The organism is Streptomyces sp. NPDC020845 (assembly GCF_044334165.1).
Taxonomy (GTDB): domain Bacteria; phylum Actinomycetota; class Actinomycetes; order Streptomycetales; family Streptomycetaceae; genus Streptomyces.
The window spans coordinates 230,687-287,864 of the sequence record NZ_JBIRSJ010000006.1; the positions used below are offsets into that span (position 1 = coordinate 230,687).

47 protein-coding genes and 1 pseudogene (2 of these 48 cut by a window edge) are annotated in these 57,178 nt (G+C 72.4%); 26 read left to right on the top strand and 22 right to left on the bottom strand.

Features of this window, described 5'->3' with window-relative positions; genetic code table 11:
• Positions 1–647, bottom strand: partial view of a copper amine oxidase gene (locus tag ACH4U7_RS16820; protein WP_398528659.1) — the 5' end (the start) only. It extends 685 nt beyond the left edge of the window; only the first 647 of its 1,332 coding nucleotides appear in the window; the start codon lies at positions 645–647; its stop codon lies off the left edge, out of view.
• Between the two features lie 54 nt (positions 648–701).
• Positions 702–1,508, bottom strand: coding sequence for a Tat pathway signal sequence domain protein (locus ACH4U7_RS16825; protein ID WP_398528660.1), 807 nt, complete (start codon positions 1,506–1,508; stop codon positions 702–704).
• Positions 1,509–1,751: 243 nt separating this feature from the next.
• Here ACH4U7_RS16825 and glgX point away from each other — a divergent pair, with 243 nt between their 5' ends.
• The 3 genes from glgX (at position 1,752) to ACH4U7_RS16840 (ending at position 7,818) form a co-directional block, all read left to right on the top strand.
• Positions 1,752–3,944 carry a glycogen debranching protein GlgX gene (gene glgX / locus ACH4U7_RS16830; protein ID WP_398528661.1) on the top strand — a complete coding sequence of 731 codons (2,193 nt, stop codon included), beginning with the start codon at positions 1,752–1,754 and terminating at the stop codon, positions 3,942–3,944.
• Between the two features lie 127 nt (positions 3,945–4,071).
• On the top strand, positions 4,072–6,579 hold the full coding sequence (gene treY / locus ACH4U7_RS16835; protein ID WP_398528662.1) for a malto-oligosyltrehalose synthase: 2,508 nt from the start codon (positions 4,072–4,074) through the stop codon (positions 6,577–6,579).
• Positions 6,580–6,720: 141 nt separating this feature from the next.
• Positions 6,721–7,818 carry a lytic polysaccharide monooxygenase gene (locus ACH4U7_RS16840; RefSeq protein WP_398528663.1) on the top strand — a complete coding sequence of 366 codons (1,098 nt, stop codon included), beginning with the start codon at positions 6,721–6,723 and terminating at the stop codon, positions 7,816–7,818.
• A gap of 98 nt (positions 7,819–7,916) precedes the next feature.
• On the opposite strand, the gene ACH4U7_RS16845 is transcribed toward ACH4U7_RS16840, so the two are convergent.
• Complete coding sequence (locus ACH4U7_RS16845; protein WP_398528664.1) at positions 7,917–8,849, bottom strand: LysR family transcriptional regulator; 933 nt, start codon at positions 8,847–8,849, stop codon at positions 7,917–7,919.
• Positions 8,850–8,954: 105 nt separating this feature from the next.
• Between ACH4U7_RS16845 and lpdA the strand changes: the two genes are divergently transcribed.
• Positions 8,955–10,460 (top strand): dihydrolipoyl dehydrogenase, encoded by a 1,506-nt coding sequence (gene lpdA, locus ACH4U7_RS16850; protein WP_398528665.1) that lies wholly within the window; start codon positions 8,955–8,957, stop codon positions 10,458–10,460.
• Here lpdA and ACH4U7_RS16855 read toward each other — a convergent pair.
• Positions 10,426–10,689: a hypothetical protein gene (locus ACH4U7_RS16855; protein ID WP_398528666.1), complete on the bottom strand. Its 264-nt coding sequence runs from the start codon at positions 10,687–10,689 to the stop codon at positions 10,426–10,428. The genes lpdA and ACH4U7_RS16855 overlap by 35 nt on opposite strands.
• A 115-nt stretch (positions 10,690–10,804) precedes the next feature.
• Here ACH4U7_RS16855 and ACH4U7_RS16860 point away from each other — a divergent pair, with 115 nt between their 5' ends.
• Positions 10,805–12,175, top strand: coding sequence for a sensor histidine kinase (locus ACH4U7_RS16860; protein WP_398528951.1), 1,371 nt, complete (start codon positions 10,805–10,807; stop codon positions 12,173–12,175).
• A 125-nt stretch (positions 12,176–12,300) separates the two neighbouring features.
• Complete coding sequence (locus ACH4U7_RS16865) at positions 12,301–12,900, top strand: response regulator (protein WP_398528952.1); 600 nt, start codon at positions 12,301–12,303, stop codon at positions 12,898–12,900.
• Positions 12,901–12,914: 14 nt separating this feature from the next.
• Here the strand turns inward: ACH4U7_RS16865 and ACH4U7_RS16870 are convergent, their stop codons facing one another.
• On the bottom strand, positions 12,915–13,718 hold the full coding sequence (locus ACH4U7_RS16870; RefSeq protein ID WP_398528667.1) for an aminotransferase class IV family protein: 804 nt from the start codon (positions 13,716–13,718) through the stop codon (positions 12,915–12,917).
• 338 nt (positions 13,719–14,056) lie between these two features.
• On the opposite strand from ACH4U7_RS16870, the gene ACH4U7_RS16875 reads away from it, so the two are divergent.
• Positions 14,057–14,965 (top strand): GNAT family N-acetyltransferase, encoded by a 909-nt coding sequence (locus ACH4U7_RS16875; protein ID WP_398528668.1) that lies wholly within the window; start codon positions 14,057–14,059, stop codon positions 14,963–14,965.
• Positions 14,966–15,043: 78 nt separating this feature from the next.
• On the top strand, positions 15,044–16,894 hold the full coding sequence (gene treZ / locus ACH4U7_RS16880; RefSeq protein WP_398528669.1) for a malto-oligosyltrehalose trehalohydrolase: 1,851 nt from the start codon (positions 15,044–15,046) through the stop codon (positions 16,892–16,894).
• On the opposite strand, the gene msrB is transcribed toward treZ, so the two are convergent.
• The 4 genes from msrB to ACH4U7_RS16900 form a co-directional block, all read right to left on the bottom strand.
• Positions 16,846–17,253, bottom strand: coding sequence for a peptide-methionine (R)-S-oxide reductase MsrB (gene msrB / locus ACH4U7_RS16885; protein WP_089508767.1), 408 nt, complete (start codon positions 17,251–17,253; stop codon positions 16,846–16,848). The genes treZ and msrB overlap by 49 nt on opposite strands.
• Positions 17,254–17,265: 12 nt before the next feature.
• Positions 17,266–18,678, bottom strand: a complete 1,413-nt coding sequence (murC, locus tag ACH4U7_RS16890) for a UDP-N-acetylmuramate--L-alanine ligase (protein ID WP_398528670.1) — start codon at positions 18,676–18,678, stop codon at positions 17,266–17,268.
• 141 nt (positions 18,679–18,819) lie between these two features.
• Positions 18,820–19,296 (bottom strand): indole-3-glycerol phosphate synthase, encoded by a 477-nt coding sequence (locus ACH4U7_RS16895; RefSeq protein WP_398528671.1) that lies wholly within the window; start codon positions 19,294–19,296, stop codon positions 18,820–18,822.
• A gap of 82 nt (positions 19,297–19,378) precedes the next feature.
• A complete protein-coding gene (locus tag ACH4U7_RS16900) occupies positions 19,379–20,191 on the bottom strand; it encodes a pyrimidine reductase family protein (RefSeq protein ID WP_398528672.1) in 813 nt (270 codons plus the stop codon).
• Between the two features lie 109 nt (positions 20,192–20,300).
• On the opposite strand from ACH4U7_RS16900, the gene zapE reads away from it, so the two are divergent.
• Both zapE and ACH4U7_RS16910 read left to right on the top strand, forming a co-directional pair.
• Entirely contained in the window at positions 20,301–21,395 is a 1,095-nt protein-coding gene (zapE, locus tag ACH4U7_RS16905) for a cell division protein ZapE (RefSeq protein ID WP_398528953.1), read from the top strand.
• Between the two features lie 230 nt (positions 21,396–21,625).
• On the top strand, positions 21,626–23,020 hold the full coding sequence (locus ACH4U7_RS16910; RefSeq protein WP_398528673.1) for a PhoX family protein: 1,395 nt from the start codon (positions 21,626–21,628) through the stop codon (positions 23,018–23,020).
• Positions 23,021–23,059: 39 nt separating this feature from the next.
• Here ACH4U7_RS16910 and ACH4U7_RS16915 read toward each other — a convergent pair whose 3' ends face one another.
• Positions 23,060–23,260, bottom strand: coding sequence for a hypothetical protein (locus tag ACH4U7_RS16915; RefSeq protein WP_398528674.1), 201 nt, complete (start codon positions 23,258–23,260; stop codon positions 23,060–23,062).
• An 899-nt stretch (positions 23,261–24,159) separates the two neighbouring features.
• A pseudogene (locus tag ACH4U7_RS16920) lies at positions 24,160–25,059 on the bottom strand (ATP-binding cassette domain-containing protein); the annotation flags it as partial.
• A gap of 68 nt (positions 25,060–25,127) precedes the next feature.
• Between ACH4U7_RS16920 and ACH4U7_RS16925 the strand changes: the two are divergent.
• On the top strand, positions 25,128–25,925 hold the full coding sequence (locus ACH4U7_RS16925; RefSeq protein WP_398528675.1) for a peptidyl-tRNA hydrolase: 798 nt from the start codon (positions 25,128–25,130) through the stop codon (positions 25,923–25,925).
• 37 nt (positions 25,926–25,962) lie between these two features.
• On the opposite strand, the gene ACH4U7_RS16930 is transcribed toward ACH4U7_RS16925, so the two are convergent.
• Complete coding sequence (locus ACH4U7_RS16930) at positions 25,963–26,889, bottom strand: class I SAM-dependent methyltransferase (RefSeq protein ID WP_398528676.1); 927 nt, start codon at positions 26,887–26,889, stop codon at positions 25,963–25,965.
• Between the two features lie 134 nt (positions 26,890–27,023).
• Entirely contained in the window at positions 27,024–28,145 is a 1,122-nt protein-coding gene (locus tag ACH4U7_RS16935; protein ID WP_398528677.1) for a chemotaxis protein, read from the bottom strand.
• 266 nt (positions 28,146–28,411) lie between these two features.
• Here ACH4U7_RS16935 and ACH4U7_RS16940 point away from each other — a divergent pair, with 266 nt between their 5' ends.
• Entirely contained in the window at positions 28,412–29,671 is a 1,260-nt protein-coding gene (locus ACH4U7_RS16940; protein ID WP_398528678.1) for a hypothetical protein, read from the top strand.
• Here the strand turns inward: ACH4U7_RS16940 and ACH4U7_RS16945 are convergent.
• A complete protein-coding gene (locus ACH4U7_RS16945; protein WP_398528679.1) occupies positions 29,655–31,760 on the bottom strand; it encodes a transglycosylase domain-containing protein in 2,106 nt (701 codons plus the stop codon). The genes ACH4U7_RS16940 and ACH4U7_RS16945 overlap by 17 nt on opposite strands.
• A 387-nt stretch (positions 31,761–32,147) precedes the next feature.
• Here ACH4U7_RS16945 and ACH4U7_RS16950 point away from each other — a divergent pair, with 387 nt between their 5' ends.
• The 4 genes from ACH4U7_RS16950 to ACH4U7_RS16965 all read left to right on the top strand — a co-directional run bounded on the left by ACH4U7_RS16950 (position 32,148) and on the right by ACH4U7_RS16965 (position 37,361).
• A complete protein-coding gene (locus tag ACH4U7_RS16950) occupies positions 32,148–33,527 on the top strand; it encodes a DUF692 domain-containing protein (RefSeq protein WP_398528680.1) in 1,380 nt (459 codons plus the stop codon).
• 5 nt (positions 33,528–33,532) lie between these two features.
• Entirely contained in the window at positions 33,533–34,600 is a 1,068-nt protein-coding gene (locus tag ACH4U7_RS16955) for a TIGR04222 domain-containing membrane protein (RefSeq protein ID WP_398528681.1), read from the top strand.
• 99 nt (positions 34,601–34,699) lie between these two features.
• Positions 34,700–35,527 (top strand): TIGR04222 domain-containing membrane protein, encoded by an 828-nt coding sequence (locus ACH4U7_RS16960; protein WP_398528682.1) that lies wholly within the window; start codon positions 34,700–34,702, stop codon positions 35,525–35,527.
• Positions 35,528–35,663: 136 nt separating this feature from the next.
• Positions 35,664–37,361, top strand: a complete 1,698-nt coding sequence (locus tag ACH4U7_RS16965; protein WP_398528683.1) for an alpha/beta hydrolase — start codon at positions 35,664–35,666, stop codon at positions 37,359–37,361.
• Between the two features lie 55 nt (positions 37,362–37,416).
• Here the strand turns inward: ACH4U7_RS16965 and hemQ are convergent, their stop codons facing one another.
• The 3 genes from hemQ to ACH4U7_RS16980 are packed head-to-tail and all read right to left on the bottom strand — an operon-like array spanning position 37,417 to position 41,443.
• A complete protein-coding gene (gene hemQ / locus ACH4U7_RS16970; protein ID WP_398528684.1) occupies positions 37,417–38,154 on the bottom strand; it encodes a hydrogen peroxide-dependent heme synthase in 738 nt (245 codons plus the stop codon).
• A 5-nt stretch (positions 38,155–38,159) separates the two neighbouring features.
• The gene (hemG, locus tag ACH4U7_RS16975) at positions 38,160–39,656 is read right to left on the bottom strand and encodes a protoporphyrinogen oxidase (protein WP_398528685.1); all 1,497 of its coding nucleotides are present in this window, start codon (positions 39,654–39,656) and stop codon (positions 38,160–38,162) included.
• A 23-nt stretch (positions 39,657–39,679) separates the two neighbouring features.
• A complete protein-coding gene (locus tag ACH4U7_RS16980) occupies positions 39,680–41,443 on the bottom strand; it encodes an IclR family transcriptional regulator C-terminal domain-containing protein (protein WP_398528954.1) in 1,764 nt (587 codons plus the stop codon).
• A 71-nt stretch (positions 41,444–41,514) separates the two neighbouring features.
• On the opposite strand from ACH4U7_RS16980, the gene ACH4U7_RS16985 reads away from it, so the two are divergent.
• From ACH4U7_RS16985 to ACH4U7_RS16995, 3 genes are all read left to right on the top strand, one after another.
• The gene (locus ACH4U7_RS16985) at positions 41,515–42,690 is read left to right on the top strand and encodes a 4-hydroxybenzoate 3-monooxygenase (RefSeq protein WP_398528686.1); all 1,176 of its coding nucleotides are present in this window, start codon (positions 41,515–41,517) and stop codon (positions 42,688–42,690) included.
• Positions 42,687–43,529 (top strand): IclR family transcriptional regulator, encoded by an 843-nt coding sequence (locus tag ACH4U7_RS16990; RefSeq protein WP_398528687.1) that lies wholly within the window; start codon positions 42,687–42,689, stop codon positions 43,527–43,529. The genes ACH4U7_RS16985 and ACH4U7_RS16990 overlap by 4 nt, the downstream gene beginning before the upstream one ends.
• Before the next feature lie 176 nt (positions 43,530–43,705).
• Complete coding sequence (locus tag ACH4U7_RS16995; protein WP_398528688.1) at positions 43,706–45,157, top strand: MFS transporter; 1,452 nt, start codon at positions 43,706–43,708, stop codon at positions 45,155–45,157.
• A 14-nt stretch (positions 45,158–45,171) separates the two neighbouring features.
• Here the strand turns inward: ACH4U7_RS16995 and ACH4U7_RS17000 are convergent, their stop codons facing one another.
• Together ACH4U7_RS17000 and hemE are read right to left on the bottom strand one after the other, a co-directional pair.
• A complete protein-coding gene (locus ACH4U7_RS17000; RefSeq protein ID WP_398528689.1) occupies positions 45,172–46,773 on the bottom strand; it encodes a hypothetical protein in 1,602 nt (533 codons plus the stop codon).
• Positions 46,774–46,842: 69 nt separating this feature from the next.
• On the bottom strand, positions 46,843–47,928 hold the full coding sequence (hemE, locus tag ACH4U7_RS17005) for a uroporphyrinogen decarboxylase (RefSeq protein WP_398528690.1): 1,086 nt from the start codon (positions 47,926–47,928) through the stop codon (positions 46,843–46,845).
• A gap of 91 nt (positions 47,929–48,019) precedes the next feature.
• Between hemE and ACH4U7_RS17010 the strand changes: the two genes are divergently transcribed.
• The 5 genes from ACH4U7_RS17010 (at position 48,020) to ACH4U7_RS17030 (ending at position 54,601) form a co-directional block, all read left to right on the top strand.
• Positions 48,020–48,775 carry a DUF3000 domain-containing protein gene (locus ACH4U7_RS17010; RefSeq protein ID WP_398528691.1) on the top strand — a complete coding sequence of 252 codons (756 nt, stop codon included), beginning with the start codon at positions 48,020–48,022 and terminating at the stop codon, positions 48,773–48,775.
• 189 nt (positions 48,776–48,964) lie between these two features.
• The gene (locus tag ACH4U7_RS17015; RefSeq protein WP_398528692.1) at positions 48,965–49,624 is read left to right on the top strand and encodes a LuxR C-terminal-related transcriptional regulator; all 660 of its coding nucleotides are present in this window, start codon (positions 48,965–48,967) and stop codon (positions 49,622–49,624) included.
• 189 nt (positions 49,625–49,813) lie between these two features.
• Positions 49,814–51,091: an HRDC domain-containing protein gene (locus tag ACH4U7_RS17020; RefSeq protein WP_398528693.1), complete on the top strand. Its 1,278-nt coding sequence runs from the start codon at positions 49,814–49,816 to the stop codon at positions 51,089–51,091.
• Positions 51,092–51,257: 166 nt separating this feature from the next.
• Complete coding sequence (locus ACH4U7_RS17025; protein ID WP_358633152.1) at positions 51,258–52,475, top strand: acetyl-CoA C-acyltransferase; 1,218 nt, start codon at positions 51,258–51,260, stop codon at positions 52,473–52,475.
• The gene (locus tag ACH4U7_RS17030) at positions 52,472–54,601 is read left to right on the top strand and encodes a 3-hydroxyacyl-CoA dehydrogenase NAD-binding domain-containing protein (RefSeq protein ID WP_398528694.1); all 2,130 of its coding nucleotides are present in this window, start codon (positions 52,472–52,474) and stop codon (positions 54,599–54,601) included. Before ACH4U7_RS17025 ends, ACH4U7_RS17030 begins: the two co-directional genes overlap by 4 nt.
• Before the next feature lie 54 nt (positions 54,602–54,655).
• Here ACH4U7_RS17030 and ACH4U7_RS17035 read toward each other — a convergent pair whose 3' ends face one another.
• Positions 54,656–54,964 carry a hypothetical protein gene (locus ACH4U7_RS17035; RefSeq protein ID WP_398528695.1) on the bottom strand — a complete coding sequence of 103 codons (309 nt, stop codon included), beginning with the start codon at positions 54,962–54,964 and terminating at the stop codon, positions 54,656–54,658.
• A complete protein-coding gene (locus ACH4U7_RS17040; RefSeq protein ID WP_398528696.1) occupies positions 54,961–55,098 on the bottom strand; it encodes a hypothetical protein in 138 nt (45 codons plus the stop codon). Before ACH4U7_RS17040 ends, ACH4U7_RS17035 begins: the two co-directional genes overlap by 4 nt.
• Positions 55,099–55,318: 220 nt before the next feature.
• Between ACH4U7_RS17040 and ACH4U7_RS17045 the strand changes: the two genes are divergently transcribed.
• Together ACH4U7_RS17045 and ACH4U7_RS17050 are read left to right on the top strand one after the other, a co-directional pair.
• The gene (locus ACH4U7_RS17045; RefSeq protein ID WP_398528697.1) at positions 55,319–56,236 is read left to right on the top strand and encodes a helix-turn-helix transcriptional regulator; all 918 of its coding nucleotides are present in this window, start codon (positions 55,319–55,321) and stop codon (positions 56,234–56,236) included.
• Positions 56,237–56,263: 27 nt separating this feature from the next.
• The gene (locus tag ACH4U7_RS17050) at positions 56,264–56,476 is read left to right on the top strand and encodes a DUF397 domain-containing protein (protein WP_398528698.1); all 213 of its coding nucleotides are present in this window, start codon (positions 56,264–56,266) and stop codon (positions 56,474–56,476) included.
• A gap of 52 nt (positions 56,477–56,528) precedes the next feature.
• Here the strand turns inward: ACH4U7_RS17050 and ACH4U7_RS17055 are convergent, their stop codons facing one another.
• Positions 56,529–57,178: the 3' portion of a hypothetical protein gene (locus ACH4U7_RS17055; protein WP_398528699.1), read on the bottom strand. Its footprint extends 253 nt past the window's final position; 650 of the gene's 903 nt are visible here — the last part of the coding sequence; the start codon falls outside the window, past its right edge; the stop codon is at positions 56,529–56,531.

Below are 57,178 nucleotides of genomic sequence, written 5' to 3' on the forward strand. Positions count from 1 at the left end.
TCGCCGGAGAACCGCCACTCGGTGATGTACTCGTACCAGCCGACCATGTTGACGGTGTAGAGGAGCAGGTCCTTGCCCTGAAGCTGGTAGACCTTGTTGCCGTCCGGACCGCCGGCGCCCATGCGGTAGGCGTGGCCGCGGGCTCGGGTGGTGGCGCACAGACCTTTCACATCCGGGTGATCCGGGTCCCATGCGCCCGGGACGCGGACGGTCTTGATGGTGCCGCCGGGGCATTCGGCCGGGTCGAGCTGTTGCAGCCCCTGGGCGAAGTCCTGGCCGGTGAGATCGTCGTACTCATTGCTGCCGTCGTCGTACGGCACATGGATCTGGGCGAGTTTCGCACTGGTCAGCACCTTGATCGGGGCGGCCTCGCCCTTGGGCTGATACGAGACGTTGTCGAGCACGAGCCCGGCCTTGCTGTCGTAGTGCCAGCACATCCGCCAGGTGGTGCCGCCGTCCAGCTTCTGCTCGATCTTGTACGCGGCCGAGCAGTCGGCCGCGGCGGCCGGGGCCTTCGCGGGCGCCTTGGGGGCGGCCTGGGCGGAGCCGGCCGGACCGGCGGCGACGCCCGTGACCCCGATGAGCGCGGAGGCGCCGAGGGCCGCCGCGACCCGGGCGCGGGCACTGCGAAGCCTTCTTTCGGGCATGGAGGTACTCCTGTGATGAACGTAAGGGTGTGCGGAAAGGAGCTCGCCGGGCCGTCAGCCGAGCCGGTGGACGGTGCGGTCGCTCAGGTCGATCACCAGTTGCCGGGTGTCGATCCATTGCCCGCCCGTGACCCGGGTGAACAGCCGTACGCAGCGGTGGGTGCCGCAGTCCGCGAGGGCGGCCGGCCCGGCGTTCTCCTCGTCGACGCGGTAGACGAAGCCGGTGACGGTCAGCTGGTCGGGGCTGGTCAGCGCTCTTCCGGTGGCGTCCTTGTAGTCCCGCTTGAGGCCGTCGCCGAGCTTGTCGGCGATCAGCAGCCGCGCGGCCTCACGCGCCTCGTCGTGGCTGGGCGGCGGCTGGACGCCATGCTGGGTTTCGGTGTGTTCGACCTTGCCGGAGGCGAGGTCGACGGTCTTGATGACGTAGGCGTCGTCCTTGTAGTCGTAGTACGAGACCTCGGCGCGGCGCGGCGGGTCGGCCTGTGCCGCCTCCTCGGGAGACAGCTCCGCGAGGTCGGTGGCCAGCCGCTGCGGGCCCTTGCCGCCGGTGACGTTCTCACCGCTGTCGCGGAGGCTCCGGTTGACCGCGAGCTGTTCGGCGCGCTTCATCTCGTCGTCCGTGAGCGGATCCCGGCCCGTGCCCGTCTTCCCCTGAGTGGGGGCGGACTCCACGACAGCGGGCTGCTGCCGCGCCGACTTGCCCTGCTCGGCCGTCGAGCTCTGCGGGCCGCCGTCGCGCCCCGCCGCCGCGCCTTTCTCCTGGCCGGACGCGTCGCTCGGAAGCGTCACCCCCACCATCACCGCAGTGGCGGTGACCGCGATGGCCGCACCGGCCACCACCTTGCCCAGGTGGCGGTGCATTACTGTGCGCACATTCTCCCCCAAACACCCCTCAGGTCGCATGGGACCGCATACCGGGAGATCCAGTATGCGGAGTCACCCCGTAGGACGAACCGATCTGGTCGCAGGTTGCCTCCGATTCCAGGAAGTTGTGGCGAAAGTGCTACGCCAGGGCGCGAGTTGGGCAAGGATTCCTCCTCGTCCCTCCTCGTCCGGCGCCAGGGGTGCTCGCGGGCCCCGGGGCAGAAGTGGAAGAGTCGACGCATGCAGGTCTGGCCGGGACAGGCTTACCCCCTGGGCGCCACCTACGACGGCGCCGGAACCAACTTCGCGGTCTTCTCCGAGGCCGCCGTGCGGATCGAGCTGTGCCTACTGCACGACGACGGCTCGGAGACCGCGGTGGAGCTGCGCGAGACCGACGCCTTCGTACGCCACGCCTATCTGCCGGGGATCATGCCCGGGCAGCGCTACGGCTTCCGGGCCCACGGCCCGTACCAGCCGGAGCGCGGCCATCGGTGCAACTCCGCAAAGCTGCTGCTCGACCCGTACGCCAGGGCGCTCAGCGGACAGATCAACTGGGGCGAGGAGGTCTACGGCTACCACTTCGACCGGCCCGAGAAGCGCAACGACCTCGACTCGGCCCCGCACACCATGGCCTCGGTCGTGGTCAACCCCTACTTCGACTGGGGCGACGACCGGCCGCCGCGCACCGACTACCACCGCACCGTCATCTACGAGGCCCACGTCAAGGGCCTCACCATGCGCCATCCGCGGCTGCCGGAGGAGCTGCGCGGGACCTACGCGGCGCTCGCGCACCCCGCGATCATCGAACATCTGACGGAACTGGGCGTCACCACGCTCGAACTGATGCCGGTGCACCAGTTCGTGCACGACCACCGGCTGGCCGACGCGGGTCTGTCGAACTACTGGGGCTACAACACCATCGGGTTCTTCGCCCCGCACAACGCCTACGCCTCCTGGGGCGACCGGGGACAGCAGGTCCTGGAGTTCAAGTCGGCCGTACGCGCCCTCCACCAGGCCGGTATCGAGGTGATCCTCGACGTCGTCTACAACCACACCGCCGAGGGCAACCACCTGGGGCCGACGCTGTCCTTCCGGGGCCTGGACAACGCCTCGTACTACCGGCTGGCGGGCGACCGGCGGTACTACACGGACACCACCGGCACCGGGAACTCCCTGCTGATGCGCAGTCCGCACGTCCTCCAGCTCATCATGGACTCGCTGCGCTACTGGGTGACCGAGATGCGGGTCGACGGCTTCCGCTTCGATCTGGCGGCCACCCTGGCCCGGCAGTTCCACGAGGTGGACCGGCTGTCCTCGTTCTTCGACCTGGTGCAGCAGGACCCGGTGGTCAGCCAGGTGAAGCTGATCGCCGAGCCCTGGGATGTCGGCGAGGGCGGCTACCAGGTGGGGAACTTCCCGCCCCTGTGGACCGAATGGAACGGCAAGTTCCGCGATACGGTGCGCGATCTGTGGCGTGGCGAACCGCGCACGCTCGCCGAGTTCGCCTCCCGGCTGACCGGCTCCTCCGACCTCTACCAGAGCGACGGGCGGCGGCCGCTGGCCTCCGTCAACTTCGTCACCTGCCACGACGGCTTCACGCTGCGCGACCTGGTCTCGTACGACGAGAAGCACAACGAGGCCAACGGCGAGGGCAACCAGGACGGCGAGAGCTACAACCGCTCATGGAACTGCGGGGTCGAGGGCGAGACCGACGACCCGGCGGTGCGGGCGCTGCGCGAGCGCCAGATGCGCAACTTCATCGCCACGCTGATGCTGTCCCAGGGCGTGCCGATGCTCAGCCACGGCGATGAGTTCGCGCGCACCCAGCACGGCAACAACAACGCGTACTGCCAGGACAACGAGGTGTCCTGGGTGCACTGGCCGGAACGCAGAAACGCGGCTGTCCAGGCGGCCGAGGGGGACGCGTCGACCGGGGCAGCCGGGACGTCCCAGGCTTCCGAGGCGGACGCGTCGGCCCTGGAGCTACTGCGCTTCACCCGGTCGCTGATCTGGCTCCGCCGCGACCACCCGGTCTTCCGGCGGCGCCGCTTCTTCCACGGACGGCCGGTCGAGGGCACCCACGACGAGCTGTCCGACATCGCATGGTTCACGGCCGAGGGCGAGGAGATGCGGCAGCGCGACTGGCAGGCGGCGCACGCCAAGTCGCTGACGGTCTTCCTCAACGGCAGCGCGATCTCCGAGCCGGGGCCGCGCGGGGAGCGGATCACCGACGACTCCTTCCTGCTGATGTTCAACGCGCACCACGAGCCGCTGGACTTCACGGTGCCCATCGACCACGGCAAGCAGTGGCAGCTGATCGTGGACACCTCGCTGCCGGAGGGCGTGGAGCCCGGCAGCGGGGCGAAGGTGGCGGCGGGCGACCGGCTGACGCTGGTGGACCGGAGCCTGCTGGTGCTGCAGCGGCCGGGGTAGCCCCGCGGGCCGGTGGTGTGTGTGGAGGGGGACGGGACGGGTTCCCGTTTGGGCGAAGAAACCCTCGTACGAGTGTTTGGCGGATGCTTCGATCTGATGCCGTGCGGGTTGTGGGTACGTACGTTCTATGACGTCCGACCGCACCGCGCCCGGGTCCGCCCCGCCGACCGCCACCTACCGGCTGCAGCTGCAGCCCGCCTTCCCCTTCGAGGCGGCGGGCGCGGCCGTGCCGTATCTGGCCGCGCTCGGCGTCTCCCATCTGCACCTCTCGCCGGTGCTGGAGGCCCGGCCCGGCTCCACCCACGGCTATGACGTGGTCGACCACTCGGCCGTGCGGGCGGAGCTGGGCGGCGAGGAGGGGCTGCGCGCCCTGGCCCATACGGCGCGCGCCCATGGGCTCGGGCTGATCGTCGACATCGTGCCCAACCACATGGCGGTGCCCGCCCCGGAGCGGCTGAACAGACCGCTGTGGGAGGTGCTGAAGGACGGGCCCGCCTCGCCGTATGCGCGGTGGTTCGACATCGACTGGGGCCGCCACTGCGGCAAGGTGCTGCTGCCGGTCCTCGGCGGCCCGCTCGGCGAGGAACTGGCCGCGCTGCGCGTGGCGGACGGGGCGCTGCGCTACCACGACCACGAGTTCCCGCTGCGGGCCGGCACCGAGGGGCTGCCGCTGCCCGAGCTGCTGGACCGGCAGTGGTACCGGCTGGGCTGGTGGCGGCTGGCCCGCACGGAGCTGAACTACCGGCGTTTCTTCACCATCTCCGAGCTGATCGCGGTGCGGGTGGAGGATCCCGAGGTCTTCGCGGCGACCCATGGGAAGCTGCTGGAGCTGGTGCGCGACGGGGTGATCGACGGGCTGCGGGTGGACCACCCGGACGGCCTCGCCGATCCGGAGGGGTATCTGCGGCAGCTGGACCGCGAGGTGCGGGCCGCGGCGGGCGGCGGCCGGTGGACCGTCGTGGAGAAGATCCTCGGCCGGGGCGAGCGGCTGCCCGCACACTGGCCGGTCGCCGGCACGACCGGCTATGACGCCCTGCACCACATCGACGGCCTGTTCGTCGACCCGGCCGGGCTGGCGGAGCTGACCGCGCAATACCGGGGCTTCGCCGCACCCCCCGAGGACCTGGGCGGCGACTGGCCGGCGACCGTGCGGCGCGCCGCGCGGCATGTGGTGACGTATGAGCTGGCCGCCGAGGTGGAGCGGCTGGTGCGCGCCGCCGTGCGGATCTGCGCCGCCGAACCGCGGCTGCGCGACCACGCGCCGTGGGCGCTGCGCACGGCGCTCCGCGAGCTGCTGGTGCGGCTGCCGGTCTACCGCCCGTATGTCTCCCCCGACACCCCGCCGACCCGGACGGACGCCGAGATGCTGATCCTGGCGGCGGGGGACGCGCGGGCGGCGTTCGCGGTGCGGGAGGAGGCGCGGGTGGTGTTCACCGTGCGGGACGCGGCGCTCGGCAGACTGGGCGACGGACCGCACCACCGCGACTTCTGCGCGCGCTTCGCCCAGACCGCCGCCGCGCTGCGCGCCAAGTCGGTCGAGGACACCGCCTTCTACCGCTTCGCGCCGCTGCTCTCGGCGGCGGAGGTCGGCGGCGACCCGGGGCAACCGGCGGTCTCCCCCGACCGGTTCCACGCCTTCGCCGCCCGGCTGCAGGCCGACTGGCCCTCGACCGGCACCGTGCTGTCCACGCACGACACCAAGCGCAGCGCGGATGTGCGGGCGCGGCTCGCGGCGCTGACCGAGTGCCCGGACCGCTGGGGGCGGCTGCTGGAGGCGGTGAAGGTGGCAGCGGAGGTGCGGGAGACGGCGGCGCCGGGCACCGCGGCGGCGCCCGACGCCCATCTGGCGTGGACGGCCTGGCAGACGGCGGTGGGGCTGGGGTCGCCGGACGGCGAGCGGCTGGTTCCCGCGGTCCTGAAGGGGGTGCGGGAGGCGGGGCTGCGGACGACCTGGACCGAGCAGGACCCGGCGTACGAGGACGAGGTCGCCGCCTTCCTCAAGGCGGGCCCGTGCGACCCCGACCACCCGGCGTGGGCGGCGCTGGGCGGCGCGCTGGACGCCCCGGCGCGTGCCAACGCACTGGGCGCGGCGCTGCTCCAGCTGACCATGCCGGGCGTGCCGGACCTCTACATGGGCACCGAGCACAGCTACGCCGCGCTGGTCGACCCGGACAACCGCCGCCCGCCCGAACCGCGCCCCGATCTGCTGGCCCATCTGGACGCGGGGCGCGAGCCGGACGGGACATCGGCCGAGAAACTGCTGCTGACCGCGGCGGCCCTACGGCTGCGGCGGCGCCACCCCCAGTGGTTCGGCCCGTCGGGCGCATACACCCCGCTGGCCGCGAAGGGCCCGGCGGCGGCGCACTGTGTGGCCTTTCTGCGAACGGACGGCCGGGGCGGAGGCGACAGCGCGGAGGCGAGTGGGGGCGGCGGGGACGGCGCGGACGGAGGGGCGGTCACCGCCGTCACCCGGCTGTCGCGGCGGCTCGCGGAGGCGGGCGGCTGGCGCGGCACGGCGCTGGCGCTGCCGCCGGGCCGCTGGCGGGATCTGCTGACCGGGCGGACGGTCGAGGGCACCGGCCCGTTGAGTGACCTTTTCGACCGGTTTCCGGTGGCGTTGCTGATCCGGAGCTGACGGCCCGCCAGAACTGGCGCTGTGTTCGCGGCCTAAAGCATTTACAGGCACTCCGGACGGCGCTACCTTCACAAAGTAACTTGGGAGCGCTCCCATACGACGGTTCCTGACCCGTTCGCGTCGAAGGGAAGAAGAAGCGCAATGCCACGACGATTGATGGCTCTCGCACGTCCCGCTCGCCCGCCGGGCAGTTCTCGCGCCCGCCGGTCCGTACTGCTGGTGCTGCTCGGTGTGCTGCCCGCCCTCGGCCTGGTCTTCTTCGGCGGCGGCAGCGCCTCCGCGCACGGAGCGCCGATGGCGCCCGGCAGCCGCACCTATCTGTGCTGGAAGTACAGCCTGTCCAGCACCGGAGAGGTGAAGCCGACCAACCCCGCGTGCAAGGCCGCGTTCGACAAGGGCGGGGCCAACGCGTTCTACAACTGGTTCGCGGTGCTGCGGTCGGACGGGGCGGGCCGGACCAAGGGCTTCATCCCGGACGGCCAGCTGTGCAGCGGCGCGGCCACCGTCTACAACTTCTCCGGTTTCGACCTGGGCAGCAACGACTGGCCGGTGACCCATCTGACCGCCGGTAAGTCGATGCAGTTCACCTACAACGCCTGGGCCGCGCACCCCGGTTCGTTCCGCAGCTACGTCACCAAGAACCCGATCGACCCGACGAAGCCGCTCACCTGGAACGATCTGGAGGACCAACCGTTCAACACGGTGACGAACCCGCCGCAGACCGGCCCGGTCGGCACGGTGGACGGCAAGTACACCTGGACCGCCAACCTTCCCTCGGGCAAGAGCGGCCGCCACATCATCTACACCGTCTGGACCCGCTCGGACAGCCAGGAGACCTTCTACAGCTGCTCCGATGTGGTCTTCGACGGCGGCAACGGTGAGGTGACGGTGCCGGGCGCCTCCAGCGGCGGCAGCGACCCGACCGACCCGCCGACGGCCAAGTGCACCGCCGCCCAGAAGACCGCCAGCACCTGGAACGGCGGCTACCAGGCCGAGGTGACGGTGACCAACTCCGGCGCCACCCCCATCTCCTCCTGGATGGTCGACTGGACCCTGCCGTCCGGGCAGCGGGTGGACAGCGTCTGGAACGGCAAACTGACCGCCACGGGCTCATCGGCATCGGTCACCAATGCCGATTGGAACGGCTCATTGGCGGCCGGAGCGTCGACAACCTTCGGCTATGCGGCCAGCGGCGGCTCGCCCGACGCGGCGGCGGAGCCGATCTGTATGGTGCACTGACCCGATCCCCACGCAGCAGGCTGACCCGCACAGCGCGCTGCCCCGACCCCTGATCCGCACGGTGCCCTGATCCGCTCCTCCGCCCTGTCAGGTGCACCTCACCCTGCCGGTCTGCCGTCCCCTTCCCCCTCGTGGGCGGCAGACCGGCCTTTCTCTGTCCGCCCCCACCACCCCCGGTCCAGCAGCCCGACGAAGGAGGCCGCGGCCCCGGTGAGTTCGACCCGGGAGAACGCCGTCAGCTCACGCTGCCAGGGCGGATCCAGGGGCAGCACCGCACAGTCGTACCTGGCGGCCACATGCGCGGGGGCGATGAGCACCCCCGCCCCGGCGGCGGCCAGCCGCACGGCGGTCGAGGTGTGGTCCGTATGGGCCCCCGTACGAGGCGTGAAGCCCGCCTGCTCACAGGCCAGATCGAGAAAGCGACGGCCCTCGATCACCGGCTCCAGCGCACACCGCACCCAGTCCCGGTCCGCCAGCTCGGCCAGCCGCACGGAGTCCTGTTGGGCCAGCGGGTCGTCCGGCTCCACGACCACCACGAACTCCTCCTCGCCCAGCGACACCACGGGCCCCTGCCACCCCTTGGGGCGGTGGCCGATCGCGACATCCGCCACACCGCGCTCCATGCGGTCGCGCAACTCCTCGCCGGTGGCGTACTCATGGACCACCAGGCTCACCTTCCCGTGGCTCCGCCGCCAGCGCGCCAGAGCCTCAGGGAGCACCCCGATGGCCACCGCGTGCAGGGTGGCGATATGCAGCTCGCCGCCCGCCGCCCCGGCCGCCGCCCGCGCCGCGCGCCGCGCCTGCCGGGCGCTGCGCACCGCGAACTCGGCATGCGGCAGAAACGCCCGGCCCATGGGCGTCAGCCGTACCCCCCGCGGCAGCCGCTCCAGCAGCGGCCCGCCGACCTCCCGCTCCAGGGCCTTGATCTGGTGCGAGAGCGCGGACTGGGTGACGCCCAGCAGCTCGGCGGCATGAGTGAAGGACGCCTCCTCGACCACCGCCACGAGATACTCCATCTGGCGCAGACTCATCCGCCGCCTCCCCCTTCGCCATCACCCTCCCCATGCAGAAAATTCATCGTAACCAGAGAAACTTTGCCTTGGACTCATGCATCGGTAGGGGCACAGGCTGGACTCATGCATGAGACAGACATCATCGTCATCGGCGGCGGAACCGGCGGCTACAGCACCGCGCTACGCGCTGCCGCCCTCGGTCTCGACGTCGTCCTGGCCGAACGCGACCTGGTGGGCGGGACCTGCCTGCACCGCGGCTGCATCCCCAGCAAGGCGATGCTGCACGCCGCGGAGCTGGTCGACGGCATCTCCGAGGCACGCGAACGATGGGGTGTGAAGGCCACCCTGGAGGCCGTGGACTGGTCCGCCCTCACCGCGACCCGCGACGACATCGTGGCCCGCAACCACCGCGGTGTCGAAGGCCATCTGTCCCACGCGGGCGTCCACGTGGTCCGCGGCTCCGCCGCCCTGACCGGCCCGCGCACCGTACGCATCACGCCGGTCGACACAGCGACCGGCACGGCGACTGGCGCTGGCGCGGACGCGGACGCGGGTGGCGAGTGGACCGCGCGGCGCGGCATCGTGCTGGCGACCGGCTCCCGCCCGCGCACCCTCCCCGGGCTGGCGCCGGACGGCCAACGGGTCGTCACCAGCGACGACGCCCTCTTCGCCCCGGGACTCCCGGACTCCGTCCTGGTGCTGGGCGGCGGCGCGATCGGCGTCGAATACGCCTCACTGCACCGCTCCATGGGCGCGGACGTCACCCTGGTGGAGGCGGCGGACCGGCTGCTGCCGCTCGAGGACGCGGACGTCAGCCGCCACTTGACGCGCGGGCTGAAGAAGCGCGGCATCGAGGTGCTGACCGGCGCCCGGCTGGAGCACGCCGAGCCGTACGCGGACGGGGTGCGCGTCACCGTCCGCCCGGCCCGCGGCGAGCCGCGCACCCTCGACGCCCAGCGGCTGCTGGTCGCGGTCGGCCGCGCCCCGGTCACCGACGGCCTGAACCTGGGCGCCGCCGGGCTGACCACCGACGACCGCGGGTTCATCGCCCCCGCCGACTGGTCGCGGCTGGAGACCGCGGTGCCAGGCATCCATGTCGTCGGCGATCTGCTGCCGCCGCCCTCGCTCGGGCTGGCCCACGCCTCCTTCGCGGAGGGGCTGCTGGTGGCCGAGACCCTGGCGGGCCTCTCACCCCAACCCCAACCCCAGCCCCAACCCCAGCCCCAGCCCCAGCCCCAGCCCGCGTTCTACGACACCGTCCCCCGTGTGACCTACTCCAGTCCGCAGACCGCCGCCGTCGGCCTGTCGGAGGCTCAGGCGCGCGAGCGGGGCCTGGACGTCGTCGTCAACACCATGCCGCTGACCGCCGTGGCCAAGGGCATGGTGCACGGCCAGGGAGGCATGGTGAAGGTCGTCGCCGAGCGGGCGGGCGAGGGCACCGGCCAGGTGCTCGGCGTCCATCTCGTCGGCCCCCATGTCTCGGAGATGGTCGCCGAAAGCCAGCTGATCGTCGGCTGGGACGCCGAACCCTCCGACGTGGCCCAGCACATCCATCCGCACCCCACCCTCTCCGAGGCCGTCGGCGAAGCCTTCCTCACTCTGGCCGGGCGCGGTCTGCATCAGATATGAGCGGACCGGACGGGCTACCGGACGAGCTCTTGCCCGACTCCTCGGCGACAGCCACCACGAGGAAGCCGACCACGGTCAGGCCGATGCTCGCATACAGCTCATAGCCGTCCAGGAACGGCAGAAAACGGATCATCGCCATCAGCCGGAACCAGCCGATGAGCTCGTGGGCGATCCCGATGAGCCCCTGGAACAGCAGAAAGCCGCCCACCAACTCGCATGCCTTTCTCATGTATTCGAGGCTAGGCGGCGGTCCGGCGGGCGCGGGTCAGCCAAAGGTCTATGGCCCTGCAACTTTGGTCGATACCCGCGCCCGAGACCGCGACCGCGGCCCCGCTCGCCAGTAGATTCGTCGTGTGGGCAGCTCAGAGGCAGTGCAGACGGCAAGCAGCGAGCGAGCGCGCGACAGCGAGCGCGTCGGGACGCGCCGCACCATGCGCGACTGGATCGTGGACGTGTGCTGCATCTCGCTGGCGGCCCTGTTCTCGCTGACGGCCTCCGAGTCGATGGCCAACGACCCGTCGGTGTCGGACGAGGCGCTGTTCGCCGACCTGATGGCCGGAGTGGTGGCCTGTCTCGCGCTGTGGCTGCGCCGCCGCCGGCCGGTCGAGCTGGCGCTGGTGCTGCTGGCCGCGGGCGTGGTCTCGTACTACGTCGCGGGGCCGCTGCTCGTGGCGCTGTTCACGGTCGCGGTGCACCGGCCGCTGCGTACGGTCGCGTGGGTCGGCGGGGCGGCGCTGGCCCAGATCTTCGCCGCCCCGGCGGTGCGCCCCGACCCCGACGTCGACTACATCGGAGACGTGCTGCTCGGTGCCCTGCTCATCAGCGGCGCCATCGGCTGGGGCATGTTCGTGCGCTCACGGCGCATGCTGCTCGAATCGCTGCGCGAACGGGCGGCGCGGGCCGAGGCGGAGGCGGCGCTGCGCGCCGAGCGGACCCAGCGCCTGACCCGCGAGCGGATCGCCCGGGAGATGCACGATGTGCTCGCCCACCGGCTCTCCCTGCTGAGCGTGCACGCGGGCGCGTTGGAGTACCGGGCCGACGCGTCCCCGCAGGAGGTGGCCGAGGCCGCCGGGGTGATACGCAGCAGCGCGCACCAGGCGCTGCAGGATCTGCGCGAGGTGATCGGCGTGCTGCGGGCCCCAGACCCCAACGATGCCGACGCCGAGGGCAGCCCGCCCGACCGGCCGCAGCCGACCCTCGCCGATCTGCCGCGGCTGGTGGAGGAGTCACGCCGGGCGGGCATGCGGGTGACGCTGTCGGACGAGGCGGGCGTCGCCGGGGCGGTCGTCGCCGGGACGGGCGTCGCCGGGGCGGGCGTCGCCGGGGCGGGCGAGGCGGCCAGGGCGAGCGACGCAGCCGTGCCGGGCGAGGCAGCCGTGCCGGGCGCCACGGGCCGTACGGCCTACCGGATCGTGCAGGAGGGGCTGACCAACGCGCGCAAGCACGCGCCCGACGCGGAGGTGACGGTGACGGCGTCGGGGGCGCCGGGCGAGGGGCTGACCGTAGAGGTGCGCAATGCCGTACGCGCCCCGGTGCGCGCCGGCACACCCGCCGAGCCGCCGCATCACAGCGACCGGCCGGGGGCGATCCCCGGATCGGGCCAGGGCCTGGCCGGGCTGGCCGAGCGCGCGGCGCTGACGGGCGGCCGGCTGGAGTGCGGCCCTTCGGACGACGGGGACTTCCGGCTGTACGCCTGGCTACCGTGGCCCGCATGAGCTCATCCCCATCGGAGTCCCCACCGGAGTCCACCAACCAGGGACCCACTCCCGCGCCCGCCCCCGCACCCATCCGCCTGCTGGTCGTCGACGACGACCCGCTGGTCCGCGCCGGGTTGCGGCTGATGCTGGGCGGCGCCTCCTCCGGTATCGAGATCGTGGGCGAGGCGTCCGACGGCGCGGAGGTGGCCGCGCTCGTGGACCGCCGCTCCCCCGACGTCGTCCTCATGGACATCCGCATGCCGACGGTGGACGGGATCGCCGCGACCGAGCAGCTGCGGCAGCGCGAACCCGCCCCCGAGGTGGTGATCCTGACGACGTTCAACGCGGATGAGCATGTGCTGCGGGCGCTGCGCGCCGGAGCGGCCGGCTTCGTACTCAAGGACACGCCGCCCGCCGACCTCGTCGCGGCCGTGCGACGGGTGGCGGCGGGCGAGCCGGTGCTGTCCCCCACCGTGACCCAGCAGCTCATCGAGCATGTGGCGGGTACCGGCCGGGACGCGCGGCAGGAGCGGGCCCGGGCGCTGCTCGACCAGTTGAACGACCGGGAGCGCGAGGTCGCGGTCGCCGTGGGCCAGGGCAAGTCCAACGCGGAGATCTCCGCGGACCTGTTCATGAGCCTCGCGACCGTCAAGACCCACGTATCGCGGATCCTGACCAAGCTGGATCTCAACAACCGCGTACAGATAGCCCTGTTGACCCACGACGCGGGCCTGCTCGAATGACGCTCCCCGCAACCTCACGGCGCGGTGGGTGATTCGGCCTCGTACGCCTTGTGCAGCAGCTCCAGGAAGGACGGCGCCTCGGGCAAGGACACGGCGCCGATCCGGCTCACCGCCACGCCCGGCGTCCAGGAGTTCATGACCACGCCCCCGGCCAGCGTCGGCAGATCGTCGAGCGTGATGTCCTGGACGCGCTGAGGGACGCCGAGGCGGTCCAGTTGCCGACGGACGATGCTCATGGTCATCCCGCCCAGCACCTCGGCCTGGGGCCACACCACCGAGTCACCGTCCCAGAAGGCGAGATTCCAGATCGTCGCCTCGCTGAGCCGCCCCCGCCGGTCGACGAACGCGGCGTCGTCGAAGCCCTGCGCGACCGCCTGGCGGAGGAGGTACGTCTTGGCCACCTCGCCGACATGCTTCACGGCCGGAAGAAACCGCTCATGCTCGACCGCCGCCAGCGCCAGCGGGCCCTCCGGCCCAGCGGAGGGCGGTCCGGTGCGGACCAGCACCTCGGGCTCCGCCCCGGCCCCGGCCGCGGTGAACTCGCCCACCCTCGAGTAGACCGTGGCCGTCAGCGAGAGATCGGCCGGACCGGCCTCCAGCGCCGCCCGCAGATACGACCGCACCTGGTCGTCGGGCAGCGCGCGGCCGAACAACTCCACCGAGGCGGTCCGCAGCCGCTTCAGATGGAGGTCGAGGCCCCGGACCCGGCCCCCGCGCACCTGCATGGCGGTGAAGTGGGCATAGCCCGCGAAGGCGAGCGGCGCCAGCTCCTCGGCGGTCGCCGCCCGGCCGTTACGGTGTGCGACGAAAGACGTCATGATCGCTCCAGCGGTGGGGACGGTAGGGAATCGACGGAGCGGGCGCGCAAGGTGGGCAATGCCCGCCCGCGGAGCCGACGTTATGGGTTGACATCAATGAGAAGGTCAAGCGCGAGGAGCAGCACGGCGCGGATCGGGCACCCTCCTGAGCCGTTCCAAAAATGCCTGGACAACGGTCTGTCGGCCCGCATAGAGTGCGGGCACGCCCATGATCGAGGAAGGAGGCGAGAGCTATGGACACTACGTCGTACCCGCGCTCCCGCCCCCTGTCCCCTGGGCGTATCGCCGTCTGATCACCGATCCGACCGGGAGCGCATCGCCATCCCGGAAGGAATCTCATGACCGAGCTGGTCATCCGCGCGCTCACCGAGAGCGACGCACATCTCTTCAACACCCTGCACGACCCCGGGCACGTCGGCCGCGCCCGCTTCGGCCACACCTACCGCACCCGCGCCGAGGGCGGCGACTACCGCCCCGACTGGACCTGGGTCGCGCTGCGCGACGGCCGTGTGGTCGCCCGCGCCGCCTGGTGGGGCGCGGCCGATGACACCAAGCCCATCGCCCTGGACTGGTTCGACTTCGCCGATGGCGAGGCCGACGCGGCGGCGGAGTTGCTGCGCACCGCCCCGCTGCGCGCCGAGTACAGCCTGCTGGCGGCGCCCGGCTGGCGCGACCGGCCCGAGGAGCGGGCCGCGGCGCAGGCCCGGACCGACGCGGCCGTCGCCGCCGGGATGGAGCCACTGGTGGAGCGCTACCGCTACGAGTGGACCCCCGAGTGCGGGCTTCCCGAGCGGCCGGGGCGGCTGGAGTTCCGGCCCGAGCCCGACGACGAGAAGATCGCCGAGGCGCTGCGCCGCATCATGCCGGGCACCCTCGACGCGCACGACCTGCGGGCCATCGCCCAAGGGGGCGTCGACGCCGCGGTGCGCGAGCTGATGGACTTCCTGAACTGGTGCCCGTCGCCGCGCGAATGGTGGCGCCTGGCGTGGACACCGGAGGGCGAGCTGGTCGGCATCCAGGTGCCCGCGCACAACCCGGGCGGCCCGTGCGTCGGCTACATCGGGGTGGTCGAAGGGCAGCGCGGCCACGGCTATGCGTACGACCTGCTGGTGGAGTGCACCCACGACCTGGTGGAGCGGGGCGCGACGAAGATCGCGGCGGCGACCGACCAGCCCAACCTCCCGATGGCCAGGCACTTCGCCAAGGTGGGCTATCCCATCACCCAGGAGCGCATCGACCTCGTCTGATGCCCGTGGCATGCTGCGCGGCGCACCTCGCGTCGCGCAGCATGGTCCTTCAGGCATCGCTGAGGTGAGGAGACATCAGTGCTGTTCGAGGTGTGGGCGCCGCGCGCCGGGCGGGTCGAGCTCCATCTGGAGGGCCGTACAGGCCACCGCACGGACCGTACGACGGCCCGTACGCAGCCCATGGAGCGCGATCCGGCCCGGGAGGGGTGGTGGCGGGCGGCGGCCGAGGCCGGGCCCGGTGCGCGCTACGGCTTCGCGCTGGACGGCGGCGCGCCGCTGCCCGATCCGCGCTCCCGCCGCCAGCCCGACGGCCCCGAGGGCCTGAGCGCGGTCAGCGACCCCGCGGGCTTCGAGTGGCGGCGCGAGTGGCGGGGCCGGCCGCTGCCGGGCGCGGTCCTGTACGAGCTGCACATCGGCACCTTCACCCGCGAGGGCACCTTCGACGCGGCCGCCGAACGCCTGCCGCACCTCGCCGAACTCGGCGTCACCCACATCGAGCTGATGCCCGTCTGCCCGTTCCCGGGGGCGCACGGCTGGGGGTACGACGGCGTGGCGCCGTGGGCGGTGCACGAGCCGTACGGGGGGCCGGAAGGGCTTGCGCGCTTCGTGGACGCCGCGCACGGCCACGGCCTCGGCGTGGTTCTGGACGTGGTCCACAACCATCTGGGCCCCTCCGGCAACCATCTCCCCTCCTTCGGCCCGTACTTCACCGACACCCACCACACCCCGTGGGGGGCGGCCGTCAATCTGGACGCCCCCGGCTCGGACGAGGTCCGCGCGTACTTCCTGGGCAGCGCCCTCGCCTGGCTGCGCGACTACCGCCTGGACGGGCTGCGGCTCGACGCGGTGCACGCGCTGCGCGACACCCGCGCCCGCCACTTCCTCGCCGAGCTGTCCGCCGCCGTGGACGCGCTCGCCGCCCAGGTCGGCCGACCGCTGTTCCTCATCGGCGAGTCCGACCTGAACGACCCGCGCACCACCACCCCGCGCGAAGCGGGCGGCCATGGGCTGCACGCGCAGTGGAACGACGACTTCCATCACGCCCTGCACACCCTCCTCACCGGTGAACGGCGGGGCTATTACGCCGACTTCGCCGCCGCGGGGGCGCATGCCCTCGCCAAGACCCTGACCGGCGGCTTCTTCCACGACGGCACGTACTCGGCGTTCCGTGGCCGCGGCCACGGCGCCCCGCTGAACACCCTGGCCACCCCCACGTACCGCCTGCTGGGCTACTCCCAGACCCACGACCAGATCGGCAACCGCGCGGTCGGCGACCGGCTCTCCGCCCGGCTCTCCCCCGGGCTGCTGGCCTGCGCGGCCGCCGTCGTGCTGTGCTCGCCCTTCACCCCGATGCTCTTCATGGGCGAGGAGTGGGGGGCCGGTACGCCCTGGCAGTACTTCACCGACCACCAGGACCCGGAGCTCGCCGAGGCCGTACGGCGCGGCCGGCGCCGGGAGTTCGCCGCCCACGGCTGGGCGGAGGAGGACGTCCCCGACCCGCAGGACCCGGCGACGCGGCTGCGCTCCTGCCTGGACTGGACCGAGCCGACCCGCGAGCCGCACACGGAACTGCTCGACTGGCACCGGCGGCTGATCGCCCTGCGCCGCGCCGAACCGGCCCTGGCCGACCCCCGGTGGTCCGCCACCCGCCCGTCCGTCTCCTCGGACGGCTGTATCGACTTCCGGCGCGGCCCGCTGTGCGTCGTGATCAACCCGTACGACCGCCCGGCCGAGGCCCGCCTCGGCCCGCCCGACATCGACTGCGCCGAGGTCGTCGCCGCCTGGCGGCCCATCGACCCGCCCGACGCGGACGGCACCCTGCGGCTGCCACCGGAGACGGCCGCGGTACTGCGGCTCGGCGCCCCACAAGGGCCAGGAGATCAGCTCTCCTTCGGCTCCAGCCGCAGCGAGATCGAGTTGATGCAGTAGCGCTGGTCGGTCGGGGTCGGGTAGCCCTCGCCCGCGAAGACATGGCCGAGGTGGGAGCCGCAGCGGGCGCAGCGGACCTCGGTGCGGACCATGCCGAGCGAGCGGTCCTCGATCAGTTCGACGGCGGAGGACTCGGCCGGGTCGTAGAAGGACGGCCAGCCGCAGTGGCTCTCGAACTTGGTCTCGGAGCGGAACAGCTCGGCCCCGCAGGCCCGGCAGGAGTAGACGCCGGCCGTCTTGGTGTCGGTGTACTCACCCGTGAAGGCGCGCTCGGTGCCGGCCTCGCGCAGGACCTGGTACTCCTGCGGGGTCAGCTCCGCGCGCCACTGCTCTTCCGGCTTGTCGATCTCGTACGCCATGGACTCGCTCTCCTAGCTCTCCAGGCGGGCGAGGATCTCCGGACCGAGGTCCGTGACATCGCCCGCGCCCATGGTGAGAACAAGGTCACCGGGCTTGGCCATTCCAGCGATGAGCTCGGGGATCGCGGTCCGGTCGTGCTCGGCGGTGACGTCGGCGCCGTGGCGGGCGGCGGCGTCGATGATCAGGGCGCTGGTGATGCCGGGGACGGGGTCCTCGCGGGCGGGGTAGATGTCCAGGACGACGCTGGCATCGGCGAGGGCGAGCGCCTGGCCCATCTCGACGCCCAGCTCGCGGGTGCGGCTGAAGAGGTGCGGCTGGAAGACGACCAGCACCCGGCCGTCACCTGCACCGCCGCGGATCGCCTCGAGGTCGGCGGAGATCTCGGTGGGGTGGTGTGCGTATGAGTCGATGACCTGCACCCCGGCGGCGACGCCCTTGAGCTGGAGGCGGCGCCTGACGCCGGTGTACGAGCCGAGGGCGGGGGCCAGCTCGCGGGCGGGGACGCCGAGGGCGGCGCCCGCGGTCAGGGCGGCGACGGCGTTGAGGGCGTAGTGGCGGCCGGGGACGGAGACGGTGAAGGTCAGCTCGCCGCCACCGAGAGTGTCCGGCAGGAGGACGGTGACCTCGCTGGTCAGTCCCCGCTGGGCGATGTCCAGGACACGTACGTCCGCGCCCGGGTCCTCGCCGTAGGTCAGCACGCGCAGGCCCTCGCGGCCGGTGACCCGGCCGGTCAGCTCGCGGGCGCCGGGGTGGTCGGCGGAGACGACCAGCGTGCCGCCGGGCCGGATCCGCTCCACGAAGGTCTGGAACGACTCGTGGATCTCCTCCATCGAGGCGTAGTTGGCGTGGTGGTCGAGCTCCACATTGAGGATGATCGCGACCTCGGGCGCGTACTTGTGGAAGCTGCGGTCGCTTTCGTCCGCCTCGGCGACGAAGATCTCGCCGCCGCCGTGCTGGGCGTTGGAGCCGGGGGCGTCCAGGTCGCCGCCGATCGCGTACGACGGGTCGAGGCCGAGGGTGGTGAGGGAGACGGCCAGCATGGAGGTGGTGGTCGTCTTGCCGTGGGTGCCCGCGACCGCGATGGGGCGGGCGCCGTCCATCAGGCCGGCCAGCGCGTCGGAGCGGTGTATGACGGGGATGCCGCGCTCGGCGGCCGCGGTCAGCTCGGCGTTGTCGGCGCGGATCGCGCTGGAGACGACCACGCTGGTGGCGTCGGCCGCCAGATGCTCGGCGGCGTGGCCGATGTGCACCGTCACGCCGAGGGCGCGCAGCGCCTCGACGGTCGGGGAGTCCTTGGAGTCACTGCCCGCGACCCGCGAGCCGCGCATGGCGAGGATCTTCGCGATGCCCGACATCCCGGCGCCGCCGATGCCGATGAAGTGCGGTCGGGCCATCGCGTCGGAGGCAAAGCCGGCCGGTGCCATGTACGGGTCTCCCCTGGGTCGCGGTTCGTCGCTGTCGGGCCCGATTCTCGCACCTTGTGGGGAGGGGTCCGGCGAAGGCCCGTCCGGCGCACCAGCACGGGTGGGTACGGAAGGGGTTCGGGGTGGGAGTGCGGCGTGTGGTCAGGCGCCCTTCGTCGGCTGCTCCTCGTCGGCCGCGTGCGAGAAGAGCTTGAGCACCGGGACGCCCACCTTGTGCCGCGCCCGCGACGCCCAGTCCCGGTGGAAGAACTCCTCCACGAAGTGCGGCTCGGTCAGCACGATCACCTCGTCCGCGCCGGCCCGCTCGACCATGTCGCGCAGCGCGTCCAGCGGATGGCGCTGGACGACCTCCCCGCTGGCCTCGCTGCCCGCCGCACGCAAGGCGGCGAGGGAGAGGCGCAGGGCGCGCTCGGCGGGCTCCAGCGCCTCCTGGCCCTCCGGCTCGTCGCGCTCCTGGACGGCGTGCTCCAGGTCGCCGAGCGCGATGTCGTCGATCGCGCGCAGCAGCCGGTCCTTGCTGCCCCGCGGCTGCATGAGCACGACGAAGGAGACCGCGTCGTCGCCGTGCAAGGTCGTGACGAATTCCACGTCGACGGGGCTCAGGGGCTTCTCGATCATCAATACGCTCGTGAACACTGCCGGCGCCCTCTCATGCGATTTATTCCGTATATTCCTTTTTTAACTAAAATCAATTATCGCCTTATTGCCGCTTGCGACGGTAGCTGGTGAAAAGAAACCCGGCGTCCTCCAGGACGGAAAAGAGGGTGAACCGTTCCGGTTCCACCAGCGCCGGGCCCTTGACGATCCGCTCCGCATCGCCCGCCGCGATCAGCGGGGCCAGCGACAGACACAGCTCGTCAAGCACCCCGGCGGCCGCGAACTGCCCGAGCAGCTTAGGCCCGCCCTCCGACAGCAGGCGCGTCAAACCGCGCTCGGCGAGCGCGGCCACCACCCGCGCCGGATCCACCCCGGCCCCCTCTCCCGCCAGCACCACCTCGGCGCCCGCCCGCCGGGCCGCCGCCAGGCGGTCCGCGGGGGCCTGCGCGCCGGTGACCACCAGCGTGGGCACCAGCGGCTCGGTGAACAGCGGCAACGAGAAGTCCAGGTCCAGGCTCGCGCTGACCACGGCGATCGCGGCCACCGGCGGGCGCCCCTGCGCCGCCCGCCGGGCGACGAACGCCTCGCGGGCGCGCGCCGGGCGGTAGCCCTCGCGGCGTACGGTCTCGGCGCCGACCACGACCGCGTCGGCCAGCCCCCGCAGCACCCCGAAGATCCGCATATCGGCGGCGGAGGACAGTTGCTGCGACCGCCCGTCGTGGTGGGCGGCGCCGTCCAGCGAGGACACCATGTTGGCCCGCAGCCAGGCCGCCGCGGGCCGTCCCGGCCCGGCCAGGAGGTCCGGGAGGTCCGGGTAGGCGTACGCGTCGGCCAGTTCGTCCAGCCCCCACTCGCGGTCTTCTCCCGAGGATGGTTCGGCGGGCGTTTCGGTCGGCAGCGGGAACAGGCGTCGCATAGGCCGCAGTGTGACATGCCTCCCTATCCGGCGGTGACCTCCCCCGAAGGGACTAGGCTCGGAGTTTGTGTCAGCGCGAACCACCACGTCCGACAGGCCCGCGGGTCCGATAGCCGAGCAGGCTCCCATAGCCGAGCAGACTCCCGCCGCCCTCGCCTCCCGTACGCCGCACGTCCCCGCCGAGCGTCTGGTGGCGGAGATGGTGCCGCCGCCGCGCTTCTCGACGGTGAGCTTCGACAACTACATCCCCGACCCGGGACAGCCCAGCCAGGCCACCGCCGTGAAGGAGCTGGCGGCCTTCGCCACCTCCGTCAGCGACGGCGGCGGGGCGGCGGACGGCCGCCGCAAGAGCTGGTTCCGCCGGGAGACCAGGCCCGCCGCGCCGCGCGGCCCGCGCGGAATGTATCTGGACGGCGGCTACGGCGTCGGCAAGACCCATCTGCTGGCCTCCCTCTGGCACGCCACCGCGGCCCCGCCCGAGCGGAAGGCGTTCGGCACCTTCGTGGAGCTGACCAACCTGGTCGGCGCCCTCGGCTTCCAGCAGACCGTCCAGACCCTCAGCGGCCACCGGCTGCTGTGCATCGACGAGTTCGAACTGGACGACCCCGGCGACACGGTGCTGGTCTCCACGCTGCTCGGCAAGCTCGTCGACGCGGGCGTGGCACTGGCCGCCACCTCCAACACCCTCCCCGGCAAGCTCGGCGAAGGCCGGTTCGCCGCGGCCGACTTCCTGCGCGAGATCCAGGGCCTGTCCGCCCGCTTCCGGACGCTGCGCATCGACGGCGAGGACTACCGCCACCGCGGCCTGCCGGAAGCCCCCGCCCCGTACTCGGACGAGACCGTCACCCGCGCCGCGCACCGCACGCCCAGCGCCTCGCTCGACGACTTCCCCACCCTCCTCGAGCACCTGTCCCGGGTCCACCCGAGCCGCTACGGCGCGATGTGCGACGGAATCGAGGCGGTGTGCCTGACCGGGGTCGGGCCGGTGCCCGACCAGTCGACCGCGCTGCGGCTGGTGGTGCTCGCGGACCGGCTGTACGACCGCGAGGTGCCGGTGCTGGCGTCCGGGGTGCCGTTCGACCGTCTCTTCAGCGACGAGATGCTGCAGGGCGGCTACCGGAAGAAGTACTTCCGGGCGATCTCGCGGCTCACGGCGCTGGCGCGGGATGGGAAGCGGCTGGCGACCTCGACCTCTGGCGAGTGAGCCGAAGGGGCGCGGCCGCTGTCGAAAGGGAGAGCGCGCGGAGGCCGCGAGGAACGAGCGGGCGAGCACGGTCGACCGTCGACAGGGGCTGTAGCGCCCCGGAGGCGAACCGAGCCCTGAAAGAGGGCGCGACGCGCAGGCGCGGCCGTTGATCGGATGGTTCCCGCGCGCGAATTCGCGTGATACACACATGCGGTCACATTTCCTGTCCGCCAACAGGGAGTTACCGCATGTCAGTAACGCGACGTCAGGTCCTGGCCCGCAGCGGTGCGGCCGGTGCCGCCATCGCCTTCGCAGGCAACATCTCCGAACTCTTCACCGGTACGGCCGCGGCCGCCGAGCCCGGCCAGGAGGCCGCGGCCGGCTCAGGCGGCTACGGCCCGCTCATCCCCGACCCCGACGGCCTGCTCGACCTCCCCGAGGGCTTCCGCTACCGGGTGCTGTCCCGCGAGGGGGACGAGCTGCGCTCCGGCGAGGGCAAGGTCCCCAGCCACCACGACGGTATGGCCGCCTTCCCCGGCCGGACCGGCGGCCGGGCCCGTACCCACCTGGTCCGCAACCACGAGAACCGCCCCACCGCCGCGATCCGCGTCCCCGCCGTCCAGGGCCTCACCTACGACCCCATGGGCATGGGCGGCTGCACGGCCCTCGAACTCGACGCGGGCAACCGCGTCCTCGCCGAGCACGTCGCCATCGCCGGCACCGCCGTCAACTGCGCGGGCGGCCCCACGCCCTGGAACACCTGGCTGACCTGCGAGGAGACCGAGGACAAGGCCGGCACCAACGGCTACACCAAGGACCACGGCTTCATCTTCGAAGTGGACCCGTACGACCCGCGCCGCACCGGCGCCGTACCGCTGACCGCCATGGGCCGCTTCCAGCACGAGGCCATCGCGATCGACCCGCGCAGCGGAGTCGTCTACGAGACCGAGGACGCCTTCGAGAAGCCCTTCGGCCTCTTCTACCGCTTCCTGCCGCACAAGCCGCTCGGCGGCACGGGGTCGCTGCGCGCGGGCGGCGAGCTGTACGCGATGCGCGTGCCCGGCGTACGGGACCTGTCGGCCGTCCAGGAGACCGGCACGTCCTTCCACGACATCGAGTGGGTGCCCGTCCCCGACCCGCTCGCCAAACAGACCCCCGTCCGGCTCCAGGACTTCGGTCCCAAGGGCATCACCCACGCACAGAAGCTGGAGGGCTGCTACTGGGGCGGCTCGTCCGTCTACTTCGTCTCCAGCTTCGCCAAGAGCGCGGACGGCTCGGCCGCCGACCACTACGGACAGATCTGGCGGTACGACCCGCAGCAGAGCCGCCTCACCCTCGTGATCGTCTTCGGCCCGAGCACGGACGTGCAGCTGCCCGGCGAGTCACCCGACAACATCACGCTCGCGCCCAGCGGCGGCCTGATGGTCTGCGAGGACGGCAACGGCGCGCAGCATGTCTTCGGGCTGAGCAGGCGCGGGGAGGTCTATCCGATGGCGCGCGGACGCCAGAACATCGGCACCCCGGAGAAGCCGGAGTGGGGTGAGTTCGCGGGGGTGACCTTCGCACCGGACCGGCGCACGATGTACGTGAACTGCTACACCCCGGGCACGACCTTCGCGGTGACGGGGCCCTGGCGCCACTGAGTCCGCAGGCCACGGCCTGAGACCACGGCCTGCTGCGGCTCAGCCGGAGCAGGCCGTGCGCTGGGCCTCCTGCCACTCGCAGACGGGGCACAGCGTGGCCCCGGGCCGCGACGCGGGGTGCTCGGTCGGTTCGCCGCACAGCACGCAGTCCGCGTACGGCGGGCCGACGTCGTCACCGTGCGGGCGCGCGGGGTGCGCGTGGTGCGTGGCGCGCGTGGGGTCGTCCGTACGGTCATCCATGCGCCCGACCCTACGCCGATGCGCCCCGAGCCCCCGCCCCCATCCCCGCCCCCCGCCAGGGCCTCAGCCCCGCGCCCCCGCCAGGGCCTCAAGACTCAGAACCGCCGTGAGCTGAGCACGCAGGCCAGCGCGGTCGCCCCCGCGGCGGCCGCGCCGGTCATGGCGAGCGGCAGCAGGGGCAGCGTCACGGAGCCGGTCTGCGAGCCGCTGACCAGGCCGGTCACGGCCGCGTTCGCGGGCGACACCGAGGCCACCAGCACCAGCAGCGAGGCGACCGCGGTGGCCTGGATGCCCCAGCCGGTGCTGAGCAGCAGCGGACGGCTGAACAGCGCGCCGATCGCCGCGCCCAGCAGAGCGCAGGTGAGAGCCGCGAGCAGCCCGGCGGCCGTCGCGTCCCAGCGTGAGACGTCGATCCGCTGGTCGGAGGTCTTCGGATCGCTGATCAACGCGACGAACAACGCCCCCACGACCCCGAGCCCGGCCGCGGCGGCGAGCCCGGTGACCACGGAGCTGAGATGCACCCGGGCGGGTCCGGCCGCCGCGGCGGCGCAGTTGCGCGCCGCGGCCGGCTCATTGTTGACGCATACGCGCACCAGCCACGCCGCGATGGGCAGCAGGGCGGCCGCGGCGTACCCGAAGGAGTCGAGGATCGGCTGCCCCGCCATCACGCCGATGGCCATGAACGCGCCGTAGAGGACAACCGGCGGCACCCACCGCTGCGAACGCGCCAGCAACGCGGCCTGATAGCGCAGCAGCGCGGGCAACGCGCGCCCGCCCGCCCCGGCGCCGGCCGCCCACGGCACGGGCACCCGGCAGCCCCCTGCCTCGGCCCCGGCCGGCCCCGGTACGGGCACGCGGCCACCCGCCTCGCCCCAGACCGACGCAGCGTGCCCCGCGTCCCGCTTCTCCTCGGCCGCTACGGGCGTCACGGCGCGGATGTGCCACGGCGGACGGTCGGTGAGGAGCGCGCGCAGCAGCGCGTCGGAGTGGTCGGCGGCCACCGTCAGCCGAACGACGGGGACTCCCCCACCCAGCCCCCGCTCCCCGACCGGGGCCCCCGGCAACCCCTCCGGCACCGAAGCCCCGGGCACCCCCTCGGCCTCCACGCACACGCGCGCCTCGGCACCGGACACGTCACACCCCGCCACGCTCGTCGGCGGGTCCATCACGAGGGGCGCAGCAGGCGTGACCGGCGTCCGTACGAGCCGGGTGTCCGTGATGTGGAAGATCTCGCCGGCGGAGGAGGCCAGGCGGCGGGGGTCGTGGTCGACGTAGATGACCGTGGCGCCCGCGGCGACGCGGGAGGTGACCGCCTCGTCGAGGGTGGCGCGGGCGGCTTGGTCGAGGCCGGTCCATGCCTCGTCGAGGACGAGGAGGTCGGGGGCGGCCAGGAGGGCCTGGGCGACGGCGACCTTTTGGCTGGTGCCCTTGGACAGCTCGGCGAGTGGGGTGTGGGCGTGTCCGGCCGCGTCGAAGCGTTCCAGCCACTCCTCGGCGCCGTGCGCCGCCGCGGCGCGGCCGAGGCCGTGGACGCGGCCCAGGTGGGTGAGGTAGCCGAGGGCGGTGAAGGGTAGGTCCGCGGGGAAGCGCTCGGGGACGTATGCGGTGCGCGGCCGGGCGGTGATCCGGCCGGTGGTGGGGGCGTCGATGCCGGCGAGGAGCCGCAGGAGGGTGGACTTGCCACTGCCGTTGCTCCCCGTCACCCGGATCAGCGAGCCCGGCCGCACCTCCAGGTCGACGCCGCGCAGCACCCACGCCCCTCGCAGACCGTAGCGGCGGCCAACTCCACGCAGTCTCATAACCGTTGACCCTATGCGGTCGAGGCCGTTCCGGGGGCATGGATGGCGCGGGTGGCACACTGGGGCGCGTGACCAGCTCCGATACCCGTCCAGACGCCCCCACCAGCTGCGACAGCTCCGACGACCGCGTCCGCACGGCCGACCGGGACGCCGCGCCGCAGTTTGTGCTGCCCCTGGTGGTGCGCATCGAGAAGGCCGCTCCGCCCGCCCGTACGGACGCCCTGGAGACGGCGGCGCGCGCCGTGCTCGTCCTGCTGTCGGACGGGCGGGCGACGGCGCCGGACGGCGAGTGGGCCGAGGCCGTACGGAACTGGCAGGACGCCCGGATCCGCAAGGTCGTGCGGCGGGCGCGGGGCGCGGAGTGGCGGCGGGCCGAGGGGCTGCCGGGGATCACGCTCGGCGGCCGGGCGGCCGTGGACGGCGGGCCGCCGGCGGCGGAGGTACGGGTGTTCCCTCCGGTGCCGCTCGACGGCTGGCCGAAGGACCTGGCCAAGCTGCAGGTCTCGGGCACCGACCTGGACGACCCCGAGCCGCCGTCCGAGCCCGACCTCGCCGAGCCGGTGCTGTGGCTGAATCCGGAGATCACCATGTCGGCGGGCAAGGCGATGGCGCAGGCCGGGCACGGGGCGCAGCTCGCCTGGTGGGAGCTGGACGACGCCGCGCGCGCGGCGTGGCGCTCGGCGGGCTTCCCGCTGTCGGTGCGCACCCCGTCGGCGGACCACTGGGCCCGGCTGGTCGCCGACGGCGGTCTGCCGGTGGTGCGTGACGCGGGGTACACCGAGATCGCTCCCGGCTCGTGCACCGTCGTCGCGGACCACCCGGCCCTGCGCCGGCCCGGCCGAAGCCATCGGGTGGACGGGGTCTGATCAGCCCCGCCGCCACCACCACCAAAAACCAGCCCCTTTACTGCTTGCCGCCCCTGCGGCGGATCGCGCGCGTCACGACCGGCGGCAGGACGTCCGCCGCGAGTTTGCGCACGGGGCTGCGGCGGCGCGGCACGGACCCCGCGGCCTGAGGGGACGGCGCGGCACGGTCCGGCGCGGCCGCGGTGTCGGACTCGCGGATCTCGTCGGCGTAGCGGGACCGGGGCGCGGCCGGGTTGGGCGGGCGGCCCGAGAAGCGCAGCACCCGCTGTCCGGCGATCTCCTGCACGCTCAGATGCGTCCCGGCGCGCCACTTCTCATCCGCGAGCAGTTCCTCCTGCAGCGGCTCGGGGTCGCCCCATGTGCCGTAGAGCTTCTGGGTGGTCAGGCACACCGGCCGCAGCCCGCGCAGGAACACCGCCTCCCAGGTGGCGGCGGCCACGCCCGGGGTGTGCTCGGAGCGGAAGTCGTCCAGGACCACCACGCCGGTGGGCACCAGCGCGGTGTGGGCGGCCTCGATGTCGCCCGCCACGTGCTCGTACAGATGCGAGGCGTCGACGTGGACGAAGCGGCAGCTGTCGGGGGCGACGTGGTCCGGGACGAGGGAGGTGGGGCCCTGTACGACGTCGGGCAGTTCGTCGTGGAAGGCCAGGTAGTTCTGTTCGAAGGCGACCCGGGTCAGGGTGGCGTACGACTTTCGGGCTTCCGCCGCGTTCCGCTCGTCGGGCGCGGGCGCGTCGAAGAGGTCGCAGACGGTGAAGCGCTCGTCCACCCTCAGATAGCCGGCGGTGAAGATGGCGCTCTTGCCCATATAGGCGCCCATCTCCAGCAGGTCGCCGCGCTGTCCCAGCCGTTTCTGGCGGGACAGGAAGCGGTCGAAGATCACTTGATCCAGGCTGGGGAACCAGCCTTTGACCTCGTGGAGGGTGCGGGGTCGCTGCGCCGCGCGCGGGGCGGTTGCCGTCATGGGTACTGTCCTCGGTCGCTTGCGGTGGGGGGTGACCGGCCGCCACGTTGGCAGCGGCAGGCAACATCGCGTCGTACCCGCTGTGACTTTTCTGTGACCGACGCATCGTCAGCTCGCCCGGCCCGCGGGCAGCGTCAGAAGCGCAGGACCGCCGCTATGCGCTCATGTGCCGCCAGGGAGTCGTCCGGGACGAAGGCGACCTCCCCGCCCCGGTCCAGCGTGGTCTCGATGATCTCGTCCACGATGTCCTCCAGCACCGCCGTGCCCAGTTCGGCGGGCGAGATCTCCTCCGGGTCGACCGGAGTCAGGTGCTCCCCGGTGACCTTGACCGTCCGCTGGTACTGCTCCTCGACGGCGAGCAGTTCGATGCGCCCCTCCTTGCACACCTGCCACACCTCTTCGAGCCCGGCGGCGAAGGCGCGGCGCCCCTGGGCCTGCCCGATGCGCTCCTGGACGCGCTCGGTGTGCCGCTCCGCCTGCTCCAGCAGGGCGGGGCGCAGCGCGTCGGCGAGGGCGCGGGCGGGGCCGTTGGTCAGCCCGCCCTTGACGACCTTGCTGACGGCCGCCTTCGCCGCCGAGCCGACCTCCTCCAGGAGGCTCAGCGCGGGCGCGAGGCCGACCAGGTAGAGCGGGCGCGGGTCGGTGGCCAGCAGGGCGTCCAGGGCGGTGTCGACCTGCCGCAGATAGGTCCGAGTGCGCTCGTCGTCGTGCCGGTGGGGGACGTCGCCGATCTGCGCCTCGCGTTCGGCGTCGAAGTACCACGGCTCGGGATCGAGCGGGAAGCCTCCGATGTGCTCCTCCTGCAGCTCGCCGTCGCTGCCGCGCCACAGCACCGTACGGTCCACGGAGACGGCCAGCACCCAGTAGGGGCGGGTCCGCTCGCGCGCGGCGACGAGGTTGCGGGTCAGGAAGGTGTCGCTGAAGACGACGCGCTCGGGTGCGGTCCTCGGCAGCGCCCACACCTCCCATTCGCCCTTGGCCGCGGAGATCACCAGCGAGTCCAGGGCGTCGCGCAGATCCACGTCGGCCATGGCGCGGTCGAGCTGCCCGCTTATGTCGTAGCGGGCCTCGCGCGGCACGTCCGGATCCTCTTCAAGCCGGCGCTTGGCCTCGGCGATCAGATTGCGCAGCCGCACGGTGTCCGCCGGGCGGTAGGGCTCGCGGCGGTGGGTGGGCAGGGTGATGGTGACCGCGGGGTAGGGGCGCCTGGCGCGGAGGGCTGTCAGCGTGCGGGATGTCAGTCCGGTGGTACGCATCCGTTGCCTCTCGCCTTTCGACGTGTTTATCCAGCATCACCCAGGACCGGCGGCGGCGCATCGCGGGGCGGCAGCCGGTGCACGCGGGCGGCTGACGCAACCGGTTGATGCGGGGGTCGTGTGATTTGCCGCGGGGCCTGTGTGAAGAGACGGTAATTCTTCGGTGATACTGGTGAGCCGTACGTTTGTCTCAGGGGGCGGGACCCGTGAAGGGGCTGAAGACCTTGAAGGCTTTGAAGGCGTTACAGCCGAGGAACGCCTATGGAGTGACGGGCCCCGTGGGTGCCCTGGTCGCCGTGGGTGTCGTCGTCGCCGTTCTGCTCGCGGTGCTGCCGGGCGGCGAGGCGGACGGCTCGCCCGGGGAGAAGGCGCCGGTGGCCGGCGCGTCCCCCGCGCCGGCCGGGGGCGCCCCCGGCACCAAGAAGAAAAAGAGCAAGTACGCCGACTGGGACGGCAAGGTCAAGGTGCTCGGGGACGGCTCCACCTCGTACACCGGGCCGCAGCCCAAGCAGCTCAAGCCCAAGAGGCTGAAACCCGGGGAGAAACCACCACAGTTCGTGGTCTTCTCCTGGGACGGGGCCCTGGAGAACGGCGACCACCTCTTCTCCCACTTCCGCGACGTGGCCAAGGAGAGCGACGCCACGATGACGTTCTTCCTGAGCGGCATGTATCTGCTGCCCAAGTCGAAGAGCGACCTCTACCAGCCGCCGCAGCACCGGCGGGGCTCGGCCGCGATCTCCTACCCGACCGATGAGCACATCCGGGAGACGCTGGAGCAGCTGCGCGGGGCGTGGCAGGAGGGCAACGAGATCGGCTCCCACTTCAACGGCCACTTCTGCGGCGCCAAGGGCGGCGAGGACTGGAGCACGGAGGAGTGGAAGAGCGAGACCGAGCAGGCGTATTCGTTTGTGAAGAACTGGAAGACCAACACCGGCTTCACCGATGTGGCCCCGCTGCCCTTCGACTACGACGAGGAGCTGGTGGGCGGCCGGGCGCCGTGCCTGGAGGGGCAGAAGAACCTGATCCCGGCCATCAAGTCCATGGGCTGGCGGTACGACGCGAGCTCGCCCGGCGACTTCCAGATCTGGCCGTCGAAGATCGACGGGATCTGGAACTTCCCGCTTCAGCTGGTGCCCTATCCGGAGAGCGAGAAGCAGGTCCTCTCGATGGACTTCAACTTCCTCTACAACCAGTCGGGCGACAGCACCGAGGGCGATCCGGCGAAGTACCCGGAGTGGGAGCGGCTGACCCGCGAGGGCTATAAGAACGGCTTCGAGCGCGTCTACAACGGCAGCCGGGCGCCGCTGTTCATCGGCAACCACTTCGAGACCTGGAACGGCGGCATCTATATGCAGGCCATCGAGGACGTGATGCGGGACGTATGCCCCCGCGAGGGCGTCGAATGCGTCTCGTTCAAGCAGCTCGCGGACTGGCTGGACGCCCAGGACCCGAAGGTCCTGGAGAAGCTGCGCACGCTGGATCCGGCGCAGGCGCCCGACTGGTCCACCTTCACGAAGGCGGAGTGACGGCCTTCATATAGCGCGTCCAGATGTCGATGGCGTAGGTGGATCCGGTGCCGGTGCCCGAGGTGGCGCCGCCGACGGCGTCGGGGACCCCGGGAGTTCCGGTGGTCCCCGGGGTTCCGGAGGTTCCGGTGGCCCCGGAGGTTCCGGTGGTGCCGGATCCGCCGAGTCCGTCCAGGGGCAGCAGCTCCTGGGTCTTGGGATCCACCCGCGACAGCGACACGGCCGTCGACATCTCCTTCGTATACCCCACAAACCACGACGAGGTGTTGTCCTGCTCGGTACCCGTCTTGCCCGCCACATCGGAGCCGACCGCCGCGGCCGACCGCGCGGTTCCGCCCTGCACCGCCCCGTGCAGCGCGTCGTCCACCTGTGCCGCCACCTCCGGGCTGAACGCCCGGGTCGCGGGCTGCTTTTCGAGGGGCACCCGCTCGCCCTGGTGGGTGAGCCCGGTGACCGAGTACGGCGGGGTGTGCCGGCCCCCGGCCGCGAAGGTCCCGTAGGCGCTGGCCATGCGGATGGAGCTGGGGGTGGCCGTGCCGAGCGAGAAGGCGGGCACCCGGGCGCCGAAGCTGCTGGGCAGCAGGCCCGCGTCGATGGACGCCTTGCGCACCCGGTCCAGGCCCACGTCCATGCCCAGCTGCATCATCGGGGTGTTGATCGAATCCACGATCGACTGCCGCAGGGTCACCTGCCCCCACGAGCGGTCTCCGTCGTTCCTGCCCCGTACGATCTGGCCGCCGCGGTCCCAGTACGGGCCCTCGGGCGTGCGCACCGCCACCTTGTCGTTGCCGTCGTAGACGCTGGTCGGGGACACGGGGGTGCGTGCGCCGTCGCGTTCGAGCTGGACGCCGTCGCGCAGGGCCGCGGCGTAGACGAAGGGTGTGAAGGACGTGCCGGCCGGGACGGTGGAGGCGTTGGCGTCGTTGAAGCCCTGTTCGAGATAGCCGGGGCCGCCGTAGAGCGCGGCGATACGGCCGTCCGGCGATACGGAGGCGGCGCCGACCCGTACGTACCGGTCCTCCTTGCGGCCCTTCGGGTCGAGGCCGGCGCGCATCTTGTCCACCGACTTGGCGAGCTCATTCACCTTCGGCTTCTCGAAGGTGGTGTGTATCTGATAGCCGCCCAGATCGAAATCGGCGTCGGATATGTCGGTGTGGGAGGACACATACGCCCTCGCCGTCTCGACGAGATAGCCGACCTGGCCGGTCAGCCCCTCCGGTTTCGGGGGCGCCTTGGGCTCCGGGAATTTGGTGTACTTGGCCCGCTCGGACTTGGAGAGCTTGCCGATCTGGACCATCCGGTCCAGGACCCATTTCCAGCGGTCCACCGCCCGGCGGTGGTTCTTGGCGCTGATCGTGGGGTCGAAGGTCCCGGCGCCCTTGAGCAGGGACGCCAGCATGGCGCCCTCACTCGGGTTGAGCTGGGAGACGTCCTTGCCGTAATAGGCGTAGGCGGCCCGCTGAATGCCATAGGTGCCGCGGCCGAACCAGCTGGTGTTGAGATATCGCTCGAGGATGTCCTCCTTGCTCATCTTGTCGTCCAGCTTGATGGCGATGAACATCTCGGTCAGCTTGCGGGAGAATGTCTGCTGCTGATTCAGATAGGCGTTCTTCACATACTGTTGGGTGATGGTGGAACCGCCCTGGGTCTCACCCCCCGTCACCATCCGGGTCAGGGCGCGCATCACACCGCTCGGCGAAACCCCGCTGTCGGAGTAGAAGCTGGCGTTCTCGGCGGCGAGCACCGCCCACTGCACCTTCTCCGGGACCTTTTTGAGCGGGACTTCCTGCCGGTTGACGGGTCCCGTACGGGCCATTTCCGTACCGTCCGCCCAGTAATAGACGTTATCCTGCTGGGTGGCGAAGTCGTTGAGGTCATCCGGGATGTCGGTCTGCAGATACATATAGCTCAGCACACCCGTCAGACCGCCGACGCAGAACAGAAAAAGCATGGCCATCTGCCGCCACGAGGGCAGCCAGCGCAGGGGGCCGCGCCTGCCCGCGCGGGGGTAGTCCAGCCTGGCACCGCGCACGGCCCAGCGGCGCAGCGTCCACCACCTCGAGGTCGAACGCCCTTTGAGGCTCGGCATGTTGGGCGCCTTGATGATCGGCGCCTTGCGGCTCGGTGCCTTACGGCGGTGTCTGCCCCCAGCGTTGTTGCTGCCCTGCACGTGTCCCCCACGATCCGCGCGCGGGGCGCGGCCAAAGATCTGATGGTCCGTCCCCCCCGAAGACGACACGACCCTATGACGCTTTCCGAACATCTGTCGCCTCAGAGCACCAAATTTTTGTAACAGTGATGATATTCCGCGACGCGGATCACGCGCGGCACACACGACTCACGCGCGACTCACACGGGACTTGAGCGTGAACCCCCGAAGCTCAAATGAACCTCTGAACCGCACCGCTGCTGGGTTCGTCCTTCTCCAGCGGGGTCATCACCCCCAGACGAGGGGACGGACGAGGAGGGGGAAGCCATGAGGTGCCTCGGAACCGGCATTGGATGGCGCCCGGAGATCGCCGATGACATCGAGCGGCTGCCGGGCATCGACTGGGTGGAGGTGGTGGCGGAGAACATCTGCCCGGGCCACCTCCCTGACGCGCTGGAGCGGCTGCGGGAGCGGGGGACGACGGTTGTCCCGCACGGCGTCTCGCTCGGCCTCGGCGGCGCCGAGCGGCCCGACGCGGGGCGGCTCGCGGCGCTCGCCGAGCGGGCGGAGGCGCTGGGCTCACCCCTGGTGACCGAGCACATCGCGTTCGTACGGGCGGGCGGCCCGCGAACGGCCTCGCCGACGGCCGAGGCCGGGCATCTGCTGCCCGTGCCGCGCACCCGCGACGCGCTGGACGTGCTGTGCGAGAACGTCCGCATCGCCCAGGAGTCGCTGCCGGTGCCGCTGGCCCTGGAGAACATCGCGGCGCTGATCGCCTGGCCGGGCGAGGAGCTGACGGAGGGGCAGTTCCTCGCCGAGCTCGTCGAGCGGACGGGCGTACGGCTGCTGATCGACGTGGCCAATCTGCACACCAACCACGTCAACCGGGGCGAGGACCCGGCCGCGGCCCTGGACGAGCTCCCGACCTCGGCCATCGCCTATGTCCATGTGGCGGGCGGGGTCGAGCGGGACGGGGTGTGGCACGACAGCCACGCCCACCCGGTGACCCAGCCGGTGCTCGATGTGCTGGCCGAGCTGTGCGCCCGTACGACGCCGCCCGGCGTGCTGCTGGAGCGCGACGAGAACTTCCCCGCGGGCGACGAGCTCGCGGCCGAACTCGACGCGATCCGGGCCGTGACGGCCAAGGCGGCTCCTGAGGCCCTTGAGACCCGCGATATCCCCGAGGCCCGTGAGGCCCAGGTGGCCCGTGAGGCCCAGGTGGCCCAGGTGGCCCAGGTGGCCCAGGTGGCTTTGGTGGCGGCCGGGTCGGTGTCCGCGCCGCAGGCGGTGGAGGGCGCCCGGGAGCGGATCGCGCTCGCCCAGACGTCCCTGCTGTCCTCGCTGGTCGCGGGCGCCCCCGCGCCCGAGGGGTTCGACCGGCGGCGGCTGGGGGTGCAGAGCCGGGCGCTGGCGGCCAAGCGGGCCGATGTGGTCGGGAAGGTCGCCCCCGAGCTGCCGCGGATCCTGGGCGCGGACTACCGCCCGGCGTTTCTGGCCTATGCGCGGGGCCGCCCGATGACCGGCGGCTACCGCCGCGACGCCCTGGCGTTCGCCGAGCATCTGCTGGCCGCCGAGCGGCCCGAGGACCCCGCGGCGCGGCGGGAGTTGACGCAGTGGTGGCGGGAGCGGTCGGGGCCCGCTCCGGTACGCCCCGGCCCCGCGGCGCGCCTGGCACGGGCCGCCCGACGCGCGCTGCTCGGAAGGTGATGGAGATGAAGACGGAACTGGTCTATCTGGCGTTCGCCGCGTCGTCGGCGGCGCTCATCACGGGTACGGTCCGTGCCCGACGCGCGGGCGGCCCGGTGGCGGACGCCCGCGCACACGATCTGCTGGAGGCCGCCTTCCTGGAGGCCGGCCCGGCCCGGGTGGCCGACACGGTGATCTGCGCGATGCACACCGACGGACGGCTGGCCGTGGGCGGCCCCGGGGTGGTCTCGGTACGGCAGCCGGTCGCCCGCAACGCGGTGGAGCAGGCGCTGCTCGAGGTGCACTCGCGCGCACCGCACGGCGGACTCACCCTGCTGCGCTCGGAGCTGATGCGCCATCCGGCGGTGCAGTCGATCGGCGACCGGCTCGCGGAGCGCGGGCTGCTGGTGCGGCCGCAGCGGATCAACTTCTGGCGGCGCCTGGCCGCCGCCCAGACCGTCGCCGCGGTCGCGGGCGTGTTCCTGGGCATCTGGGGAACCTCCGTGGAGGACTCGGGAGGGTACGACGGCGGGCTTCCGCTGATCTTCAGGATCCTCCCGGCGCTGTTCGGCGGCTTCCTGGTCGGCGTCATCTGCGGCGCAGCGAACAGGAAGCGGATCACGGCGGCCGGGAAGCGGGCACTGGCGGCGTACCGGCAGGACCTCGCCTACGTATCGACCGAGCCGCAGGACGGCACCCCGTACCGGACCGGCGCGCGGATGGCGTCGGTGGCCGAGACCGTCGCGCTGGCCGGGGTGGGCGCGCTGGCCGCCGACGAACTGCTGCGGGACCACCTGCTGGAGGCGCACCGCGCCCAGGCCGCCGCGACGGCCTCAGCCGGGTCTTCCGCGTCCTCCTCGTCCTCCTCGTCCAGCTCCTCGGGGTCCTCAGGGTCCTCGGGGTCCTGCGGGAACAACAGCTCGTGGTGCGGCAACTCCGGGGGCGGCGGCTCCAGCTGCGGCAGTTCCAGCTGCGGGGGCAGCTCCGGCTCCAGCTGCGGGGGCGGGAGCGGTGGCTCCAGCTGCGGCGGAGGCTCCAGTTGCGGTGGCGGGGGCGGCTGTGGCGGCGGGGGCGGCGGCTGCGGGGGCGGCTGACCGGCCGCGTTCGCGGTGTTCGCCGTATTCGCCGCTTCACCGCGTTCATCTGCTGAAATGCCCTGGCGTAAGGCGGGCCGGGTCGAGTACAAATCGGCCATGCTCTGGCTGTTGTTCCTGCTCGTCGCCTGTGCCGCCGCCGTCGCCTCCTGCGCCCGGCTGTGCGCGGCCGCCGTCGCCGCCGCACAGGAGCCCGAGGGCGCCGGGGCCGGCCGCCGGGCCTTGAGCCTGTACGAGACGGCGTTTCTGTCCGGCGGTCCGCAGCGGGTCGGGGATCTGGCCCTGGTGGCGATGGACCGGCAGCGCCGGCTGCTGCTGGCGCACACCGGCTGGGTCACGGTGGTCGACCCGGACGGCCAGGACGAGTTGGAGCGCTCCGTCATCGCCGCGATAGGCCCGCACGGCCAGTCGCCCGTCCCTCCGGTGCGGGCCGCGCTCGCCGGTGCGGCGCCGGTTCGGGCGCTCGCCGACCGGCTGGTGGCCGCCGGGCTCGCGGTGCCCGCGGCGGCGCGTACGAACGTGGCGGCCGCGGTCCGTCAGGTGCGGGCGGCGGCCGGTCTTGTCCTGCTCATGGCGGCGGCGGCGCTGCTGATCGTGGAGCCTGAGCCGGGGCGGGAGAAGGCGGCGGCGTGGTTCGCGCTGCCGCTGCTGCTGACCCTCGGCTGCCTGGCGATAGCCCGCGTCGAGGCGCATCCGTACACCCGGTGGGCCTCGCCCGCCGGGCAGAAGCTGCTGGGCCGGATCGAGACGCCCCGGCCACGGCCCGCCCGGCCCGCCTTCGGCCGGGGCGGCGGTGTCGGCGGCGTCGGCGCGTACGGCCGGGAGGGCGCCGACGCCGAGCTCCTGACCCTGCTCGCGCTGCACGGCGCCTCGGCCCTCCCCGATCCCGCGCTGCGCGCGGCCTTCAAGGCGCATTGGGGTCATTGACCCCGACACCTCGGCACGGTGCTTTACATGGCCGACCACCACCCCAAGTATCCCTTTCGTCAGGGAATGACCCGTCGTGCGGAACCGCAAGCGGAACGCGACGACGGAAGACGAACGGAATACGAGGGGACGGCCCGTGAGAGCAGTACCGCTGTACGGCGTACTCGGGCCGCTGTCCCTGGCCCTGGCCATGGCCGCGCTGCTCGCCGCCCCGGCGCCCGCCGCCACCGCCGCGACCGCCACCGCCCGGGTCCGCCACGGCGACACCGCCGAGGACCGGGGCGTGGCGGTCGCCGCCCGGCGCGCCGCCGCCCGCGGCATCGACTTCGGCCGCTGCGCGCCCGGCGAGGAGCTGCCCGCAGCCGCCCGGTGCGGCACCTTCGAGGTGCCCCTGGACTATGCGCACCCCCACTCCACCCAGCTGTCCCTCACCGTCAGCCGGCTCCGCGCCACCGGCCCGCGGGAGCGTCACCAGGGCGCGCTGGTCCACAACCCGGGCGGGCCCGGTGCCTCCGGTATGGCGTTCCCCGCGTACGCCAGTGTGGCCGGGTTCCGGAAGGCCGCCGAGGCGTACGACTTCGTCGGGTACGCACCGCGCGGGGTGGGCCGCTCGGCGCCGCTGTCCTGCGCGGACCCGGCCGCCTTCGCCAAGTCGCCGACGAACTTCCCCGTGCACCCCTCCGCCGCCTTCAAGCGGACGATGATCAAGCGGGCCCGGGCCTACGCGGACGGCTGCGCCCGCCGCGCGGGCGGTGCGCTGCGCCACTACACGACCCTCAACAACGCCCGCGACCTCGATGTGCTGCGCGCCGCCCTCGGCGAGACGCGGCTGAACTTCGCGGCGGCTTCCTACGGCACGTACTACGGCGCGGTCTACGCCACGCTCTTCCCCCACCATGTGCGCCGCATGGTCTTCGACAGCGTGGTCGACCCCGATCCGCGGCAGATCTGGTACCGCAACAACCTGAAGCAGTCGCTGGCCTTCGAGGGGCGCTGGGGCGACTGGCGCCGCTGGGCCGCCGGGTACGACGACGTCTACCACCTGGGAGACACCGCGGCCGAGGTGTCCGCCTCGTACGAGAAGGCCCGGCGGCGGCTGGCGCGCCGCCCGGCGGGCGGGAAGGTGGGCACGGCGCAGCTCCAGGACGCCTATTCGCGCAACATCTACAACGACGCCTTCTGGGATATGAGCGCGCACGCGCTGGCCGCCTATCTGGGCGGCGACGAGGGGCCCCTGGTCGCGCTGGCCGCGCCCGACCCGGCCCAGGCCGCGTCCGAGGAGAACGGCAACGCCGTCTACACGGCCGTCCAGTGCAACGACGCGCCCTGGCCACGGGATTGGGCCAGATGGCACCGCGACAACAGCGCCCTGGCCCGCCGCGCGCCCTTCGAGACCTGGGTCAACGTGGCGATGAACCTGCCGTGCGCCTACTGGTCCGCGCCCCAGCAGCGGCCGCTGACGGTGGGCCCCCGGGGCGGCGCGGGGCGCGGGACGCCGCCGCCGGTGCTGCTGCTGGCCGCCGAGCGGGACGCGGCCACGCCGTACGAGGGCGCCAAGGAGCTGCGGCGCAGGCTGCCGGGCTCATCGCTGGTGACCGAGCGCGGGGCGGGTACGCACGGGCTGTGGGGCGGCCCGAACGACTGCGTCAACAGGTACGTCGACACCTACCTGCTGACCGGGCGGACCCCGGGCCGCTCCGTGTCCTGCGCGCCGCGCGAGGCGCCCGAGCCCAGCGTCTGGGCGCCGCCGGGCCTTGAAACCCAACCGGAAACGGAACCGGGAAGGGAAGCAGTGGCGGAAGCGACGCCGGCGGTGGGCGCCGCGGCCTGGTGACCGGCGGCCGCGCCGCGGCGAGGGCGGTGCCGCCGATCAGGCCGGCCTGGGTGAGTCAGGCCAGCCCGGCGACCAGCTCGGAGAGCGCCTTGCGCCGCCCGGTGAAGAACGGCACCTCCTCGCGCACATGCCGACGCGCCTCGGAGCCGCGCAGATGCCGCATGAGGTCGACGATCCGGTGCAGCTCGTCGGCCTCGAAGGCGAGGATCCACTCGTAGTCGCCGAGCGAGAAGGACGCGACCGTGTTGGCCCGCACGTCCGGGTAGCCGCGCGCCATCTTGCCGTGGTCCGCGAGCATCGCGCGGCGCTCCTCGTCGGGCAGCAGATACCACTCGTAGGACCGGACGAAGGGGTACACGCTGACGTAGTCGCGGGGGGTCTCGTCGGCCAGGAACGCCGGGATGTGCGAGCGGTTGAACTCGGCCGGGCGGTGCAGCGCCATGTTCGACCACACCGGCTCCAGGGCCCGGCCCAGCTTGGTGCGGCGGAAGAGGTTGTACGCCTCCTGCAGCGCGTCGGAGGTCTCCGCGTGCCACCAGATCATGACGTCCGCGTCCGCGCGCAGCCCGGAGATGTCGTAGGTACCGCGCACCGTGACGTCCTTGGCGGCGAGCTGCGCGAACAGCTCCTCGACCTCGTCGGCGTAGCCGGTGCGGTCCTCGGGCAGGACGTCGCGCAGCTTGAACACCGACCACAGGGTGTAGCGGATGACCTCGTTGAGGTCCTTGGCCTTCTTACCGGCGTTGGGAACCTTGCCGGACGGGGCGGTCTCGGGGGCGGATGCAGCAGTCATGGTCCCTATTCTCGCTCTCCGCGCCCGGCGCCCCGCGCCTGGGTGGCGACCAGCAGTTCCAGCAGCTCATCGGCGGCGGTACGGGCGCTGGCGACACAGGCCGGGATGCCCACCCCGTCGTACACCGCGCCGCACACGCGCAGCGCCGGGAGCTTGGCGACCTCCGCGCGGATACGGGCCACGCGGTCGAGGTGGCCCATGGGGTACTGCGGCAGCCCGCCCTCCCAGCGGTTCACGCGGGTGGCGACCGGGCGCGCGGCCAGACCGATGGCCTGGCCGAGATCGGCGAGCGACAGCCTTACCAGATCCTCGTCGTCACGGCTCAGGTCCGCCTCGTCCTCAAACCGCCCGATCGAGGTACGCAGCACGAAGAGATCGGGGTCGGCCTCCCCCACCCAGCCCCATTTGCGGCTGGAGAAGGTGGCGGCCTTGATGGTGTGGCCGTCGACGGGCGGCACGAGGAAACCGCTGCCCTGGGCGAGCTCGGCCACGTCGGCGCGGCGGAAGGCCATGGTGATCAGCGCCATGGAGGCGTAGTCGACGGTGGCCAGCTCGGCGGAGGCGGCCGGGGAGTCGGCGGCGAGCAGCCGGGCCGCGACGGGTGCGGGGGCGGCGAGCACGACGGCGTCGGCCTCCAGCGTCTCGCCACGCTCGGTGACCACCGTCCACCGCGCCACCCGGCCCCGGCCCTCCCCCGGGTCGTCGGAACTGTCGGCGCTGCCGGGGGCGGCGGTCGGGCGCAGCTCCCGTACGGGCTCGCCGGTACGGATCTCGCCGCCCGCGGCGCGCACCGCGTCGGCGACGGCGAGCGGAAGCCGCCCGATCCCCCCGTCGATACCGGTGAACACCGGGCCGGCCGGCGCCGCCGCGGCCCGCGCGGCGAGCGCCCGCGCGCCCTCGGTCAGCGAGCCGTGCGTACGGGCCGCCTCGAAGAGCGTGGGCACCGAGGCCCGCATCGACGTCCGGTACACATCGCCCGCGTACACCCCGCCCAGCAGCGGCTCGACCAGCCGGTCCACGACCTCCCGGCCCAGCCGCGCGGCGACGAACTCGCCGAGGGCGACATCTTCGCCCAGCTCCGCCGGCGGCAGCTGGGGCTCCTGGGCGATCCGCGCGAGCCCTTCGGCCGAGACCACGCCGGAGGCGGCCAGCGGGGCCGGGTCCCCGGGCACGCCCATCACATGGCCCTTGGGCATCGGCCGCAGCCCGCCGCGGGTCCACAGCGAGGCGGTGGCGGTCGCGGGCGGCTGCAGCCGGTCGCCGAGCCCGACCGCGCGCGCCAGGTCCACGGCCTCGGGGCGGCGCGCGAGCATCGACTCGGCGCCGAGGTCCACGGGGACGCCCGCGATCTCGCCCGCGTACAGCTTGCCGCCGAGCCGGCCGGACGCCTCCAGCACGGTCACCCGGGCCCCGCCGGTCAGCAGGCGGTGGGCGGCCGCGAGCCCGGAGATTCCGCCACCGACGACCACGACATGGCCCGTACGGCCGTTCGCTGCGCTCATGACCCCACTCTCTCAGACCTCTCTCATCCCCCCGACGGATGCCTGGCGACCAGGCCGCGGGGGCGGTGGGCGAAGGCCGTATGCAGATCGGCCTCGATACGGGTGGCGGTGGTGCGCAGGGGTGGCAGGAGGGTGCGCACGGTGTCCTCCGGGGTGCCCCGGCCCGCGTGCACGGCGAGGTTGAGCGCCGCCACCACGCGCCCGTCGGCGTCCCGTACGGGCACGGCCAGGGACCGCAGTCCCTCCTCCAACTCCTCGTCGACCAGGGCGTATCCGCTCTCCGCCACGCCGCCCAGGACACGCGCGAGCCCGGGTACGGAGATCAGGGTGTGCCGGGTCAGCGGCTGCGGATCGAGGTCGGCGAGATACGCGGCGCGGGCGTCGGTGTCCAGGCCCGCGAGCAGCACCCGGCCCATGGAGGTGGCGTAGGCGGGGAAGCGGGTGCCGATGGTGATGTTGACGCTCATGATGCGGACGGTCGGCACGCGCTCGACGTACCGGATGTCGCCGCCGTCGAGGACGGCCAGGGACGCCGACTCATGGACGGCGCCGACCAGTTCGCGCAGATGCGGCCGCGCGATATCGGTGAAGCCGAGCCCGGCGAGCGGGGCGTAGCCGAGCTCCAGGACGCGGGGGGTGGGGCGGAAGAGGCGGGCTCCGTCGGTCGCGGCGTAGCCGAGCTCCACAAGGGTGAGGAGGGAGCGGCGGGCGGTGGCGCGGGCGAGGCCGGTCGCCTCGGCGACGGCGGTGAGGGGCATGCCGTCGTGGGGCGGCGGGCCGCCCGGGGGCCGCTCGCCCAGCGCCCGCAGCACGGTCAGCCCGCGGGCGAGCGACTGCAGAAAGCCCGCCCCCATCTGCCGCTTGGCCAGCCGGGCCGGATCCTCGCCGATGGCGCCGACCGCGGGCGGCCCGCCGATCGGGGACGGCCTGACCTCCGCGGGCGCCGCAAGCGCCGCCTCCATCGCCGGGATCCGGTCCCGCAGGGCGGCCAGCGCGGTCCGCCTGAGGGACGCGATGTCGTGGCGGCTGGTGTGGCTGACCACGTTCACCGCACACGCGATACGCCCCGCCGGGTCCCGGAGCGGAACGGCCACCGCCACCAGACCCGGCTCGATCAGCTGGTCGTCAAGGGCACAGCCGTCGTGGGCCGCCGCCTTGGCGCGGTGCGCGAACGCGTCGGGGTCCGGGGCGTCGGCGGGGCCCGGCCTGGGCGGGATGGCGGGGAAGGAGGCGTCCAGGGGGTCGGCGGCACGGCGAGCGCGCCAGTCGGCCCAGGTGCGCTCGTCCCATTCGGCGGCGAACAGCGCGCCGGGGGCGCAGCGTTCGGCGGGGAGGAGGTCGCCGATACGGAAGGCGAGGGACATCGTGCGGCGCCGGGTGGCCTGGACGACGAAGCGCACGCCGTCGCCGTCCGGGACGGCGACCGAGACCGACTCGTCGAGGGAGTCCGCCAGCCGCTCCGCGAACGGAAGGAGCGCGTCCGGCAGTCCGCTGGCCGCGAGATAGGCGTTGCCCAGCTCCATCAGCCGGGTCGCCAGGCTCACCTCGCGCCCGTCCAGCCGTACATATCCGAGCTGTTGCAGTGTGCCGAGCACACGGTCGACGACGGAGCGGGCCAGCCCCGTGGCGCGCACCAGGTCGCCGGGGCGGACCGCCGGTCCCGCGCCGTGCGCGGACAGGGCGGTCAGCGCGCGCAGCACGGCGAGGCCGCGCTCAAGAGGGCCGACCGAACCGCCGGCCAAACCGCCGACAGCATTGACAGGCGGCGTAGCCGCGCTGAGACTCATCACCAGCCAGATTATGAACCAAGTTTCATCAGGCGAACAACCCCAAAGCAAGAGCGAGAGGGAGCGATGACATGCGCACGACCGTCGGCATCATCGGTGGCGGCCCCGCCGGCCTGCTGCTCGCCCGTCTGCTGCACCGAGCCGGCGTGGACTGCGTCGTACTGGAGAGCCGCGAGCGCCGCTATGTCGAGGCGCGCCAGCGGGCCGGGATCCTGGAGCAGGGCACGGTGGACGTGTTGCGGGAGTGCGGGGCGGGCGCGCGGATGGACCGGGAGGGGCTGCCGCACCGCGGTATCGAGCTGCGCTTCGAGGGCCGCGCCCACCGCATCGACTTCCCGGCCCTGGCCGACGGACGGTCGGTGATGGTCTACGCCCAGACGGAGGTCGTGAAGGACCTGGTCGCCCTCCAGCTCGCCGACGGGCCACCGCTGCTGTTCGGGGCCGAGGTCCTGGCCGTCGAGGATCCCGACTCCGCCACGCCCACCGTCCGCTTCCGGCACGAGGGCCGCGAACAGACGCTCAGCTGCGACTTCGTGGCGGGCTGCGACGGCTTCCACGGTGTGGCCCGCCGGGCGATCCCCGCCGAGCGCACCGCGGTGTTCGAGCGCGACTACCCGTACTCCTGGCTCGGCGTGCTGGCCGATGTGCCGCCGTCCTGCGAGGAGCTGATCTACGCCCGCCACCGGCGCGGCTTCGCCCTGCACAGCATGCGCTCCCCGCAGGTCTCCCGGCTCTACCTCCAGGTGCCGGCCGGCACCGATCCGGCCGACTGGTCCGACGAGCGGATCTGGGACGAGCTGTCCGCCCGCTTCGCCGTCGACGGGGACTGGGCCCTCGAACGCGGGCCGATCACCGCCAAGTCGGTCACCCCGATGCGTTCTTACGTCCAGGAGCCGATGAGCCACGGCCGGCTGTTCCTGGCGGGCGACGCGGCGCACATCGTGCCGCCCACCGGCGCCAAGGGCCTCAATCTGGCCGTCACGGACGTGGTCACCCTGGCCCGCGCCCTGACCCTGCACCACGAGACCGGCTCCACCGAACTGCTCGACCGCTACTCCGAGACCTGTCTGCGCCGGGTGTGGCAGGCCGAGCGCTTCTCGGCCTTCATGACCGACACCCTCCATCCGCACCCGGACCGGACCCCGTTCGAGGAGCGGCTGCAACTGGCCCAGCTGGAGCGGATCGCCGCCTCCCCGGCCGCGTCCGCCGAACTCGCCGAGAACTACGTCGGTCTCCCGCTGTCATGACCGCGCCCAGTCCCCCGGGTCCCCGTCCCCCGGGTCCCCGTCCCCTCGGCCCCCGCGCCCTGGAGGGCCGTCGCTCGGTCGCGGGCCGGGTGCTGGCCCTGCTGAACGCGTTCGACGCCACGCACCGCTCGCTGTCCCTCACCGCGCTGGCCCGCCGCGCCGACCTGCCGCTGGCCACCGCGCACCGCCTGGTCGCCGTGCTCACCGACTGGGGCGCCCTGGAACGGGACGCGGCGGGCGCGTACCACATCGGGCTGCGGCTGTGGGAGGTGGCGACGCTGTCGCCGCGCGGGGTAGGGCTGCGCGAGGCGGCGCTGCCCTTCATGGAGGACCTGTACGAGGCCACCCACGAGAACGTCCAACTCGCCGTACGCGACGGCCTGGAGGTGGTGTACATCGAGCGGATCTCCGGGCGTTCCGCGGTACGGGTGCGCAGCCGGGTCGGCGGCCGCTGGCCGCTGCACGCGACCGGCGTCGGCCTGGTGCTGCTCGCGTACGGGCCGCACCGGCTGCGCGAACGGGTGTGCGCGGGACCGCTGCGCCGCTTCACGGAGCTGACGATCCGCGACCCGGCCCGGCTGCGGTCCGCCCTCGCGGAGGTGCGGCGCACCGGCATCGCGGTCAGCGACCGGCAGATCACCATGGACGCGCTGTCGGTCGCCGCTCCGGTGCGCGGACCGGGCGGGGAGGTGGTGGCCTCGCTGTCCGTCGTGGTCCCGGCCGCCGAGGGGCGGGCGCCGGGGCTGATCCCGGCCGTGCGGGTGGCCGCGCACGGCATCTCCCGTACCGTCGCGGCCGCCTGGGGGCAAGCCCCCGTCGCCGAGGCTTCCGGTCGGTGAAAGGGTGCGACCGCGCCCCTTGCAGCGTCACGATTCGGCCCACAGGCTGTGGGACACCTCGCACCAAGCATCAAGCACCACACGCACCTCACGACCTCGCGCCACCGACGCCGGACCCACGAGGTGACATCAGCGGCTGACGCCGCGCGGCTGCGCCCAGAGGGGGACCTGAGGCCATGTCCGAAGCGACCGCACCGACCACCGGCCGGGAGCCGGAAGCCGGGTCCGGAGGCTGGAAGCCGTATCACACCCTGTGGGCCATGCTGCTCGGCGGCTGGCTCTTCTCGTACGCCGACCGCACCATCACCGGCCCGGTGGTCACCTGGCTCATCGACAACGACCACGGGATGCTGGGCTCCGCCAGCCATCCGCACGCGCTCGGCGGGCTGATCGGCAGCCTCTTCTTCGCGGGCTACATGCTGACGCAGTTCCCCGGCGGCTATCTCGGGGACCGCTTCGGGCACCGCGCGATGCTCGCGATCTCGCTGCTGTGGGCGGGCGTGGCGACGCTCGCCAGCGGGCTGGTCGGCGGGCTGATCGCCTTTGTGGTGCTGCGCGTGCTGACGGGGCTCGGCGAGGGCGTCTTCTACTCCAACGACCGCACCCTGATCGCCCAGCGGACCCCGCCCGCCAAGGCCGGCCTGGGGATGGGCGTGGCGATCACCGGTCTGTCCATCGGGTTGACGATCGCGACCATCAGCGCCCCGTATCTGATCGACTGGGGCGCCGATGTGTTCGGTCATGAGGACGCCTGGCGGATGCCGTTCCTGGTCCTGGGCAGCGCGACGCTGGTGTTCGGCGTGGTCTCGGCCGGCTATCTGCGGCGTATCGGCGGCCCGCTGCGGGCGACCGGCTCGGCGCTGCGGCTCCTGGGCATCTCCGTGGTGCTCTGCGCCGCGGTGCTGGCCGTCTATCTGATCGCCGACGGGGCGGGGCTGCCGAGCTGGGGCGTGGCCGTCCTGGAGTGCGTGCTCGCGTTCGTCCTCATCGGGGCGATCTTCGCCCGGCGCGGCTCGCGGCTCGGCGCCGTCTCCCGCAACCGCAACGCGCTGCTGCTCAGCTTCGCCTTCATCGCGGTCATGTGGAACCTGTGGTTCTTCAGCTTCTGGTCGGTGTCGATCGTCGCCGACGCCGCGCACAGCTCCTTCCAGAACGCCGCGCTGGTCGCCACCTTCAACGCGGGCGCGGGCATCCTCGGCTTCCCCGCGGGCGGCTGGCTCTCGGACCGGGCGAAGGACCGGGGCTGGGGGCGGCGGCCGCTGCTGGTCGCGTTCACGGTGGTCCAGGGGTTGCTGGTGCTGGTCTTCGGCGCCTATCTCCAAGCCGACGAGACGCCCTCCCTGCTGGTGATGTCGGTGCTTCTGTTCGTCACCAGCCTGTTCTTCAACGCGCTGCAGCCCATGGCCCACGCGCTGCTGAACGACGTGGTCGACGCCGCCGAGCGCGGGGCCGCCTTCGGGATGTTCAACCTCGTGGGCGAGATCGGCGCGGTGATCAGCCCGGCGCTCAGCGGCACCCTCTTCGACCACTACGGAACCTGGACGCACGCCGTCTATATCGACGGCGCTCTGATGCTCGCCAGCGCCGTCCTGTACTACCTGATCCGCGAGCAGGTCCAGCGCCCCTAGGCCGTGTCGTACCGTCAGGCGCCGCCGTTCTCGTCGTTCTCCTTCACCTCGTAGAGGACGTCCAGCGCGTCCCGGACCCGCTCGGCCAGATGGCGGGGGCAGCTCCAGGCGTCGGGGGCGAACGGCTCGTCGGGGGCCTCGAAGTCCCCGGGCGCGCAGAAGTGGTTGAGATGCGCGCCGATCAGCGCGTCGGGGTTGCCCGCGACGCCGTATCCGCGGCCCGCGATGCGCTCCAGGCCCTGCCAGGGGTGCTCCCCGGGGTGCGGACACGGCTCGTGCAGCGGGGCGAGGTCGATGGTTACGAAGATCTCCTCCAGCACGCCGAGCACGGAGGTCGGCAGGTCGACGGCCATCCCGTCCACCGCCCAGCAGGCGAGCAGCAGCAGGGCGGCCCGCTCCCGCTCGTCCCCAGGTCCAGCTCCGGCCCCGGCCCCGGCTCCGGACCCGGACCCGGACCCGGACCCCGCTCCGGCCGCGTACCGGCGGGCGGCCCACAGCGCGGCGTTCTGCACCAGCTCGTCGTGTTCGGTGACCCAGGACTGCCGGTAGGTGGTGGTGAGGGTGTCGATGTCGATCCGCCCGTCGGCGAGCAGATACTCGGCGTCGAGGTGGGCGGTGTCGCGGCTGCCGAAGAGCTTGTCGCGCCCGGCCAGCAGCCGGTCCAGCGTCTCGCGGGCGAGCCCGGCGAGAAAAGCCGGGCACAGCCACCCCTCCAGGGAGGTGTGCCATCCCTCGATGCCGCCCCGCCGCTCGTATACGCCCCGCCCGCCGGGGCTGAGCAGATGGACGCCCACGGTGGCCAGCGCCGCCGGGTCGTCGCCGGTCTCGGGGTGCTCGCCGTCCCGGTGTGCGCAGGGCTCGTCGCCGAGCCCCGGCAGTACGGCCTCGAGCGCGCCGATCATCTCGTCCAGCACCCACTTGCCGCGGATCCGGCCGCTCACCGCGTACCAGCAGGCGGCGCGCAGGATGACCACGAGCCCGGCGCGGCTGTCGCCGTCGGGGTGGGCGCGCAGCGCGGCGGCGTGCTCGAAGAGCTCGTACGCGGGGTCGACGTGCGGGTAGTCCCAGAGGATCGACCGCAGGTGGCCGGCCTTCCGTACGTCGATGAGGGGCAGCCGGGGCGGGACGTCGGCCACGGTGCCGGGGTCGATGATGTCGATGGCCACGCGCGCGTATCCGGCGATGTTGCGCGGACACAGCCACTCCTCCTTGGTGGCCGCGTCGTGCCACTGCCCGTCCTCGGCCTCGCTCCTGCCGTTGCGCAGCAGCGGCAGCAGCCGCGCCAGGTGGTCGTGGCGCTCGTCCAGGTCGTCCTCGTACGGGTGCCGCTCATGTCCGCAGGCGTGGCCGCGCAGGGCGCTGTCGGCGGCGTCGAGCGCCACCAGGGCGACGCCTTCGACGCCGTCCCCGGTGAGCCAGCCGGTGTGTTCGGCCGTCATCAGCAGGCCGAGCGTCCACAGGTAGGCGTGGTCACCGGTGGGCTCGGCGGTCAGCCGCTCGGCACAGTCGCGGACGAGCCGGTCGGCATCGTCCTTGGAGCGGCCTTCGCGGACGGCGTCCCACTGGTCGGCCAGTTCCCGGACGCGGTCGGCGGTGATGGCAGGGAAGTCCCTCATGGTCTCCCAGACGATGAGGGACCCCGTGCGGGTTCCGGCTACTGAGCGCGCAGACCTGAGCGCGCAGGCTCAGCGGGCGGTCCGGGTGTGGACGTACTCCACGAGGCGGGTGAGGGCGTCGGGGTCGGTGGTGGGCAGCACGCCGTGGCCGAGGTTGAAGATATGACCCTCCAGGCCCCGGGCCGCGTCCAGCACCTCGTCGGTCTTGGCCTCGACGGCCTGGCGCGGGGCGAAGAGCACGGCCGGGTCGAGGTTGCCCTGTAGCGCCTTGCCGGGGCCGACCCGCCGGGCCGCCTCGTCCAGCGGCACCCGCCAGTCCACGCCGACGACGTCCGCGCCCGCCTCGCCGAGCAGCCCCAGCAGCTCGCCGGTGCCGACGCCGTAGTGGATGCGCGGCACCCCGTATCCGGCCACGGCGTCGAAGACCTTCGTGGAGGCGGGCATCACGCGGGCCCGGTAGTCCGCGGGGGACAGGGCGCCGACCCAGGAGTCGAAGAGCTGGACGGCGGAGGCGCCCGCCTCGATCTGCACCTTCAGGAAGGCGGCGGCGATGTCGGCGAGCCGGTCGAGCAGATCGGCCCACAGCTCGGGGTCTCCGTACATGAGCGCCTTGGTGCGCTCGTGGTTGCGCGAGGGGCCGCCCTCGATGAGGTAGCTGGCGAGCGTGAAGGGCGCGCCGGCGAAGCCGATCAGCGGGGTGGCGCCGAGCTCCCCGGTGAGCATCCCGACCGCCTCGGTGACGTACTTCACATCGTCCGGGTCCAGCGGGCGCAGCCGGTCCAGGTCCGCACGGGCACGGATGGGGTCCGCGATGACCGGGCCGACGCCGGGCTTGATGTCGAGGTCGAGCCCGATGGCCTTGAGCGGGACCACGATGTCGCTGAAATAGACGGCCGCGTCCACATGGTGGCGACGAACCGGCTGCAGCGTGATCTCGGTGATCAGGTCCGGCCGCGTACAGGAATCGAGCATCGCGATGCCCTCGCGGACCTTGTGGTACTCCGGCAGCGAGCGGCCGGCCTGCCGCATGAACCACACCGGAGTATGCGAAACCGGCTCACGTCGGCAGGCGCGCAGGAAGGCCGAGTCGGCGGTGGCGCTCGCCGCGGTGCGGCCGGTCTGCTGTTGGCCCGAGGGCCGCTCGTTGGCGCTCATGACCCAAATCTTCGCACGGGCCGAACGAGTGACCCGCCAACCCGGGTGTTCTTCCCCGGTTGAGGCCCCCGATGCGCCTAGTCTTCCGGGCATGGCAGCGGTTCAAGGACACCTCTCGAACGGTGCTGATGGCGCCGGGAGCGCCGACGGGGCGGACGCGGCGGGCGGGGAAGGGGCCCCGGCCGTCTTCCGGCATGCCGTGGCCGGGCTGTGTGCCGTACGGCCGCGGCCCGAGGTGGAGCTCTCCCCGACCCCGCCGCCGCGGCGGCTCGCGCCGTTCTCGTACGCGCTCGAGGCGGCCGTCACCGCGGACCCGGCGGATTCGGGGGGCGACGACGAGGAGCTGGCCGAGGGGCGGCTGATCCTGCTGCACGACCCGGCCGGGCACGACTCCTGGTGCGGTACGTTCCGCCTGGTCACCCTGGTGCACGCGGATCTGGAGCCGGAGATGGCGGCGGATCCGCTGCTGCCCGAGGTGTGCTGGTCGTGGCTGACCGGTGCGCTGGAGGCGCGCGGGGTCGAGTACCGGCAGCCGAGCGGCACGGTGACCCGGGCGAGCTCGCACTACTTCGGCGGGATCGGGGAGCGCGAGCCGTCGACCCGGATCGAGATCCGCGCCTCCTGGACGCCGGCGGAGCCACCCGCAGCGGAACCGGCCCTGGGCGAGCACCGGCGGCCGGAGCGGCCCTTCGCCGCGGGCGACGGACCGGCCGGGGTGCCCGACACCGGCGCGCACCTGGCCGCCTGGTGCGATCTGCTGTGCCAGATCGCGGGGCTCCCGCCGGTCGGGGCGGCCGAGGCGGGCGTCGTATCGCTGCCGCAGCGGCGCGGCCCTCAGCCCCGCTGAGCGCGGCGCCGAGCATCTGCCGCGTCCCCGGCGAGCACTCGGCGGGCGCTCGCTGATCAGGCTTGATCGATCAGTCGTCCTAATTGCCCGAATTGTTACTCACCAAATCGTGATCATTCCCTAAAGCCGGACCGTATCGGTGCCGAAGGACGTGGTGACCCGTCCCACCACTTCCCCCCAGGAGGCCTGGTGTCTGTTCTCCTCGAGCAACCTTCCAGCCTGGTCGCCTATCGCCCGAACAAGCCGACGGCCATGGTCGTCGTCGCCGACCCCCGCGTCCGTTCCACCGTCACCCGTCACCTGTGGGCCCTCGGGGTGCGCGACGTCATCGAGGCGTCGTCCGTCGCGGAGGCCCGTCCCCGTATCGGCAACCCCCGCGACATCTGCGTCGCCGATGTCCATCTCCCCGACGGCTCCGGCCTCACCCTGCTGTCCGAGACCCGCGCCGCGGGCTGGCCGAACGGGCTGGCCCTCTCCGCTGCCGACGACATCGGCGCCGTACGCAACGCCCTGGCCGGCGGCGTCAAGGGCTACGTCGTCACCGGCACCCGCACCAACCTGGGCATCCCGGGCCGCCCCGGTGCCGCCCCCCTCGGCGCCGCCGCCCGGATGCACCGCCGCCCGCCGGGCGCCCCCGGACATCCGGGCGGCTACCGCGAGCTGTCGGGACGCGAGGTCGAGGTGCTGAGGCTGGTTGCGGAGGGCCAGTCCAACAAAGCCATCGGCGTCTCGATGGGCCTGTCCGCCCTCACCGTCAAGAGTCACCTCGCCCGTATCGCCCGCAAGCTGGGCACCGGCGACCGGGCCGGAATGGTCGCGGTCGCGCTGCGTACCGGGATCATCCACTGAGCCCCGCCCCGCCCGTCCCCTGAGCCCGCACAGACCCCGCACAGAGCCCGTACACACCCCGTACACACCCCGTACAGCCCCTGGCTCCCGCCCAGGCCACCACCGTCCATCCAACGCCCGGCGCCCGCCGACGGAACGTTCCGTCGGCGGGCGCCCTGCGTACCCGCTGTACACAGCTACCCTTGACAGGTGACCGACGCCCAAGAGACCGCAGCAGAGACGACACTGCGAACCACCGGGGGCGCTCCCCCGGACGACCTCCCCTCGGCGCCGGTCCCCTTGCTGGAGCCACGTGAGGGCATTCCGCCCGTCACCGCCGACCCGGACGCGCTCGCCGAGGTCATCACCGCCTTCGCCGAGGGCCACGGCCCGGTAGCCGTGGACGCCGAGCGCGCCTCCGGCTACCGCTACGGCCAGCGGGCCTATCTCGTCCAGCTGCGCCGCGCCGGCGCGGGGACCGCCCTGATCGACCCTGTCGGCTGCCCCGACCTGTCCGGCCTGGGCGATGCCATCGCCGACGCCGAATGGGTGCTGCACGCCGCCACCCAGGACCTGCCCTGTCTGCGCGACATAGGCATGCTCCCCGGCCGCCTCTTCGACACCGAACTAGCGGGCCGGCTGGCCGGGTTCGCCCGGGTGGGCCTCGGCGCCATGGTCGAGAACATCCTCGGGTACGCCCTGGAGAAGGGCCACTCCGCCGTCGACTGGTCCACCCGCCCGCTGCCCGACCCGTGGCTGCACTACGCCGCGCTCGACGTCGAGCTGCTGGTGGACCTGCGCGACGCGCTGGAGGAGGAGCTGACGCGGCAGGGCAAGCTGGACTGGGCCCACCAGGAGTTCGCCGCCATCGCCGCGGCCCCGCCCGCCCCGCCCCGCAAGGACCCCTGGCGGCGTACGTCGGGAATGCACAAGGTCCGGCGGCGCCGCCAGATGGCCGTGGTGCGCGAGCTGTGGACGGCCCGGGACAAGATCGCCCAGCGCCGCGACGTCTCACCGGGCAAGGTGCTGGGCGACGCGGCCATCATCGAGGCCGCGCTGGCCCTGCCGACGACCGCGCGCGCCCTGGGCGCGCTGGGCGGCTTCGGCCACCGTATGGGCCGCCGCCAGCTGGAGCAGTGGCAGTCCGCGGTGGACCGCGCGCGGGCCCTGCCCGAGTCGGAACTCCCCCAGCCGGGCCAGCCGGTGGCCGGACCGCCGCCCCCGCGCGCCTGGGCCGACAAGGACCCGGCCGCGGCGGCCCGCCTCTCGGCGGCCCGTACGGCGGTGACCGGCCTGGCCGAGCAGCTGAATCTGCCGCAGGAGAACCTGATCGCCCCGGACACGGTGCGCCGGCTGTGCTGGGAGCCCCCGGCCGAGGTGACCGCCGAGTCCGTCGCGGCCGTCCTGCACGGCTACGGCGCCCGCCCCTGGCAGATCGAGCAGACCACCCCGATCCTCCTGGCGGCCTTGGGGACGACGACGGCGTGAGCTGACGCGGCGTGGGCGGGAGGGCGAATTCCCGGGTGTGACGTTCGCCCCTCCCGGAGCGGGGGCTGGGCACCATGGTTACTCATAAGTAGCATGAGGCCATGGCGCGCCCCTTGCCGGGCGTGCCCGCAGCAGTGCCACCCCGCGCACCTGGAGGAGAGCCAACGTGCCTCGTACCGCTAGGGATGTCGTCTTCGTCGACGGCGTCCGGACCCCGTTCGGCAAGGCGGGTCCCAAGGGCATCTACCACGAGACCCGCGCCGACGACCTGGTCGTCAAGTGCATCCGGGAGCTGCTGCGCCGCAACCCGGATCTGCCGCCGGAGCGCATCGACGAGGTGGCCGTGGCCGCGACCACGCAGATCGGCGACCAGGGCCTGACCATCGGCCGCACCGCGGGCATCCTGGCCGGGCTGCCCCAGTCGGTGCCCGGCTACGCCATCGACCGGATGTGTGCCGGTGCGATGACCGCCGTGACGACGACCGCCGGCTCCATCGCCTTCGGTGCGTACGACATCGTCGTCGCGGCCGGCGTGGAGCACATGGGCCGCCACCCGATGGGCGAGGGCGTCGACCCGAACCCGCGGTTCGTCTCGGAGAAGCTGGTCGACGAGTCGGCCCTCTTCATGGGCATGACGGCGGAGAACCTCCACGACCGGCTGCCGCACATCACCAAGCAGCGCGCCGACGAGTACGCGGTGCGCAGCCAGGAGAAGGCCGCCAAGGCGTACGCCAACGGCAAGATCCAGCCAGATCTGGTGCCGATCTCGGTGCGGCGCACCAGCCCCGAGGGCGGCGAGCTGGGCTGGGGCCTGGCGACCGCGGACGAGCCGATGCGCCCCGGCACCACGCTGGAGGGCCTGGCCACGCTGAAGACCCCGTTCCGCCCGCACGGCCGGATCACCGCGGGCAATTCCGCCGGGCTCAACGACGGCGCGACCGCCTCGCTGGTCGCCGCCGAGGACGTGGCCCGGGAGCTGGGCCTGCCGGTGAAGATGCGGCTGGTCAGCTACGCCTTCGCGGGTGTCGAACCGGAGGTGATGGGCTACGGCCCGATCCCGTCGACGAAGAAGGCCCTCGCCAAGGCGGGGCTGACGATCGAGGACATCGGCCTCTTCGAGATCAACGAGGCCTTCGCCGTACAGGTCCTGTCCTTCCTGGACCACTACGGCATCGACGACGACGATCCGCGCGTCAACCAGTACGGCGGCGCGATCGCGTTCGGGCACCCGCTGGCCTCCTCCGGAGTGCGGCTGATGACGCAGCTGGCCCGGCAGTTCGAGGAGCAGCCCGAGGTCCGCTACGGCATCACCACCATGTGCATCGGCTTCGGCATGGGCGGCACCGTGATCTGGGAGAACCCGCACTTCGAGGGGAACAAGTGACCAGTACCGAAGAGCTTCTCAGGGGAGCGGCCGAGCTGTTCCCGGACGAGGTCGTGACGCAGGCGTACGTCCGCCATCTGGACCTGCCGCAGGGCGCTGGCCGGTTCGCCCTGATCACCCTCGACAACGGTCTTGACCACACCAAGCCCACCACCTTCGGCCCGGCCTCGCTGGCGAATCTGAACGCCGCGCTCGACCAGGTCGAGAAGGAGGCCACCGAGGGCGAGATCGTCGGCGTCGGTGTCACCGGCAAGCCGTTCATCTTCGCCGTCGGCGCCGACCTCAAGGGCGTCGAGCTGCTGAAGCGCCATGAGGACGCGCTGGCCATCGGCAAGGGCGGCCACGACGTCTTCAAGCGGCTGGCGGATCTGGCCGTGCCCACCTTCGCGTACTACAACGGCGCGGCGATGGGCGGCGGCGTCGAGGTCGGCCTGCACTGCTCCTACCGCACCGTCTCGGCCGCGCTGCCCGCCTTCTCGCTGCCCGAGGTCTTCCTGGGCCTGGTCCCCGGCTGGGGCGGCTGCACCCTGCTGCCGAACCTGATCGGCGCCGACCGCGCGGTCACGGTGATCATCGAGAACTCGCTCAACCAGAACCGGCAGCTCAAGGGCAAGCAGGTCTACGAGCTCGGGATCGCCGACGCGATCTTCGAGGGCGCGGACTTCCTGGAGCAGTCCCTGATCTGGACCGCGTCCGTGCTCAGCGGCCAGACCGAGGTCGTACGTCCCGACGTGGACCGTGGCGAGGCCTGGGACGCGGCCGTCGAGCGCGGCCGGGCCATCGCCGACAGCAAGGTGCACGGGGCGGCCCCGGCCGCGTACCGGGCGCTGGACATCATCGCCGCCGCGAAGAACGGCGATCTGGGCCAGGGCTTCGACTCCGAGGACGGCGCCCTCGCCGACCTGATCATGGGCGGCGAGCTGCGCAGCGGCATCTACGCCTTCAACCTGGTCCAGAAGCGCGCCAAGCGCCCGGCCGGAGCCCCGGACAAGTCCCTGGCCCGCCCGGTCTCCAAGGTGGGCGTGGTCGGCGCGGGCCTCATGGCCTCGCAGCTGGCGCTGCTGTTCGCGCGCCGCCTCGAGGTGCCGGTCGTGCTGACCGACATCGACCAGGAGCGCGTCGACAAGGGCGTGGGCTATGTCCACGACGAGATCGACAAGCTGCTGCTCAAGGGCCGTCTCAACCAGGACAAGGCCAACCGTCTCAAGGCCGCGGTGACCGGCTCGCTCGACAAGGCCGCGGCCTTCTCCGACGCCGACTTCGTCATCGAGGCCGTCTTCGAGGAGATGGGCGTCAAGCAGCAGGTGTTCGCCGAGGTCGAGGCGGTGGTGCCGGAGCACGCCATCCTGGCCACCAACACCTCCTCGCTGTCGGTGAGCGAGATGGCCTCGAAGCTTCAGCACCCGGAGCGGGTCGTCGGCTTCCACTTCTTCAACCCGGTCGCGATCCTGCCGCTGCTGGAGATCGTCCGCGGTGCGAAGACCGACGACGCCTCGCTGGCCACCGCCTTCGGCGTGGCCAAGAAGCTGAAGAAGACCGCCGTCCTGGTCAAGGACGCCCCGGCGTTCGTCGTCAACCGGATCCTGACCCGCTTCATGGGCGAGATCCAGAACGTCATCGACGAGGGCACCCCGGTCGACGTCGCCGAGCGCGCCGTCGAGCCGCTGGGCCTGCCGATGTCCCCGCTGGTGCTGCTGGAGCTGGTCGGCCCGGCGATCGGCCTGCATGTCTCGGAGACCCTGCACCGGGCGTTCCCGGACCGGTTCACGGTCTCGGAGAACCTGCGGCGCGTGGTCGAGGCGGGCAAGCGCGGCTTCTACGTCCACGACTCCGGAAAGCCGGAGCTGGACCCCGAGGTCGCCGCGCTGCTGGAGCAGGGCGACTCGGTCCTGACGGAGGAGCAGGTGCGCACGCGCGTCCTGGACGTGGTCGCGCAGGAGATCGGCCTGATGCTGGACGAGGGCGTCGTCGCCGAGGCGCAGGACATCGACCTGTGTCTGATCACCGGCGCCGGCTGGCCCTTCCACCTGGGCGGCATCACGCCGTACCTGGACCGCGAGGGCGTCTCGGAGCGGGTGGTCGGCCGCCGCTTCCTGGCCCCGGGCGTGGCGAGCGTCCCGGCGTAGCGCGTGGTGTTCCGAGCGCCGGACGGGCCACTCGCCCGTCCGGCGCTCGCGTTCTCAATCGTCCGATTCGTCCATGTCGGCGGGCACGGGAAGGCGCCTGCCCCGGCTGTCGGCGACCCGCAAAGTGTCGCGCAGCGCCTCACACAACCGGTGTGCCAGATAACGAAGTTCCCCGGCACCCGCCTTCCGGTCAGCGAGCAGTTCGCCTGCGTGGCCGAGCAACTGGGTACCCATGCCGAGCTGTACCGCTTCGACCTCGTCAGCCATGCGGGACAGGTAGCCGCTGCCGTCCTCGTCCGACACGAGGTAGCAGGGCTGGCCGCCAGGGCCGGACCACGGCAACAGCCGAGGGGATGCGCTCACTGGGCAGCCACCTTCACGCCGTGGATGGTTCGGAAACCGACAGCGAGACGTTCAGCGGCCGCCCGGTGACGGCCCGATGGCGACAGCAGTAACCGCAACAGCGCCTCGAAGAGGTTCGCGATACCTTGGGTCATGTCGTCAACCTTCCAGTGGTTGAGGGCCACAGCCCCGGACGTCCGGCAACGTCGCGGGGTTCTTCGCTTTCCACGTCACCCACCCGCGCTGTTCGCCCCTGGATGCGCGCGGGCACGGCGAGCCGCCACGAACCCAGCAGCTGCGGCGAGTTGTTCGCGAAGTGACGCGGCTCTCAGCATGCACTCGCGTTGAATCGAACCGCAATCGAGCATATGGAAATTGACCCAAAAGCTCTATCCGGTCGGTAGTCTTGCCGTCACCCAGGATCACCGGAGGAGAGTTCATATGGCTGGTGCACGTCCGACAGTTCGGCGCCGACGTGTTGCGGCGTTGCTCGTCAAGTTCAGGAAGGAAGCGGGCAAGTCCCTGGATGAGGCGGCCGACCGCATCGGATGCCACCGCACGAAGATCAATCGCATCGAGAACGCGCACCTCGGCATCTCGCTCGGAGAACTGCGCGACCTGTTGACCTTCTACGGAGTGGACGACCCGGCACAGGTCGAGGAGATGGTGTCGCTCGCGCGTCGCGGCAGGGAGCCCAATTGGGTACGCCGCGCCAGCGTCGCCAGGCCGTCGTACCCCGACTTCATCGACTACGAGGAGTCGGCCGAGTACATCCGCACCTTCCAGTCGTCCCTCGTCGCCGGGCTGCTGCAGACTCCCGACTACGCACGGGCGGTCATCCAGACGGCGCCCTCGACGCTGGGGCCCGAGGCCGTCGAGGCGTTGGTCACCGCGCGCATGGAGCGGCAGGAAGTGCTGAAGCGGGATCATCCGCCCCGCCTGTGCGTGATCGAGGGCGAGGCCGCCCTCCGGCTACGGGTCGGCGGGCCCGAGGTCATGCGCAAGCAGCTCGACCACCTTGCGGAGATGGCCCAGCACCCCAGCATCGAGTTGCAGGTCATCCCGCACAGCGCGGGGGCTCATGCCGGGCTCTTCGGCGCGTTCGTGCTGTTCGCCTTCCCCAACCCGGTGTTCTCTGATGTCGTATGCGTGGAGCACAGGACGGGGACCCTGTACATGGAGACACCCGAAGAGACGGCAGAATATACGCTGATCTTCGATTCTCTCCGGTCGATCGCCTTGAGCCCGCGCGAGAGTCTCGACCTGATCGCCCGGATACAGCACGAGCTGTAGCGCCAGCAAGCAGAGAGGCAGCGAGGGATGTGCCCGCCGTACCCTGACAGCGCAGATTGGCGCAAGAGCAGCTACAGCGGGCAGGGGGGCGACTGCCTGGAAGTGGCCGACCGCCTCATCCCTGGCGCGGTCCCTGTCCGTGACAGCAAGAATCCCCAGGGCCCGGCGTTGGTCTTCTCGCGGGACGGCTGGTCATCGTTCGTCTCCGCGATCAAGCACGGAGAGTTCCCCGCCACCTGACCCACAAGGCATCCGCCTGCCTGTCTACCAGCCCGGCAAGCTGAGCCTGCGGCTACTCCTCTGAGGTGCTGGAGCTGTCGTGCGGGACGGTGTCGGTCTCGGTGATGCCATCGTTGAAGACGATGGTGAGCGGGGTGCTGCCTTCCCGGCGGGCCTTGTACAGGTCCTCGGCGATGCGGTCGTAGAACCTGTGGGCAAGGGCCCAACTGCCGTCGAAATCCCCTCGACCGTCGACCTCCGTCGTGTGAAGGGTGATCAGCATGCCGATGAGGGAGCGGCCGGACAGGGTGACACGGACCAGGCCGTCGGTGTGGTCCGTGACGGTGGGCGTTGTGCCGAAGTGTTCGTGCCCAGCAGCCCGCCGGGCGATGAAGTCCCAGGCATCGCGGTGACAGACCACGTTGACTCGGGCGACACCTGCCGCATGGAGCAGTAGGGCCCGGTGGCTGGCGCGTTCGTCACGCCTCGCATCGGGTGACTCCTGGGTGCCCGCGAGAGACACAGGGGCGCCCTTGCTGGATTCGGCCTCTTCCTCATCCCCGGCGTGATCTTCTTCCTTCTGCGGGCTGATGGGCTGCTCTGAGACCGGGTCGGCGCCCGCTTCGGCAGGAATGGGTGTCGTGGCAGCACCAGGGGGCTCAGGCTCCGTGTCGGGCACAGCCCCTTCAACCTGTCGCTCAGGCGAAGACGCAAGGGTGGGCA

Excerpts from the sequence above, each read along its gene's own strand:
- hemQ (WP_398528684.1), bottom strand. The coding sequence starts at position 38,154 with ATGACTGCTGCATCCGCCCCCGAGACCGCCCCGTCCGGCAAGGTTCCC.
- ACH4U7_RS16915 (WP_398528674.1), bottom strand. The coding sequence starts at position 23,260 with ATGGATGACCGTACGGACGACCCCACGCGCGCCACGCACCACGCGCAC.
- ACH4U7_RS16990 (WP_398528687.1), top strand. The coding sequence starts at position 42,687 with ATGACCGCGCCCAGTCCCCCGGGTCCCCGTCCCCCGGGTCCCCGTCCC.
- lpdA (WP_398528665.1), top strand. The coding sequence starts at position 8,955 with ATGCATGAGACAGACATCATCGTCATCGGCGGCGGAACCGGCGGCTAC.
- ACH4U7_RS17010 (WP_398528691.1), top strand. The coding sequence starts at position 48,020 with ATGGCAGCGGTTCAAGGACACCTCTCGAACGGTGCTGATGGCGCCGGG.
- ACH4U7_RS17040 (WP_398528696.1), bottom strand. The coding sequence starts at position 55,098 with ATGACCCAAGGTATCGCGAACCTCTTCGAGGCGCTGTTGCGGTTACTG.
- ACH4U7_RS16950 (WP_398528680.1), top strand. The coding sequence starts at position 32,148 with ATGAGGTGCCTCGGAACCGGCATTGGATGGCGCCCGGAGATCGCCGAT.
- ACH4U7_RS16985 (WP_398528686.1), top strand. The coding sequence starts at position 41,515 with ATGCGCACGACCGTCGGCATCATCGGTGGCGGCCCCGCCGGCCTGCTG.
- ACH4U7_RS16980 (WP_398528954.1), bottom strand. The coding sequence starts at position 41,443 with ATGAGTCTCAGCGCGGCTACGCCGCCTGTCAATGCTGTCGGCGGTTTG.
- ACH4U7_RS16840 (WP_398528663.1), top strand. The coding sequence starts at position 6,721 with ATGCCACGACGATTGATGGCTCTCGCACGTCCCGCTCGCCCGCCGGGC.
- ACH4U7_RS16955 (WP_398528681.1), top strand. The coding sequence starts at position 33,533 with ATGAAGACGGAACTGGTCTATCTGGCGTTCGCCGCGTCGTCGGCGGCG.
- msrB (WP_089508767.1), bottom strand. The coding sequence starts at position 17,253 with ATGGCGTACGAGATCGACAAGCCGGAAGAGCAGTGGCGCGCGGAGCTG.
- treY (WP_398528662.1), top strand. The coding sequence starts at position 4,072 with ATGACGTCCGACCGCACCGCGCCCGGGTCCGCCCCGCCGACCGCCACC.
- ACH4U7_RS17050 (WP_398528698.1), top strand. The coding sequence starts at position 56,264 with ATGTGCCCGCCGTACCCTGACAGCGCAGATTGGCGCAAGAGCAGCTAC.
- glgX (WP_398528661.1), top strand. The coding sequence starts at position 1,752 with ATGCAGGTCTGGCCGGGACAGGCTTACCCCCTGGGCGCCACCTACGAC.
- ACH4U7_RS16935 (WP_398528677.1), bottom strand. The coding sequence starts at position 28,145 with ATGCGTACCACCGGACTGACATCCCGCACGCTGACAGCCCTCCGCGCC.
- ACH4U7_RS16855 (WP_398528666.1), bottom strand. The coding sequence starts at position 10,689 with ATGAGAAAGGCATGCGAGTTGGTGGGCGGCTTTCTGCTGTTCCAGGGG.
- ACH4U7_RS16825 (WP_398528660.1), bottom strand. The coding sequence starts at position 1,508 with ATGCACCGCCACCTGGGCAAGGTGGTGGCCGGTGCGGCCATCGCGGTC.
- ACH4U7_RS16945 (WP_398528679.1), bottom strand. The coding sequence starts at position 31,760 with ATGCCGAGCCTCAAAGGGCGTTCGACCTCGAGGTGGTGGACGCTGCGC.
- ACH4U7_RS16910 (WP_398528673.1), top strand. The coding sequence starts at position 21,626 with ATGTCAGTAACGCGACGTCAGGTCCTGGCCCGCAGCGGTGCGGCCGGT.
- murC (WP_398528670.1), bottom strand. The coding sequence starts at position 18,678 with ATGGCACCGGCCGGCTTTGCCTCCGACGCGATGGCCCGACCGCACTTC.
- ACH4U7_RS17000 (WP_398528689.1), bottom strand. The coding sequence starts at position 46,773 with ATGAGGGACTTCCCTGCCATCACCGCCGACCGCGTCCGGGAACTGGCC.
- hemE (WP_398528690.1), bottom strand. The coding sequence starts at position 47,928 with ATGAGCGCCAACGAGCGGCCCTCGGGCCAACAGCAGACCGGCCGCACC.
- ACH4U7_RS16875 (WP_398528668.1), top strand. The coding sequence starts at position 14,057 with ATGACCGAGCTGGTCATCCGCGCGCTCACCGAGAGCGACGCACATCTC.
- ACH4U7_RS16930 (WP_398528676.1), bottom strand. The coding sequence starts at position 26,889 with ATGACGGCAACCGCCCCGCGCGCGGCGCAGCGACCCCGCACCCTCCAC.
- ACH4U7_RS16960 (WP_398528682.1), top strand. The coding sequence starts at position 34,700 with ATGCTCTGGCTGTTGTTCCTGCTCGTCGCCTGTGCCGCCGCCGTCGCC.
- ACH4U7_RS16870 (WP_398528667.1), bottom strand. The coding sequence starts at position 13,718 with ATGACGTCTTTCGTCGCACACCGTAACGGCCGGGCGGCGACCGCCGAG.
- ACH4U7_RS16865 (WP_398528952.1), top strand. The coding sequence starts at position 12,301 with ATGCTGGGCGGCGCCTCCTCCGGTATCGAGATCGTGGGCGAGGCGTCC.
- hemG (WP_398528685.1), bottom strand. The coding sequence starts at position 39,656 with ATGAGCGCAGCGAACGGCCGTACGGGCCATGTCGTGGTCGTCGGTGGC.
- ACH4U7_RS16900 (WP_398528672.1), bottom strand. The coding sequence starts at position 20,191 with ATGCGACGCCTGTTCCCGCTGCCGACCGAAACGCCCGCCGAACCATCC.
- ACH4U7_RS16895 (WP_398528671.1), bottom strand. The coding sequence starts at position 19,296 with ATGATCGAGAAGCCCCTGAGCCCCGTCGACGTGGAATTCGTCACGACC.
- ACH4U7_RS16995 (WP_398528688.1), top strand. The coding sequence starts at position 43,706 with ATGTCCGAAGCGACCGCACCGACCACCGGCCGGGAGCCGGAAGCCGGG.
- ACH4U7_RS16845 (WP_398528664.1), bottom strand. The coding sequence starts at position 8,849 with ATGAGTCTGCGCCAGATGGAGTATCTCGTGGCGGTGGTCGAGGAGGCG.